General features: G+C 57.5%; 56 protein-coding genes and 1 tRNA gene (1 of these 57 cut by a window edge). 26 read left to right on the top strand and 31 right to left on the bottom strand.

All coding sequences use genetic code 11. The features are described 5' to 3' along the window. Positions 1-140: 140 nt before the first annotated feature. A complete protein-coding gene (locus QK300_RS01365; protein ID WP_281302245.1) occupies positions 141-512 on the top strand; it encodes a cytochrome c family protein in 372 nt (123 codons plus the stop codon). A 53-nt stretch (positions 513-565) separates the two neighbouring features. Here the strand turns inward: QK300_RS01365 and QK300_RS01360 are convergent, their stop codons facing one another. From QK300_RS01360 to QK300_RS01335, 6 genes are all read right to left on the bottom strand, one after another. Next, positions 566-835, bottom strand: a complete 270-nt coding sequence (locus QK300_RS01360) for a hypothetical protein (protein ID WP_281299776.1) — start codon at positions 833-835, stop codon at positions 566-568. 40 nt (positions 836-875) lie between these two features. Next, positions 876-2,069, bottom strand: a complete 1,194-nt coding sequence (locus QK300_RS01355) for a geranylgeranyl diphosphate reductase (RefSeq protein WP_281299777.1) — start codon at positions 2,067-2,069, stop codon at positions 876-878. Next, positions 2,066-3,472, bottom strand: a complete 1,407-nt coding sequence (locus QK300_RS01350; RefSeq protein WP_281299778.1) for a BCD family MFS transporter — start codon at positions 3,470-3,472, stop codon at positions 2,066-2,068. Before QK300_RS01350 ends, QK300_RS01355 begins: the two co-directional genes overlap by 4 nt. Next, complete coding sequence (gene chlG / locus QK300_RS01345) at positions 3,469-4,359, bottom strand: chlorophyll synthase ChlG (protein WP_281299779.1); 891 nt, start codon at positions 4,357-4,359, stop codon at positions 3,469-3,471. Before chlG ends, QK300_RS01350 begins: the two co-directional genes overlap by 4 nt. 119 nt (positions 4,360-4,478) lie before the next feature. After that, positions 4,479-5,897, bottom strand: coding sequence for a transcriptional regulator PpsR (gene ppsR / locus QK300_RS01340; protein WP_281299780.1), 1,419 nt, complete (start codon positions 5,895-5,897; stop codon positions 4,479-4,481). 130 nt (positions 5,898-6,027) lie between these two features. After that, positions 6,028-6,960, bottom strand: a complete 933-nt coding sequence (locus QK300_RS01335; RefSeq protein ID WP_281299781.1) for a cobalamin B12-binding domain-containing protein — start codon at positions 6,958-6,960, stop codon at positions 6,028-6,030. Positions 6,961-7,262: 302 nt separating this feature from the next. On the opposite strand from QK300_RS01335, the gene bchF reads away from it, so the two are divergent. Genes bchF through hemA form a run of 14 tightly spaced genes read left to right on the top strand, consistent with a single transcriptional unit; the run spans position 7,263 to position 22,980 of the window. Beyond that, positions 7,263-7,805, top strand: a complete 543-nt coding sequence (bchF, locus tag QK300_RS01330) for a 2-vinyl bacteriochlorophyllide hydratase (RefSeq protein WP_281299782.1) — start codon at positions 7,263-7,265, stop codon at positions 7,803-7,805. Continuing rightward, positions 7,802-9,073, top strand: a complete 1,272-nt coding sequence (locus tag QK300_RS01325) for a ferredoxin:protochlorophyllide reductase (ATP-dependent) subunit N (RefSeq protein ID WP_281299783.1) — start codon at positions 7,802-7,804, stop codon at positions 9,071-9,073. The genes bchF and QK300_RS01325 overlap by 4 nt, the downstream gene beginning before the upstream one ends. A gap of 1 nt (position 9,074) precedes the next feature. Beyond that, complete coding sequence (bchB, locus tag QK300_RS01320; RefSeq protein ID WP_281299784.1) at positions 9,075-10,625, top strand: ferredoxin:protochlorophyllide reductase (ATP-dependent) subunit B; 1,551 nt, start codon at positions 9,075-9,077, stop codon at positions 10,623-10,625. After that, the gene (locus QK300_RS01315) at positions 10,588-14,400 is read left to right on the top strand and encodes a magnesium chelatase subunit H (protein ID WP_281299785.1); all 3,813 of its coding nucleotides are present in this window, start codon (positions 10,588-10,590) and stop codon (positions 14,398-14,400) included. The genes bchB and QK300_RS01315 overlap by 38 nt, the downstream gene beginning before the upstream one ends. After that, complete coding sequence (gene bchL / locus QK300_RS01310) at positions 14,397-15,290, top strand: ferredoxin:protochlorophyllide reductase (ATP-dependent) iron-sulfur ATP-binding protein (protein WP_042083838.1); 894 nt, start codon at positions 14,397-14,399, stop codon at positions 15,288-15,290. The genes QK300_RS01315 and bchL overlap by 4 nt, the downstream gene beginning before the upstream one ends. Continuing rightward, a complete protein-coding gene (bchM, locus tag QK300_RS01305) occupies positions 15,290-16,039 on the top strand; it encodes a magnesium protoporphyrin IX methyltransferase (RefSeq protein ID WP_281320802.1) in 750 nt (249 codons plus the stop codon). Before bchL ends, bchM begins: the two co-directional genes overlap by 1 nt. Then, entirely contained in the window at positions 16,036-17,469 is a 1,434-nt protein-coding gene (locus QK300_RS01300; protein WP_281299787.1) for a PucC family protein, read from the top strand. Before bchM ends, QK300_RS01300 begins: the two co-directional genes overlap by 4 nt. Positions 17,470-17,490: 21 nt before the next feature. Further along, positions 17,491-18,300 (top strand): photosynthetic reaction center subunit H, encoded by an 810-nt coding sequence (gene puhA, locus QK300_RS01295; RefSeq protein ID WP_281299788.1) that lies wholly within the window; start codon positions 17,491-17,493, stop codon positions 18,298-18,300. Beyond that, entirely contained in the window at positions 18,297-18,992 is a 696-nt protein-coding gene (puhB, locus tag QK300_RS01290) for a photosynthetic complex putative assembly protein PuhB (protein ID WP_281299789.1), read from the top strand. The genes puhA and puhB overlap by 4 nt, the downstream gene beginning before the upstream one ends. A gap of 12 nt (positions 18,993-19,004) precedes the next feature. Continuing rightward, on the top strand, positions 19,005-19,493 hold the full coding sequence (puhC, locus tag QK300_RS01285; RefSeq protein WP_281299790.1) for a photosynthetic complex assembly protein PuhC: 489 nt from the start codon (positions 19,005-19,007) through the stop codon (positions 19,491-19,493). After that, positions 19,490-19,786, top strand: a complete 297-nt coding sequence (locus QK300_RS01280) for a hypothetical protein (protein ID WP_281299791.1) — start codon at positions 19,490-19,492, stop codon at positions 19,784-19,786. Before puhC ends, QK300_RS01280 begins: the two co-directional genes overlap by 4 nt. Next, positions 19,783-20,841 carry a magnesium-protoporphyrin IX monomethyl ester (oxidative) cyclase gene (acsF, locus tag QK300_RS01275; RefSeq protein ID WP_281299792.1) on the top strand — a complete coding sequence of 353 codons (1,059 nt, stop codon included), beginning with the start codon at positions 19,783-19,785 and terminating at the stop codon, positions 20,839-20,841. Before QK300_RS01280 ends, acsF begins: the two co-directional genes overlap by 4 nt. Before the next feature lie 10 nt (positions 20,842-20,851). Beyond that, a complete protein-coding gene (gene puhE, locus QK300_RS01270; RefSeq protein WP_281299793.1) occupies positions 20,852-21,760 on the top strand; it encodes a putative photosynthetic complex assembly protein PuhE in 909 nt (302 codons plus the stop codon). Continuing rightward, positions 21,760-22,980 carry a 5-aminolevulinate synthase gene (hemA, locus tag QK300_RS01265; RefSeq protein ID WP_281320801.1) on the top strand — a complete coding sequence of 407 codons (1,221 nt, stop codon included), beginning with the start codon at positions 21,760-21,762 and terminating at the stop codon, positions 22,978-22,980. The genes puhE and hemA overlap by 1 nt, the downstream gene beginning before the upstream one ends. Before the next feature lie 50 nt (positions 22,981-23,030). Here the strand turns inward: hemA and QK300_RS01260 are convergent, their stop codons facing one another. From QK300_RS01260 to dcd, 15 genes are all read right to left on the bottom strand, one after another. Beyond that, positions 23,031-23,498, bottom strand: a complete 468-nt coding sequence (locus QK300_RS01260; protein WP_042083857.1) for a TspO/MBR family protein — start codon at positions 23,496-23,498, stop codon at positions 23,031-23,033. Positions 23,499-23,609: 111 nt separating this feature from the next. Next, on the bottom strand, positions 23,610-25,037 hold the full coding sequence (locus QK300_RS01255; RefSeq protein WP_281299795.1) for a serine hydrolase: 1,428 nt from the start codon (positions 25,035-25,037) through the stop codon (positions 23,610-23,612). A 35-nt stretch (positions 25,038-25,072) separates the two neighbouring features. Then, positions 25,073-27,160, bottom strand: coding sequence for a TonB-dependent receptor (locus QK300_RS01250; RefSeq protein WP_281299796.1), 2,088 nt, complete (start codon positions 27,158-27,160; stop codon positions 25,073-25,075). Positions 27,161-27,276: 116 nt separating this feature from the next. Beyond that, positions 27,277-27,352, bottom strand: a tRNA-Phe gene (locus tag QK300_RS01245). A gap of 82 nt (positions 27,353-27,434) precedes the next feature. Then, on the bottom strand, positions 27,435-27,662 hold the full coding sequence (gene yacG, locus QK300_RS13585) for a DNA gyrase inhibitor YacG (protein WP_348651788.1): 228 nt from the start codon (positions 27,660-27,662) through the stop codon (positions 27,435-27,437). Positions 27,663-27,693: 31 nt separating this feature from the next. Next, the gene (locus QK300_RS01240; RefSeq protein WP_281299797.1) at positions 27,694-29,151 is read right to left on the bottom strand and encodes a ribonuclease E/G; all 1,458 of its coding nucleotides are present in this window, start codon (positions 29,149-29,151) and stop codon (positions 27,694-27,696) included. Continuing rightward, on the bottom strand, positions 29,144-29,797 hold the full coding sequence (locus tag QK300_RS01235) for a nucleoside triphosphate pyrophosphatase (RefSeq protein ID WP_281299798.1): 654 nt from the start codon (positions 29,795-29,797) through the stop codon (positions 29,144-29,146). The genes QK300_RS01240 and QK300_RS01235 overlap by 8 nt, the downstream gene beginning before the upstream one ends. Positions 29,798-29,807: 10 nt before the next feature. After that, complete coding sequence (gene infA, locus QK300_RS01230; RefSeq protein ID WP_281300023.1) at positions 29,808-30,026, bottom strand: translation initiation factor IF-1; 219 nt, start codon at positions 30,024-30,026, stop codon at positions 29,808-29,810. A gap of 141 nt (positions 30,027-30,167) precedes the next feature. Beyond that, positions 30,168-30,653, bottom strand: coding sequence for a hypothetical protein (locus QK300_RS01225; RefSeq protein ID WP_281299799.1), 486 nt, complete (start codon positions 30,651-30,653; stop codon positions 30,168-30,170). 3 nt (positions 30,654-30,656) lie between these two features. After that, positions 30,657-31,175, bottom strand: a complete 519-nt coding sequence (locus QK300_RS01220) for a UPF0262 family protein (protein WP_281299800.1) — start codon at positions 31,173-31,175, stop codon at positions 30,657-30,659. Next, a complete protein-coding gene (gene hisD, locus QK300_RS01215) occupies positions 31,172-32,485 on the bottom strand; it encodes a histidinol dehydrogenase (RefSeq protein ID WP_281299801.1) in 1,314 nt (437 codons plus the stop codon). Before hisD ends, QK300_RS01220 begins: the two co-directional genes overlap by 4 nt. After that, positions 32,475-33,173 (bottom strand): ATP phosphoribosyltransferase, encoded by a 699-nt coding sequence (gene hisG, locus QK300_RS01210; protein ID WP_281299802.1) that lies wholly within the window; start codon positions 33,171-33,173, stop codon positions 32,475-32,477. Before hisG ends, hisD begins: the two co-directional genes overlap by 11 nt. A gap of 76 nt (positions 33,174-33,249) precedes the next feature. Then, positions 33,250-33,705 (bottom strand): DUF2948 family protein, encoded by a 456-nt coding sequence (locus QK300_RS01205; RefSeq protein ID WP_281299803.1) that lies wholly within the window; start codon positions 33,703-33,705, stop codon positions 33,250-33,252. Between the two features lie 31 nt (positions 33,706-33,736). Then, positions 33,737-35,035 carry a UDP-N-acetylglucosamine 1-carboxyvinyltransferase gene (gene murA / locus QK300_RS01200; protein WP_281299804.1) on the bottom strand — a complete coding sequence of 433 codons (1,299 nt, stop codon included), beginning with the start codon at positions 35,033-35,035 and terminating at the stop codon, positions 33,737-33,739. Positions 35,036-35,096: 61 nt separating this feature from the next. Then, positions 35,097-35,651 (bottom strand): dCTP deaminase, encoded by a 555-nt coding sequence (dcd, locus tag QK300_RS01195; protein WP_042085317.1) that lies wholly within the window; start codon positions 35,649-35,651, stop codon positions 35,097-35,099. A gap of 200 nt (positions 35,652-35,851) precedes the next feature. Here dcd and QK300_RS01190 point away from each other — a divergent pair, with 200 nt between their 5' ends. Next, positions 35,852-37,303 carry a TAXI family TRAP transporter solute-binding subunit gene (locus tag QK300_RS01190; protein ID WP_281299805.1) on the top strand — a complete coding sequence of 484 codons (1,452 nt, stop codon included), beginning with the start codon at positions 35,852-35,854 and terminating at the stop codon, positions 37,301-37,303. Positions 37,304-37,322: 19 nt separating this feature from the next. On the opposite strand, the gene QK300_RS01185 is transcribed toward QK300_RS01190, so the two are convergent. Together QK300_RS01185 and QK300_RS01180 are read right to left on the bottom strand one after the other, a co-directional pair. Then, a complete protein-coding gene (locus QK300_RS01185) occupies positions 37,323-37,709 on the bottom strand; it encodes a DUF6491 family protein (protein WP_281300024.1) in 387 nt (128 codons plus the stop codon). 108 nt (positions 37,710-37,817) lie between these two features. Beyond that, complete coding sequence (locus QK300_RS01180) at positions 37,818-40,604, bottom strand: hypothetical protein (protein WP_281299806.1); 2,787 nt, start codon at positions 40,602-40,604, stop codon at positions 37,818-37,820. Between the two features lie 292 nt (positions 40,605-40,896). Here QK300_RS01180 and QK300_RS01175 point away from each other — a divergent pair, with 292 nt between their 5' ends. From QK300_RS01175 to QK300_RS01155, 5 genes are all read left to right on the top strand, one after another. Continuing rightward, the gene (locus QK300_RS01175) at positions 40,897-41,193 is read left to right on the top strand and encodes a YggT family protein (RefSeq protein ID WP_042085320.1); all 297 of its coding nucleotides are present in this window, start codon (positions 40,897-40,899) and stop codon (positions 41,191-41,193) included. Beyond that, positions 41,159-41,515, top strand: a complete 357-nt coding sequence (locus tag QK300_RS01170) for a DUF167 family protein (protein ID WP_281299807.1) — start codon at positions 41,159-41,161, stop codon at positions 41,513-41,515. Before QK300_RS01175 ends, QK300_RS01170 begins: the two co-directional genes overlap by 35 nt. A 13-nt stretch (positions 41,516-41,528) precedes the next feature. Next, positions 41,529-42,449 (top strand): bifunctional methylenetetrahydrofolate dehydrogenase/methenyltetrahydrofolate cyclohydrolase FolD, encoded by a 921-nt coding sequence (gene folD / locus QK300_RS01165; protein ID WP_281299808.1) that lies wholly within the window; start codon positions 41,529-41,531, stop codon positions 42,447-42,449. Positions 42,450-42,451: 2 nt separating this feature from the next. Then, positions 42,452-43,075 (top strand): MarC family protein, encoded by a 624-nt coding sequence (locus tag QK300_RS01160; protein ID WP_281299809.1) that lies wholly within the window; start codon positions 42,452-42,454, stop codon positions 43,073-43,075. Positions 43,076-43,217: 142 nt separating this feature from the next. Continuing rightward, positions 43,218-43,958, top strand: a complete 741-nt coding sequence (locus QK300_RS01155) for an outer membrane beta-barrel protein (RefSeq protein WP_281299810.1) — start codon at positions 43,218-43,220, stop codon at positions 43,956-43,958. Positions 43,959-44,038: 80 nt separating this feature from the next. On the opposite strand, the gene QK300_RS01150 is transcribed toward QK300_RS01155, so the two are convergent. The 5 genes from QK300_RS01150 to QK300_RS01130 all read right to left on the bottom strand — a co-directional run bounded on the left by QK300_RS01150 (position 44,039) and on the right by QK300_RS01130 (position 48,296). Then, positions 44,039-45,250: an argininosuccinate synthase gene (locus tag QK300_RS01150; RefSeq protein ID WP_281299811.1), complete on the bottom strand. Its 1,212-nt coding sequence runs from the start codon at positions 45,248-45,250 to the stop codon at positions 44,039-44,041. A gap of 110 nt (positions 45,251-45,360) precedes the next feature. After that, positions 45,361-45,801, bottom strand: coding sequence for a VOC family protein (locus QK300_RS01145; RefSeq protein WP_281299812.1), 441 nt, complete (start codon positions 45,799-45,801; stop codon positions 45,361-45,363). Between the two features lie 18 nt (positions 45,802-45,819). Further along, positions 45,820-46,992, bottom strand: a complete 1,173-nt coding sequence (gene rlmN, locus QK300_RS01140) for a 23S rRNA (adenine(2503)-C(2))-methyltransferase RlmN (protein WP_348651801.1) — start codon at positions 46,990-46,992, stop codon at positions 45,820-45,822. A 133-nt stretch (positions 46,993-47,125) separates the two neighbouring features. After that, positions 47,126-47,653 carry an invasion associated locus B family protein gene (locus QK300_RS01135; protein WP_281299814.1) on the bottom strand — a complete coding sequence of 176 codons (528 nt, stop codon included), beginning with the start codon at positions 47,651-47,653 and terminating at the stop codon, positions 47,126-47,128. Positions 47,654-47,720: 67 nt separating this feature from the next. Beyond that, the gene (locus tag QK300_RS01130) at positions 47,721-48,296 is read right to left on the bottom strand and encodes an RNA methyltransferase (protein ID WP_281299815.1); all 576 of its coding nucleotides are present in this window, start codon (positions 48,294-48,296) and stop codon (positions 47,721-47,723) included. A gap of 70 nt (positions 48,297-48,366) precedes the next feature. Here QK300_RS01130 and QK300_RS01125 point away from each other — a divergent pair, with 70 nt between their 5' ends. From QK300_RS01125 to QK300_RS01115, 3 genes are read left to right on the top strand one after another with little or no spacing between them, the layout of a single operon-like run. Further along, positions 48,367-49,071, top strand: coding sequence for a CoA transferase subunit A (locus tag QK300_RS01125; protein ID WP_281299816.1), 705 nt, complete (start codon positions 48,367-48,369; stop codon positions 49,069-49,071). A 50-nt stretch (positions 49,072-49,121) separates the two neighbouring features. After that, positions 49,122-49,769: a CoA transferase subunit B gene (locus QK300_RS01120; RefSeq protein ID WP_281299817.1), complete on the top strand. Its 648-nt coding sequence runs from the start codon at positions 49,122-49,124 to the stop codon at positions 49,767-49,769. Beyond that, positions 49,766-50,356 carry a GNAT family N-acetyltransferase gene (locus tag QK300_RS01115; RefSeq protein WP_281299818.1) on the top strand — a complete coding sequence of 197 codons (591 nt, stop codon included), beginning with the start codon at positions 49,766-49,768 and terminating at the stop codon, positions 50,354-50,356. Before QK300_RS01120 ends, QK300_RS01115 begins: the two co-directional genes overlap by 4 nt. Here the strand turns inward: QK300_RS01115 and QK300_RS01110 are convergent. Then, on the bottom strand, positions 50,306-50,893 hold the full coding sequence (locus QK300_RS01110) for an FKBP-type peptidyl-prolyl cis-trans isomerase (protein WP_281299819.1): 588 nt from the start codon (positions 50,891-50,893) through the stop codon (positions 50,306-50,308). The two genes, QK300_RS01115 and QK300_RS01110, sit on opposite strands and share 51 nt — an antisense overlap. Positions 50,894-51,043: 150 nt before the next feature. Here QK300_RS01110 and QK300_RS01105 point away from each other — a divergent pair, with 150 nt between their 5' ends. Next, positions 51,044-54,052 (top strand): response regulator, encoded by a 3,009-nt coding sequence (locus QK300_RS01105; protein ID WP_281299820.1) that lies wholly within the window; start codon positions 51,044-51,046, stop codon positions 54,050-54,052. 7 nt (positions 54,053-54,059) lie between these two features. Here the strand turns inward: QK300_RS01105 and galE are convergent, their stop codons facing one another. Next, positions 54,060-55,055 carry a UDP-glucose 4-epimerase GalE gene (galE, locus tag QK300_RS01100; RefSeq protein ID WP_281299821.1) on the bottom strand — a complete coding sequence of 332 codons (996 nt, stop codon included), beginning with the start codon at positions 55,053-55,055 and terminating at the stop codon, positions 54,060-54,062. A 94-nt stretch (positions 55,056-55,149) separates the two neighbouring features. Beyond that, positions 55,150-56,478, bottom strand: a complete 1,329-nt coding sequence (locus QK300_RS01095) for an MATE family efflux transporter (protein ID WP_281299822.1) — start codon at positions 56,476-56,478, stop codon at positions 55,150-55,152. A 122-nt stretch (positions 56,479-56,600) separates the two neighbouring features. Between QK300_RS01095 and QK300_RS01090 the strand changes: the two genes are divergently transcribed. Beyond that, on the top strand, positions 56,601-57,026 hold the start of the coding sequence (locus QK300_RS01090) for a histone deacetylase (RefSeq protein WP_281299823.1). The gene runs 519 nt beyond the window's last position; the window shows 426 of its 945 coding nt (coding positions 1-426); the start codon lies at positions 56,601-56,603; its stop codon lies off the right edge, out of view.

Genomic DNA, 57,026 nt, shown 5'->3' with positions numbered 1-57,026 from the left:
TGCATGGGTGCAATGAACAAAACCGTCAACCAATCCATTGGGGAGCCGCCTTTATGTATTCCACGCCGTCCCATAAAATGCCCGTTAAAACAACGACTGCCAAAAACTTTTCCACAATCAGCCTGCCCCTGATGCGCAGGATGGCTTTTCTGTCCTTCATTCTGATCGCCCTGGCTTTCATCGCCAGCCGCCCGGCTGCGGCACAGGATGCGGCAAAGGGTGAAAAGCTGTTTGCCCGCTGCCAGGTTTGCCATGTACTGGAACCCGAAGGCCGCAAGATCGGCCCCAGCCTTTATGGGGTTTTTGGCCGCACATCGGGCACAGTTGAAGGCTTTGCCTATTCCAAAGCGATGCAAGAGGCGGGGATCGTGTGGAGCGAAGACACCATTTCGGCTTATCTGGAAAATCCCCGAACCTATATTCCCGGCAATCGCATGGCCTTTCCGGGCCTGCGCAAAGAAGAGGATCGCGCCGATCTGATTGCCTATCTCAAAACCGCAACCGGGTCCTGAACGCTGATCGCCTGCATGGATCGGGGCTGGGGTCATGGTCATATCATGGCACCTCACACCCCGGTCCATCGGCTTTTGAGATCATAAAGATGAAACACCAGGGCGAGCGATATCCACAGTAAAACCAAAGACCATGATTGCAGCCCGAGGGCCGCATGAAGCGCCAGAAAAAGCGCGGCACCGGGCAGCATCAGGCGGATGATCTGCGAAGGATTCAGCCCACGCTTCTTCCGCCGCCACCACCAGAACAGGCCTAAGCTTTCAACCAGCATAAAGACAAGGGCAATAAGGATGAGATCGCCCGACAAGACCAGCTCTTTCATCCCATCATCCGCCCTCGATGCGCCGCCGCCCGCCCTCTTTTCAAGGGACGCGCCCCGGTGAAACCAGCCCCAGAAGATGCGCCATATCTTTCATGAAAATGCGCAGATGCGCTGCCGGATGAGCCCGCACCAGCTTTTTGTTCATATAGGCTTCCCATGTCAGCCTTTGCACATCGCGATCCCCGCACATGGTGGTAAAGCGTTCGCGGCGCTTATCCGATGAATACCAAAAAGATTGCATCACCCCCAAAACCCAGAAAACCCGGCCATGGGCCGCCATGAAGGCCTTGCGCGCCTGCGCCAGGGATCGAGCATCATCGGTTAGCAGGCTTTGCACCACCGCACTTGCCACCATCTGGCCACAGATCATGGCATAATAAATGCCTTCGCCAGAGGCCGGGGCCACCACCCCCGCCGCATCCCCCGCCAATATCACATCGCGGCCATTATCCCAGCGTTTCAAGGGCTTCAGCGGTAAAGGCGCGCCTTCACAGCGCAGGGTTTCAGCCCCTGCAAGCCCGGTTTCATCGCGCAGGCGGCTTACGGTTTGGCGCAGGGAAAAGCCCTTCACCGCCGAACCGGTGCCAATGCTGGCCGTTTCCCCATGGGGAAAAATCCAGCTATAAAAATCTGGCGATAAATCCCCCCGATAATGAATATCGCAGCGATCATCACGATAGCCCGCCACCGCTTTTTCGGGCAGCCTGATCACTTCATGATAGGCAAAAACGCATTGGGGCCGCCCCAATTCCGGCATGGCTTCCCGCGCCACCGCCGAATTGGCCCCATCTGCCCCGATCACCCGCCGCGCCCGGATCGAATGGGCGCTGCCATCCGGGCCCTGATAGATCAGCCGGGCCATCCCATCGGCATCGCGCTCCAGAGTTTTAAAGCGCCCAATCCGCAATTCAGCACCATTTTGCGCTGCCCGCTTCCGCAACCAATCATCGAATTGATCGCGATCAACCATAGCCACAAAGCCCTTTTCCACCGGCATATCCACATGGCGATGGCTGGGGGAAATGATCCGCGCAGAGCGGGCTTTCGCTACCAGCAGATGATCGGGGATATTGAAATCTGCTATCAACCGAGGGGGAATGGCCCCACCGCAGGGCTTGATCCGTCCGCCCCGATCCAGCAAAAGCGTGCGAAAGCCTGCCCGCGCCAATTCATCGGCAGCGGTGGCCCCGGCGGGGCCGCCCCCCACCACACAGATGTCGAACAACTCGGTCATGGCTGAGACCCTTCCATTGAAAACAGGGGAACCGACGGCGCTTTTGCCGGCATGGCAGGCATTGAGCGTGAGACACTTTCCTTCGCCCCTTTGGCGGCCATCATAGCTTTAACCCGCAGGGCAAGGCCTGCGGCCAAGAGGAACAAAAAAGCTTCGGCGGCAAAAACCACCGCATAGGATAAAGCCGGATCGGCAAAGAAAAACCGCATCAGATCGACCCCCGCCGTGCCGATAAACCCCCCAAGCCCAAAGGCAATGGCCTGCGCTGCGCCCCACAGACCCATGCGCGTGCCTTCCCGCTCGGCCCGGCCTTCGCTGGCCAGGGCCATCATCGTGCCAATGGCCGCCACCGCAAAAAGCCCATTGGCAAAGCCCAAAAAGAAAACCGTAGGAACCAATGGCCAGTCCGGCCCGATCATGGCCGCCATCACCAATCCCAAAAGCGCCAGAGCCGAAAGCACACAGCCCGCCATCATGAAAACGCTCGTGGGCAGCCAGCGGCGGATGACGGCAAAGCTGCCCGCCACCCCCACCAGTGCCATGCCCAGCAAAACCCCGCTATGCTGAAGCCCCGCCAATTGCGTGGATTGGCCCGGGCTATAGCCAAAAATCATCCCGGCAAAGGGCTCGAGAATGAGATCCTGAGCGCTATAGGCCAGCATAGAAAGAAACACGAACAGGGTAAAAAGCCGGGCTTTCGGCTCGCCCCAAATCTCGATCAAAGCCGTGCGAAATTCTGTCTGCGCACCGGTTTGGTTCGGGCTGTGCTCGGCAGCCGTCATGGCCTCGTGATCCGGGGTCTTTTCCAGCCCCATGATCGCCAGCACCGCCAGCCCGAAGGCTAGCCCGGAAACAATGCTGGTCACGATGATCAGGCGCAGCAGCGAGAAAGGCTCAAGATAGGCCCCCGCGATGGTGGCGGTTAGGATAAAGCCCATGATCATCATCACCCACACAAGGGTTGCCGCCCCGGCGCGCCGGGCTGGGGCCACCTGTTTGGCCATCAGGGTCAAAAGCGTGGTGCCGCTGGCCCCTACGCCCAACCCGATCATGATAAAGGCCAAAACCGACAGCATGATCCCCGGCACCAGATATTGGGCCATCAGCGCCACCGACAGGGCCGCCAGCACCCCGCCCAAAGCCAGAACCGCCATGCCCCCGATGATCCACGGGGTGCAACGCCTGCCGGCATCGGCTCCATAGCCCATGCGCGGCCGCGAAATCTGGATCGCATAATGCAGCCCCACCAGAAAGCCGGGCAAAATCGCCAAAAGGCCCAATTCCACCACCATCACCCGATTGATGGTTGATGTGGTGAGCACAACAATCGCCCCCAAAGCCGCCTGCACCAGCCCCAAGCGGATGATCCCCGGCCAGCTCATTGTGCGCCCGATCTTGCTCACAGCCCCTCTCCCGCAATGGATGAAGCCCGCAAAGCAAACGCCGCCAGCAACATCCCCCCCACATAAAGGCTGGTGCCGGTGGCATTATACCAGGGCGCACGCAGGCGGGGGGCTTGTAACAGGCGCCGCATCAAAACCAATTGAACCAGAATAAAGACCCCCAAGGTGGCGGCATAGATGGGCATTTGCCAAAACCACAAAAGGGCGGCCACCACAAGCTGGGGGATCAGCATCACGATGCAGGCAAAGCGCGCCGCCCGATCCACACCCATCTGGGCTGGCAAAGAGGCGATCCCCATCTTCAGATCGCCTTCCACCGATTTGAAATCATTCAATGTCATGATGCCATGGGCGCCCAGGCTATAAAGCCCGGCAAAAAGCAAAACCCGTTCTCCGGGCAAAGCCGCCGCCATGATCGCTGCCCCGGTGAACCATGGCAGCCCTTCATAACACAGGCCCACCGCCGCATTGCCCCACCAGCCATTGCGCTTCAAACGAAAAGGCGGGGCGCTATAGGCCCAGGCCAAAGCCAAGCCAAACAGCGCCGCCAAAAAGCCCCAAAGCCCCAGAAAAGTAGCCAGAATAACGGATAAAATGGTCCAGATCACAGCGATGATCAGCCCCCATGAGCCGGGGATGCGCCCCGAAGGAATGGGGCGTTCGGGCTGATTGATCTGATCCACATGACGATCAAACCAATCATTCACCGCCTGACTGGTGCCACAAACCATCGGCCCCGCCAGCAAAACCCCCAGACCGATGATCAGCCAATGGCCAGACAGCGCCACGCCCGATGAAATGATGCCGCACATATAAGCCCACATCGGAGCAAACCATGTGATTGGCTTCAGGAGTTCAAGCGCCGCTGATGGGACAAATCGTGACATGCATTCACGATATGATTGACGGTTTTATTTGTCAACTTGGATTGACAGATGTAGGCGGGAAAAGTCGGGCGAAAACGGGATCATGAAAAACAAAAAAAGCGGCCAAAGCCGCCCTTCCTTTAATCGCGATCCTGACTGTTGAATTCACCCACGCCATAGCGGCGCATTTTGACATAAAGGCTTTGTCGGCTCAGCCCCAGCATTTCTGCCGCCGAGGCGCGATTATCATGGGTCATTTCAAGGGCCGCTTCGATGCACATCCGCTCGATCACATCGGTGGTTTCGCGTACGATATCTTTCAAGGCGACACGGCCCACGAGTTCGGTCATGCCTTCGTTGGAACCGCCCGCATTCTTCTCAAAACCACCGATTTCCTTGAACCGCCGCTCGACATCGCGAATCACAAAGCCATAGCTGGTCTCATCGCCCCTTGTGGCCGCAGCGGCTGAAATCTCGACCTTGGTCACGGCATTCATCTCGCCGCGAATGCTGGTGGAAAACAACCGCACCGTTTGTTCTTCGCGCAAGGTGCCCAACAGCACATTCAAACCAACACCGGGCCGCCACAGCCATTGATCAAGGGATTGCCCCAGAACCTGCTGTTCGGCAACCAATTGCACTAATGACAAAAAGGATCGATTGGCCGCCTGAATGATGCCCTGCTGATCGGTCATCACAAAGGCATCCGGGGATTTTTCCATCACCTCGATGATGCGCGCTTTCGCCCGGGGCACCATCGATGCGCTTTCATTGTCTTCAACCGGCTTCAGCCGCAAAAGATAGAACAAGCCATCCTTGTGATGGGTGAAAAGATTGGCAGACATGAAAAAGCTGTGGGCATTGTCGCTGCGCTTGACGCTGATATCTTCACAGGTGCCGCCCGTGCGCACCTGTTCGAGCAGGCTGTGGATATCATCGGTGCTTTTTTCATCAAAACCACTGAAGAAATTTTGGCCCACCAGATCGCCTTTTTGATGGCCCAGAATACGGCTGGCGGCGGCATTGGCCTCAACAATTTTGCCCGTGCGGGCGCTGACCACCAAAATAGCCTCGCCCGAAATCTGGAACAGCAGACGATAGCGGGTTTCCGCATGGCGGAACCGCTCATAATCGCGTTCCATGGTTTGCTGGGCCATGATCAGCTTTTGCTGCAACAGCGCCATTGTCCCCATTTCGCGGCCAATCACCACATAATGCCCGGTGGTGGTCAGGGGCAGAGCCAGATATTGCACCGGAATATCACCGGGTTTGGCATGATGATTGATCTGGCGCCAGCGCGGCCGTTCATTGGCCGCAGCCCCCGCCAGCATCCTTTCCACCTTGCCTAAGGATTCAGAGGTCACCAGATCCCGCAAAAAGCGCCCGCGCCACCGATCCGATCCTTCGATGCGAAAATCACCCTCGCCATAAGACAGATCCAGAACGGCGCCATCACGATCAACGATCAAAGCAATATCAGCGGAGGCGGCAATCACCATGCCAGCGACATCCGCTTTCAAATCACCAATCGTTTCCTTGACAGCATTGAAGTGTTTCACGAGTGCAATCTTTCCAACATATTGCCCAAAATTCTGCACACCAGCATTTTGCACAGGAGAACGGACTTGTGCAGCCTTTGCCTTTCAACGCACGCCACACAAACCCGGCACGATCAATCGACTAAAGACGCTATTGCGCCAACCGAGGCCGGACCATCGTTTCGGCAAGCAAGGTTGCCTGCTTTCCATTGCTCGCCATGGCATCCGCCCCCACATATTTGACCATGGCTGGTTTTTCAAGAAAAAGCGCACCCCCCACCATGATATAAAGTGATCCATTGGAAGAATGACGCCGTAATGATCTAATCGTTTTTTTTATCCATTCAAGCTCTTGATCGCCACTGGCGGAAAAACCCGCAACGATGAAATGGTCATTGGCCACCTGATCGACCAGTTCCTGACGGCTCCATCCCAAGGCATTCCTGACATACCAACCTGCGATCCGAAATAATTCGCACACCATCGTCGAACCGAAAATATGCTGCTCATTGGGCGCGGTGATCATCAGTGCCCGGCGCGTCCGGGTCATTCCCGATGGCGCATCCGGATGGCCATGCAAAAGACTGCGCAATAAATAGGTCAATGAGCCCATCGCCATGGTCACCTGCGCAAAATCCGCATCATCATCTTCCCATAATTCACCCAGTCGGCGCGCACAGGGGGCAAAAATCCCCAAACACAAGGTCTCGATTCGGGCCCCATTATCACGCATGCGATCCAGCATCATTTCGGCGGCATCGATATCCCCGGCCAGAATGATACGGGTCAACCTTTCGATATCCTTGGGATCGGGAAGCCAAACATCATACGACTCATTGGCTTTGCTTTGATCCTCGCTGCGGCAGGCCATCAACAAACGCGGAATGATATCGCTTTCGATGGCAGACGCCCATTCGCCGAACCGTGCCTTGCTGATCGGCATATCCGATGCTGCTGAAGAGGCCATATCGCGGCGAGACTCTGCGGAATTTTGCGGTTTTGAAGACGTCCTTTCCTGCGCATCCGATAAGGATGTCGTCATATGATTACTAAAGCTGTCTTCCCCTCGGAACATATTTGGCATGGTAAATTCCCGCTCTGATATGAAGCCAAAAGTTTACACAGAAAAGCGTCAATAATCTAATTAAATCAGACATTCCAACAATAACAGTAAGTTAATCAGGATTGATCGCAATTATTTTTACTGTTTTGTGCAGGCGCACAATAATAAGTCCAGCTTATTTCCGCATCATTGTAATGATTTTCTGACGTAAATCTAGATTGACAGTTCTGGAGAGTCGCGGTTAGTCTGTTTCCTGTGAGCCAAAGCCTGCGGCCAATCGAGATCGGCCCTTTTAGCAGGCATATGAATGCGAGGACGATGCTGTGACCCGGACCTTTGCCAGCACCAAGAAACGCCCCGCCCTTTATACGGCGCAGGAAAGGCTGCGGCGCGATGCCTCGCGCTGGACCCGGATCCAGGGCATTCTGGCCATCGCTCAGGCTTTGGTGTTTTTGATCAGCCTGTCACTGGTGGTGCATTATCTGGCCACATCCAATGGCTATGGGGCGGCAACCCTTTCGATTCTCGTCAAAACCGGATTTCTTTACGCCATCATGATCACCGGCTCTTTATGGGAGCATGATGTGTTCGGGCAATATCTCTTTGCCCCCGCCTTTTTCTGGGAAGATGTCGTCTCAATGGGGGTGATCGCCCTGCACAGCCTTTATCTGGCGGGCTTGTTGTTCGGCTTTTTATCGCCCCGCGATCAGATGCTGATCGCTTTGGCCGCCTATGCCGCCTATGCCGTGAATGCTGCGCAATTCTTATATAAGCTGCGCCGGGCCCGGCTTGATCATGCCGCCCGGCCATCCCATACCGCGCCCCATACCGCGCCCACAGATTTCGATGGGGAGCCGGTATCATGAGCACGACCATCCCCCGCCCCCATTTGGACCGTCCGATTTTGAAGGAACGCGGCCAGCGCGAGGTTTTTTGCGGGCTGACCGGGATCATCTGGCTGCATCGCAAAATTCAGGATGCCTTTTTCCTGATCGTGGGATCACGCACCTGCGCCCATCTCATGCAATCGGCGGCCGGGGTGATGATCTTTGCCGAACCGCGCTTTGCCACCGCCATCATCAATGAACGCGATCTGGCCGGGCTGTCTGATGCCAATGAAGAGCTGGATCGGGTGGTGGATCAGCTTCTGGCCCGGCGGCCGGATATCAAGCTGCTGTTCCTTGTGGGCTCCTGCCCGTCCGAGGTGATCAAGCTCGATCTGTCCCGCGCTGCCCATCGGCTTTCCGGGCGCTTTTCCCCCGATGTCCGCATCCTCAATTATTCCGGTTCGGGGATTGAAACCACCTTCACACAGGGCGAAGATGCCTGTCTGGCCTCGATGGTGCCGGTGCTGCCCGATGCCCCGAAAGGCGCGGCTCCATCCTTGCTGATTGCCGGAACATTGGCGGATGTGGTGGAAGATCAGATCAGCCGTTTGGCCGATGAAGCCGGATTTGGGGATGTGCATTTCTTCCCCCCCCGCCGGGCCCATGCCCTGCCGCCGATTGGCCCCGATACCCATGTTCTTTTGGCCCAGCCCTTTCTGACCGATACCGCCAAAGCCCTGACCGAACGAGGCGCACAGCTCATCCCCGCCCCCTTTCCGCTGGGGGCCGAAGGTACCAGCCTGTGGCTGCAGGCGGCGGGTGAGGCCATGGGCGTGGCCCCCAAAACCCTTGAAGCCCTGATCGCCCCAAAGCGGGCCCGGGCCGAACGGGCGCTGGATCATTATCGGCCCATGCTGGAAGGCAAAAGCCTGTTTTTCTTCCCCGATTCGCAGCTTGAAATTCCCCTTGCCCGGTGTTTATCGCGGGAATTGGGGATGCGCCTGATCGAAGTGGGCAGCCCCTTCATCAATCAAAGGCTGATGGCGCCCGATCTCGATCTGCTCCCCGAAGATGCGATGCTCAGCGAAGGTCAGGATGTCGATAAACAGCTTGATCGCTGCCTTGCGGCGCAACCCGATATCGTGGTGTGCGGGCTGGGGCTTGCCAATCCTTTGGAGGCCCATGGCATGACCACGAAATGGTCCATCGAGCTGGTTTTCACCCCGATTCAGGGTTTCGAGCAGGCCGGTGATCTGGCCGAATTATTTGCCCGGCCCCTTGATCGCCGCACAAGATTGGTGGCCTGATATGGATCTTACCATCTGGACATATGAAGCCCCGCCCCATGTGGGCGCCATGCGCATCGCCACCGCCATGCGCGGGGTGCATTATGTGCTTCATGCGCCGCAGGGCGATACCTATGCCGATCTTTTATTCACGATGATCGAGCGCAATAAAACCCGCCCGCCGGTGACCTATACCACCTTCCAGGCCCGCGATCTGGGCAGCGATACCGCCAATCTGTTTACCACCGCCTTAAAGCAGGCCTATGAACGCTTTCAGCCGCAGGCGATTTTGGTGGGATCATCCTGCACCGCTGAATTGATTCAGGATGATCCGGCGGGTCTGGGCCGGGCCTTGAATCTGCCGGTGCCCATCATTCCTTTGGAATTGCCATCCTATCAGCGCAAGGAAAACTGGGGCGCTGCGGAAACATTCTATCAGCTTGTCCGCACTCTGGCGGCCCCGGCAAAAAGCGATGCGGCCGATGCGCCGGCAAAAGCGGATCGGGCACCACGCTGCAATATTCTTGGCCCCACGGCTTTGGGCTTTCGCCATCGCGATGATCTGGCGGAAATTCGCGGGCTTTTAACATCCATGGGGATCGAGATTTCCGTCACCGCCCCCCTTGATGCCACGCCTGCCGATCTCGCCCGTTTGGGGGAAGCGGATTTCAATGTCGTTCTTTATCCCGAAATCGCCGATAACACGGCCCAATGGCTCAAGCGCAGCTTTGGCCAGCCTTTCACCAAATGCATTCCCATCGGGGTGGGGGCGACCTGTGATTTCATCCGCGAAGTGGCGGCTTTGGCCGGGGTTGATGCGTCGGCGCTTTTGGCGGACGACCGTTCGCGCCTGCCATGGTATTCGGCTTCCATCGATTCCAATTATCTGACCGGCAAGCGGGTCTTTATTTTCGGCGATGCCACCCATGCCGTGGCAGCCGCGCGCATTGCCTCTAAAGAACTGGGCTTCACCGTTGCTGGCCTCGGCACCTATTCCCGCGAATTTGCCCGCGATGTGCGCGCCATGGCCGAGGAACTGGGGATCGAGCCTTTGATCAGCGACGATTATCTGGCGGTCGAAGCCGCGATCATCGAAGCCCGCCCCGAACTGATTTTAGGCACCCAGATGGAACGCCATATCGCCAAGCGTTTGGGCCTGCCCTGTGCGGTGATTTCGGCACCGGTGCATGTGCAGGATTTCCCGGCGCGCTATTCCCCGCAAATGGGTTTTGAAGGCGCCAATGTTCTGTTTGATAGCTGGGTGCATCCGCTGATGATGGGCCTTGAGGAACATCTTTTGGGCATGTTCCGCGATGATTTTGAATTTTCCGATGATGCCGCTCCATCGCATCTGGCGGGCGAAGGGGCCCGGCGGAACGAGACCGACGACAGCAAGGAGCACACCCCCCAAGACCTGGGCTGGAATGATGAAGCCGCCCGCGAACTGCGCAAAATTCCGTTTTTCGTGCGTGGCAAAGCCCGCCGCAATACCGAGATTTTTGCCCGGGATCGCGGCCTGACAATGATCAACCTGGATGTATTATACGATGCCAAAGCGCATTTCGGACGATAAGGCCAAGCGGTCTGTCCGCATGGTCATCATCACCCTTGATAGCCACCTGTCTGCCTCGGCGGAGCGGGCGGCGGCGCGGCTGCAAACGATCTGTCCCGGTTTTTCTCTCAGCCTTCATGCCGCCGTGGATTGGGCCCACAGCCCGGCAGCGCTGGAACGCTGCAAAGCCGCCGTGGCCGAAGGCGATATCATCCTCGTCACGATGCTGTTTCTGGAAGATCAAAGCGAGGCCATCCTGCCGGCTTTGCAGGCCCGCCGCCCCCATTGCGATGCGATGATCGGCATCATGTCATCGGGCGAGATCATCAAGCTCACCCGCCTTGGCCGTTTGAACATGGATGGCTCGGGCAAGGGGCCTTTGGCGCTTTTGAAAAAGCTGCGGGGCAAGGGTGGCAAATCCCAATCGAGTTCGGGCGCCGGGCAAATGGCCATGCTGCGCCGCTTGCCCAAAATTCTGCGCTTCATCCCCGGCACGGCTCAGGATCTGCGCTCTTATTTCCTGACCATGCAATATTGGCTGGCGGGCTCCGAAGACAATATCACCCATATGGCCGGTTATCTGATCGGCCGCTATGCCACCGAAGGCCGCGCCGCTTTGGGCCAAAGCTACAGCCCGAAAGAGCCGGTCTGCTATCCCGATGTGGGGCTTTATCATCCCCGGATGGCAAAAGCCGCAAAGGGCGATCAGGGCCTGCATGGCCATCGGATGAGCGAAGATTTGAACGACCTGCCCGCTTTTGCGGCGAAATCCGAACAGAAATCCCAAACCACAATGGGCACGGTGGGGCTGATCGTGATGCGATCCTATGTGCTTTCGGGCGATTGCGCGCATTATGATGCCGTGATCACCGCCCTTGAAAGCCGGGGTTTGCGGGTGATCCCGGCTTTTGCCAGCGGGTTGGATTGTCGCCCGGCGATCGAGCGCTTTTTCATGGACAAGGGCGTGGCGACCATCGACAGCCTGTTATCCCTGACCGGTTTTTCCCTTGTTGGCGGCCCGGCCTATAATGACAGCACAGCCGCAGCGGATATACTGGCCCGGCTGGATGTGCCCTATCTGGCCGCTCATGCGGTTGAATTTCAATCCCTTGAGCAATGGGAACAGGGCGAAAGCGGCCTCACCCCGATGGAAGCCACGATGATGGTGGCGATCCCCGAATTGGATGGGGCCACCGGACCGATGGTGATCGGTGGCCGGGGCCATCGCCTGAGCCAGGGCGGCAAGGCGCAAAACCCAAGCGCTGGGGATCGCCACATGATCGCCCAGCCAGATCGCATCGACAGGCTGGCGGATCGCGTGGCCCATCTGGTGGCCCTGAAACGCAGTGAACGGGCCGAGCGCCATCTGGCCATCGTGCTGTTTAATTTTCCGCCCAATTCGGGCAGCACCGGCACAGCGGCTTTTCTATCGGTGTTTCAATCTCTTTATAACAGCCTGAAGGCCCTTGATGCCGCAGGTTACAAGGTGGAATTGCCCGCCGATGTGGATGCCCTGCGCGATCAGATTCTGATCGGCAATGCCGCCCGCCATGGGGCCGAAGCCAATGTGGCGGTGAAAATCAGTGCCGATGATCATGTGCGCCGCGAACCCTATCTGGCTGAAATCGAAGCCCAATGGGGCCCCGCACCGGGCCGCGCCCAAAGCGATGGGCAATCGATTTTTGTGCTGGGGGCGCATTTTGGCAATGTCTTTGTGGGGGTGCAGCCTGCCTTTGGCTATGAAGGCGATCCCATGCGCCTGCTCTTTGAAAAAGGCCTGTCGCCCACTCATGCCTTCAGCGCCTTTTATCGCTATCTGCGCGACGATTTCAAAGCCCATGCGGTTTTGCATTTCGGCACCCATGGGGCTTTGGAATTCATGCCCGGCAAACAAACCGGGATGACCGCTGCCTGCTGGCCGGATCGGCTGATCGGCAGCCTGCCCAATTTTTATCTTTATGCCGCCAATAATCCTTCGGAAGGGGCGATTGCCAAGCGCCGCTCGGCAGCCACCCTGATCAGCTATCTCAGCCCGGGCATTACCGAGGCGGGGCTGTATCGCGGTTTGAGCGAATTGAAAGAAACCCTTGATCGCTGGCGCAGCCTTGATGGAACGCGCCAGCCCGAGCGCGATGCGTTGGCCGAATTGATCCAGATCCAGGCAATGGAGCTCGATCTGATCACCCCCGATACCCCCTTTGATGACAAAGAACGGGCGATTGCCGGGATCAAGGCCAGCATCCATGAACTGGAATATACCCTCATCCCCCATGGCCTGCATCAAATTGGGGTGCCCCATGAACGGGCCGAACGGCGCGATCTGCTGGCGGCCATGTCCAAAACAGCCCAAGGCACCGCGCTGGCCGATGATCTGCTCGATGCCCTTGTGGATGGGGCCGGTCCTGATCGCCTCTACAGCTTTGCCAGCGAGCAACAGGCCCGTGATCCCGAATGGCAGGCGCTTCTCACCCGGCTGCATCATGCCAATGCCATGCTGTGTGATGATCATGAATTGCCCGCGCTGGTCCATGCCCTTGATGGCGGCTTTGTGAAGCCGGTGGCGGGGGGCGATCTTTTGCGCACATCGGATATTCTGCCCACCGGGCGCAATATCCATGGCTTTGATCCCTTCCGCATTCCCAGCGCCTTTGCCATGATCGATGGGCAAAAACAGGCCGATCTGCTGATCCAGCGTCATCGCGAAGATCATGGGGCCGCGCCCCGATCTGTGGCGATGGTTTTATGGGGCACGGATAATCTGAAATCCGAAGGCGGGCCGATCGCGCAGGTTTTGGCGCTTTTAGGGGCGCGGCCACGGTTTGATAGCTATGGCCGGCTGTGTGGGGCCGCCCTCGTGCCCTTGTCGGAATTGGGGCGTCCACGGATCGATGTGGTGGTTACCTTATCCGGCATTTTCCGCGATCTTCTGCCCTTGCAAACCCGCATTCTGGCCGAAGCCACCTGGCTTGCGGCTTCGGCCGATGAAGCCCCTGAGGATAATCCCATCCGGGCTCACAGCCTTGCCTATCAGGCTGCCCATGGCTGCGATCTTGAAACCGCGGCTTTGCGGGTGTTCAGCAATGCCGATGGGGCTTATGGGGCGAATGTCAATCTGATGCTGGATAGCGGCTGCTGGGATGATGAAGACGAACTGGCGGAAACCTATACCCGGCGCAAATGCTTTGCCTATAACCGCAAAGGGGAAGCGGCCCCGCAATCGGCCCTGCTCGGCGCGATGCTGAAAGATGTGGATCTCACCTATCAAAATCTGGATTCCGTGGAATTGGGTGTTACCACCATCGATCATTATTTCGATACTTTGGGCGGGATCAGCCGGGCCGCCAACCGCAACCGCGCTCAACCGGTGCCGGTTTATATCGGCGATCAAACCCAGGCCACCGGCAAGGTCCGCAGCCTTGATGAGCAGGTGAGCCTTGAAACCCGCACCCGGGTGCTCAATCCGGTGTGGTATGAAAGCATGCTCGATCATGGCTATGAAGGCGTTCGCCAGATCGAGGCGGCGCTCACCAATACGGTTGGCTGGTCTGCCACCACGGGCAAGGTGCAGCCCTGGGTCTATCAACAATTGACCCAGACCTTTTTGCTCGACGACGCCATGCGCAATCGCCTGGCCAAACTGAATCCGGCGGCTTCGGCCAAAATGGCCAACCGCCTCCTTGAAGCCCATGAGCGCAAATACTGGACCCCTGATGCCGCCACCCTCGCTGATCTGCAAAGAGCAGGCGAGGATCTGGAGGATCGGCTGGAAGGTATTGGCGCAGGAGTAGCCGCATGACCACCGCAACATTGACACGATCCGCCCGCCCTGATGGCGAAGGCAGCGTTCAGGTCAAGCTCGATCCATCGATGAAAATCGAGGGAGCCAAGGTTTTTGCCATCTATGGCAAGGGCGGAATCGGCAAAAGCACCACCTCGTCCAATCTTTCGGTGGCCTTTTCAAAGCTGGGCAAACGGGTTTTGCAGATTGGCTGCGATCCCAAGCATGACAGCACCTATACCCTGACCAAAAAACTGGTGCCCACGGTGATTGATGCCCTTGAACAGGTGGATTTCCATGCCGAGGAACTGCGCGTCGAGGATTTTGTGTATGAAGGCTATAACGGCGTGATGTGCGTCGAGGCGGGCGGCCCCCCGGCGGGCACCGGCTGCGGCGGCTATGTGGTGGGGCAAACGGTCAAGCTTTTGAAAGAGCATCATCTGCTCGAAGATACCGATGTGGTGATCTTTGATGTGCTGGGCGATGTGGTGTGCGGCGGCTTTGCCGCCCCCCTGCAACATGCGGATCGGGCGCTGATCATCACCGCCAATGATTTCGATTCGATCTTTGCGATGAACCGCATTCTGGGGGCCATTCGGGCCAAAGCCAAAAATTATGATGTACGTTTGGGCGGCTGCATCGCCAATCGCAGCGATGAAACCGATCAGATCGACAAATTCAATGAACGGGTGGGCCTGAAAACCATGGCGCGCTTTCCATCCCTTGATGTGATCCGCCGCAGCCGTTTGCAGAAATCAACCCTGTTTGAAATGGAAGACAGCCCCGAACTGGCCGCCGTGCAAAAGGAATATATGCGCCTTGCCTCGGTTTTATGGGCTGGGGTCTCGCCCCTAGAAGTGACCCCGGTAAAGGATCGGGATATTTTCGATCTGTTGGGATTTGAATGATGGCCAGCAACAGCTATATCGCCCGGCGTGGCCTGCTTTTGGATTATTTTGATCGCACCGCCGCCGATGCCTGGGCACGGATCACCTCTGATGCCCCGGTCAGCGCCATTCGCCAAACGGTCAGGGCCGGACGCGATGAGATGCGCCGCACCCTGCTCGATTGGATGCCCGCTGATCTGAGCGGATGCCGCGTGCTGGATGCCGGCTGCGGCACCGGAGCTTTGGCTTTGGAAGCCGCGTGCCGGGGCGCCCATGTCACCGCCATCGATCTTTCACCCACCCTGATCGGCATTGCCAAAGAGCGCATGGCCCAAAATCTTAGCGAGGATATGGCCACCCATCCCCAAAGCGGCAGCATCCGCTTTCTTTCGGGCGATATGCTCGATCGTCGCCTGATCACCAGCCCACAGGATGAAGCCCGGCCCTTTGATTATGTGGTGGCGATGGATTCGCTCATTCATTATCAGATCGATGATCTGCTGGCGGCGCTGGCCGCGCTGGCGGCTGTTTCTAAAGGCCCCGTTTTGTTCAGTTTTGCGCCGCGCACCCGGCTTTTGGCGATGATGCATCTGATGGGCCGGTTGTTTCCCCGGGGCGATCGCGCCCCGGCCATCGAGCCGGTGGCCGAACGGATGCTGATCGACCGCATTCTGACAGACGCCCGTCTGGCAGATCACGGACCGCATCGCACCCGGCGGATCAAAAGCGGTTTTTACATCAGCCAGGCGCTGGAGGTGACCCGCCGATGAGCAGGCAGCGCTTTTCCATAGTGCAGGGCTGGACCCGGATCGGCACGCAATTTCTGCCTTTTGCCGATGCGGCAACGGCGGATTTGCCCCTGCCCCGGCTGCTGCGATTGGCGCTGTTCCAAATCAGTGTCGGCATGGCTTTTGTGCTGCTGAATGCCACATTGAACCGGGTGATGATCGTTGAATTGGGCGTGCCCGCAAGCCTTGTGGCGATCATGATCGCTTTGCCCCTTGTTTTTGCCCCCTTGCGGGCTTTGATCGGCCATCGTTCGGATCATCACCGCTCTTTTCTGGGCTGGAAGCGGGTGCCCTATATCTGGATGGGCAGCTTGCTGCAATTTGGCGGCTTTGCGATCATGCCCTTTGCTTTGCTCATTTTATCAGGCGATACCCATGGCCCGATCCTCATCGGTCAGGTGGGGGCGGCTTTGGCCTTTTTGCTGGTGGGCGCGGGCCTTCATATCACCCAAACCACCGGCCTTGCCCTTGCCACCGATCTGGCACCGGAGGCCAGCCGCCCCCGGGTAGTGGCCCTGCTTTATGTGATGCTGTTGCTCGGCATGGTGGCCAGCGCCCTGATCATCGGGGCCTTGCTCGAAGATTTCAGCCAATTGCGCCTCATTCAAGTGGTGCAGGGTGCGGCGGTGATCACCATCCTGCTCAATCTGGCGGCTTTGTGGAAGCAGGAAGCCCGCGATCCGAGCCGCACCGCTTTTGATCAGCCCCGCATTCCTTTTCAGGCTGCATGGAAAGAATTCGTGCGGGAAAACCGCCCGACCCGTTTGCTGACTGCCATCGGGCTGGGGGCGGCGGCTTTCGCCATGCAGGATATTCTGCTCGAACCCTATGGCGGTGAAATTCTGGGCCTTTCGGTCAGCGCCACCACCAGCCTCACCGCCCTTTTGGCGGGGGGCACTTTGGTGGGCTTCTTCCTTGCCGCCCGCGCCCTTGATCAGGGGGATGATGCCTGCCGGATCGCCGCATTCGGGGCGATCATCGGGCTGGTTGCCTTTCCATTGGTAATTTTATCCCAACCCTTTCAATCGGTGCTTTTATTTCAGGCCGGCACCACGCTGATCGGCTTGGGCGGCGGCCTTTTTGGCGTTGGCAGCCTGACGGCGGCCATGGCTTTGGCGAAAGACGGGCAAAGCGGGCTGGCGCTGGGGGCTTTTGGTGCGGTGCAGGCCACCGCCACCGGCCTTGCCATCAGCTTTGGCGGCCTCGCCCGCGATGTGATTGGCCATTGGGCCGAAAGCGGCGCTTTGGGGGCAGCGCTCAACAGCCCGGCCACAGGCTATATGGCTGTTTATCACATTGAAATCATACTGATTTTTGCAACGCTCATCGCTATCGGGCCGCTGGTTCGCCACAGCCTGAAAGCCCACGAAACAGATCAAACGAAATTCGGACTTGGGGATTTTCCCGGCTGACCCGAAGCCAAGGAGGACGATATGGAACCCGGTGCCATCACCAGCTCGCTCGATGTAGCGCAAATGGTATTATATGCATTCTGGCTATTTTTTGCGGGGCTGATTTTTTATCTGCGCCGCGAAGACCGCCGGGAAGGCTATCCTTTGGAGCGCGATAATGGCGCGCTTGAAGATCACGGCCTGATTTGGGTGCCCGAAAAACCCAAAAGCTTCAAGCTGGCCCATGGCCCGGTACGCGAAACCTTCAGTGGTCTTCGGGATAGCCGCAGCCACAAGCTTGAAAAACGCTATGCCTTTGAAGGATCACCTTATGATCCCACCGGCGATCCCATGGTCGATGGCGTGGGTCCGGCTTCTTATGCGGAACGCCATGATCATCCTGATCTCACCATCGATGGCATGCCAAAGATCCTGCCTTTGCGGCTGGCTACAAGCTTTTATCCCGCAGCCGAGGATAATGATCCCCGGGGGATGACCGTTTATGGCGCCGATGGCAAGGAGGCCGGGGTGATCAGCGATCTTTGGGTGGATTGTTCGGAATATCTCGCCCGCTATCTTGAGATCGAAACCACGGATGGAGGTGGCAGCCTGCTGCTCCCCATCAATTTCGCCCGCATCCGTGGCCCGAAGGGCTATTTCGCCCGGCTTTCAGGCATCAATCCGGTTCAGCCCGGGGTTTATGTGCGGGCCTTGCGCGCCGATCAATTCCAGGCTGTGCCGCGCACCGCTTCCCGCGATCAGGTGACCTTGCTTGAAGAAGACAAGATCTGCGGTTTTTACGGTGGCGGCCTGCTTTATGCGACACCCGACCGGATGGAGCCATTGATATGAGCGAAGACGATCATTTCGAGCCGGTTTATGGCCTGCCGGAAAAGCCCCCCGCCGATGAACATATTCTGTGGCAGGGGGCCCCTCAGACCAAGGCATTGGCCCGCCATGCCTTTCATATCCGATTGGTTCTCGGCTATTTCGGGATTTTGATCCTGTGGCAACTGATCAGCGGCATTGCCGACCAAAGCCCCTGGGCTGACACCATGCGGCTATCCGCCCTTTTGCTGATCCCGGCTGTAATCGGCGGCGGCATCTTATGGGCTTTTGCCTGGGGCACGGCCCGCACCACCGCCTATACCATCACCAATCGCCGGGTGGTGATGCGCTGCGGAATTGCACTATCGAAAAGCATCAATATCCCCTTCACTGTGATTCAATCCGCGGCCAAGCGCACCCATTCCGATCACAGCACCGATCTTGTGCTGAGCCTCGAAGGAAAAAACCGTCCGGCCTTTTTCCTGCTGTGGCCCCATGTGCGGCCATGGCGGATCAATCGGCCCGAACCCATGCTGCGTGGTTTATCGGATGGGGATCAGGCCACGCGGATTCTGGCCCGGGCTTTGGCCGATTTTCACCAGCAAGAGCAAAGCGCCCCCACCAGTGAAAGCCAAAAGGCCACCCAAAGCCGCAAGGCCGAAAAATCCGGGGCTAAGGCCCGTGATCGGCTGCGCGGCTTTGCTGCGGCGGAATGAAGGAGAGACATCATGGCCACCCATCAGCACGGCACCACAGAGAGAATCGAGCATTTCCCCCGGGTTTTTCTGCTGGCGGCAGCGGGGCTGATCGGGCTGACCATCCTGACCGCAGCCCTGAGCCGGTGGACCGGCAGCTATCATATCGCCCCGCCGGAAGCCGAACTGATCAGCAGCCGCAGCCTTTATTTCGCCGATCATGAAAGCGGCGCGGTGATCGTGACCGATGCCGCCACAGGGCAGGAAATCGCCCGGCTCGAAGCCGGTGGCCATGGCTTTACCCGCGCCATGATGCGCAGCCTGGCACAAGAGCGGATGGCCCATGGCATCAGCGCCCAAACGCCTTTCCGCCTGAGCCTTTGGGCCAATGGACGTTTATCCCTGCAAGACCCCGAAACCGGGCGGCTTGTCGATCTCAATGCCTTTGGACCCACCAATGCCGGGGCCTTTGCAGTTTTGATGCCATCGGCTGGATCGCTTCCAAATAGGACCGCACAATGAAGAAAAACAGCGCCAGAAATCTTTCTGTCCCCTGCCGGATCGCGGTGGAACGCAGCCATGACAGCCTCCATGCCCATGTGCTTTTAGGGGGCGGGATCGAGATCAATCCCGGTGATGTGGTGCAGGTTGCGGGCGATCCCATCGAGGCCGCCCATAACAGCCGTTTTTTATTGCGCCGACAGGCTCATGTGCAGCGCGCAGGCTGGCTGGCCCGGCAATGGGCGTGCTTTACCGCCATTTTTGAAATTACCGGCCTTTATGAGGTGAGTTTTTCCCCGAGGAGGAAGCCATGAGCGGCCAGAACACCCCCAATGAAACCACCCGCATGGCGCAGGAAAGCACCATGCTCAGCCCGCGCTTTTACACCACCGATTTCGAGGTGATGGATCAGCTTGATGTGAGCCCGGTGCGCCGGGAATGGGATCAGTTGATGGATCGCTTTCGCAAAGATCCCAACAAGGATCATTTCAAGCGCAGCGCCGAATTCGATCAGGTCGATATCGATGCCATGCCCGATGGCCTGCGCCGGGAATTCATCGATTTTCTGGTCAGTTCGGTCACATCGGAATTTTCCGGCTGTGTGCTTTATGCGGAAATCAAGAAACGCGCGAAAAATCCCGATGTGCGGGATCTGTTTCGCTATATGAGCCGGGATGAAGCCCGCCATGCCGGATTCATCAATGATACCTTGCGCGATTTTGGCATCGGCGTTGATCTGGGCTTTTTGACCAAGGCCAAGAAATATACCTATTTCAAGCCGAAGTTCATTTTCTATGCCACCTATCTTTCAGAAAAAATCGGCTATGCCCGCTATATCACCATCTATCGGCAATTAGAGCGTCACCCGGAATTACGCATCCATCCGATTTTCAAATGGTTCCATGAATGGTGTCAGGATGAATACAGCCATGGCGAGGCTTTGGCTTTGGTTATGCGCGCCAATCCAAAGCTTTTGAAAGGCCATAATCGCTTGTGGATTCGTTTTTTCTGCCTCGCGGTTTATGCCACGATGTATGTGCGCGATCATAATCGCCCCTTGTTTCACAAGGCTTTGGGCCTTAGCCCCCGCGATTATGACATGCAGGTTTTCCGCATTACCAATGCCATTTCCCAGCAGGTTTTTCCCTTGAGCCTTGATCTTGATCATCCGGCTTTCAGCGCAGGGCTCGAACGCCTGCGTCGCTATGCCGATCAGATGCAGGATGCCCGGGAAAAGGGCGGCGTATTTTCTTTTGTGAAACGCATGGGATTGGGGCTTTTAACGGCGGGCACCTTCGCCCGGCTTTATTGTTTACCAGTGAAACGCCATGATCTGCCGCAAAATGTGCTGATGGCCCCGGCTTGGTGAGGACAAACACGTGCTGACCCATCCCGCAGCATTGATTTTTTACGCTCTGTTCCTTTGGTGGTTCAGCACCGGGCTTGTGCTGTTTCTCAATCGCCGGAACCCGCACAGTTTTCCGGCTGCGATGGCGGGCGGCACCGTTCTGTTTGCTTTGGCCCTTTATGGGGTTGGATATAGTGCGGGCAGCACATCGGTTGCATCCACCTATATTGCCTTTGGCTGCGGCCTGATCGCCTGGGCCTGGCAGGAATTAAGCTTTTATCTGGGCTATATCACCGGACCAAGGCGGGTGCTGTGCACCCCGGGCTGCCGGGGTCCGCGCCATTGGGGCCATGCTTTGGGGGTGAGCCTTTATCATGAACTCTCAATCCTGATCACCGGGCTGGCGCTGTTCTGGCTGACATGGGATCAGCCCAATCAACTGGCCTTTCATCTGTTCGTCCTGATCACTTTCATGCATCAAAGCGCCCGCATCAATGTGATGCTGGGGGTGCGCAATGTCAGCGCCCATTGGGTGCCCGCGCATCTGTTTTATCTTAAAAGTTTTCTCAAAACCAAAGACATGAACCCGTTTTTCCCGATTTCGCAGCTTCTGGCTCTGGCGATTTTATGGATTTTGATCGATAAAGCCGTGGCTGCCCCTGCGGGTTCTTTTGCCCTGATGAGCGCCACCGCCCTTTCCGCCATGGCCGCCCTGGCCATCATCGAACACTGGTTTCTCATTCTGCCTATACCGCTGACCGCCTTATGGCGCTGGTGGGAACAGCGTGAGGCCCCATCGTCCAAAACGAAAACCGATAGTTATCCACTCCGCTCCATCGCATCCGATTTTACAGCTCCTAAAGCTGTTGCTGGCGATGCCAACAGAAACAGCCATGGACCTGAAGGCCCTTTGGCACCAAGTCCATCCGGGAGACCATGATGAATTACGATGAATTTTTCCGTGCCGAGCTGCAAAGCCTCGCCGATGAAGGCAATTACCGCCATTTTGCCGAGCTTGAACGCAGACAGGGGGATTTTCCCCGCGCCCGCCATCATCGCCCGGATGGGACCAAAGAAGTTACCGTGTGGTGCTCGAATGATTATCTGGGCATGGGTCAGCACCCCGCCGTGCTCAGCGCCATGCACGAAGCCATTGATCGCTGCGGCGCCGGTGCAGGCGGCACCCGCAATATTTCCGGCACCACCCATGATCATGTGATGCTGGAACAGGAACTGGCCGATCTGCATCATAAGCCCGCAGCCCTGCTCTTTACCTCGGGCTATGTGTCGAATTGGGCGGCCATCACCACTTTGGCCTCGCGTCTGCCCGGCTGTGTGGTGCTCTCGGATGCGGGCAATCATGCCTCGATGATCGAAGGCATTCGCCACAGCCGCGCCGAAAAGATCATTTTCAAGCATAATGATCCCCAGGATCTGGAACGCTGCTTGGCGCAGATCGACCCCAAGCGGCCCAAGATCGTGGCGTTTGAATCCGTATATTCCATGGATGGCGATATCGCCCCCATCGCCAGAATTTGCGATGTCGCCGAAAAATACGGGGCCATGACCTATCTGGATGAAGTGCATGCGGTGGGGCTTTATGGCCCGCGCGGCGGTGGCATTGCCGAACGCGAAGGCCTGATGGATCGGATCACTTTGATCGAGGGGACTTTGGGCAAGGCTTTTGGCGTGGTGGGGGGCTATATCGCCGCATCCACCGAATTATGCGATTTCGTTCGCAGCTTTGCATCGGGCTTCATTTTCACCACCGCCCTGCCCCCCGCCTGCGCTGCCGCCGCCCGGGCGAGCATCCAGCATTTGAAACAAAGCAACAGCGAACGCGAGCGCCACCAGAACAGGGTTGCGGCCGTGCGCCGCCAGCTTGATATCATGGGGGTGCCGCATCTGAAAAACGACAGCCATATCGTGCCGGTGATGGTGGGCAACCCCGTGAAATGCAAAATGATCAGCGACCGGCTGTTGCAGGATTATGGCATCTATGTGCAGCCGATCAATTATCCCACAGTGCCCAAGGGAACCGAAAGGCTGCGCATTACCCCATCACCCGTGCATAGCGATGAAGATATCCGCTATCTGATGGAAAGCTTAGGGGCAATCTGGTCTGAATGTGCCCTTGCCCGGGGGGTGGCCGCCGCCTGAAACCGTCACCCGAAGCTCGCTGTCATCGCGGCTTTGCCTGCCGATCAGGCTCAGCCGCGATTGAGCCACCAGATGCGCGCATTCAAAGCCATCGCAAAGCTGCCCCAGAGTGCATAAGGAACGAGCAGCCAGGCCGCCAGCGGACTAAGGGGATAAAACAGGGCGATCATCAGCAAAACCGAAAGCCACAGGCAAAACAGCTCGATCAAGGCCAAGCCAATGCGGTGAAGGCCGAAAAAAACCGCCGACCACAAGCCATTGAGCACAAGCTGCAGGCCATAAACCGACAGCGCCAATGCCCCCGCTCCGGCAAAGCCCGCCTGTTTCCAGACCAGCCAGCCGGAAAAGGCGATCATCAGATATAAAATGCTCCACACCGGCGGAAACAGCCAATCAGGGGGCCGCCAGCGCGGCTTTTCCAAGGCTTTATACCAATCACCGGGGCGAAAAAAGGCCCCCGAGCTGGCTGCGATGAAGCATAAAAGCAGAAACCCGCCCAAAACCAGATACTCGCGCATAAGCGCTCCTTCATGCCGAACATAGTACTCAGCATGGGCAACGAACCCCCTGATGGCAAGCCTGATCCATCAATCCCGGAATTTCCATGGCTCGGCAAGGGGATGGCCCGTTCATTCCTTTATGGCCGCCAGCACATCGCGAATAAAAACATCGAGCTTGAAACGATCCCCACGGGCCGGATCATAGCCGCGCCGAATGATCACCAGATTGCGCGAAGGGATCACCACCAGATACTGGCCGCGATTCCCCAAAGCCGCGAAGCTATCGTTTGGAATATCGGGAAAGCGTTCATTATAAAGCCACCATTGCGCCCCATAGCCCGGGCTGACCCCGCTGCCACCGCGATCAAGGGGCGGCTGGCCGGGGGCGGGTGTTGCAACATATTTTGCCCAGCCCTCGGGCAAAATCCGTTCCCCATCCCAAACCCCATCATTGAGATAAAGCACGCCCAGCCGCGCCAGATCGCGAGCCGTGGTCCAGACCTGACTGGAAAGGACGAAATCACCCCGCCAATCGGTTTCAAGCGACGTGTGGGTCATGCCGATTTTATAGAGCAGTGTTTCAAAGGGAAAACGCAGGAAAGCCGCATCATCACCCATCGCGCCGCGCAGGGCCCGGACCGAAAGCAGGGTATCATTATTGGCATATTTCCACCGTTTTCCGGGGGGCGCTTCAAGGGCATATTCCGTGGCCGTATCGGTGATGGCCCCACCGCCCATATACAGGCGATCGGTGCGGTTGCCCGCCTGATTGCTATCCAGCCCGCTGGCCATGTGCAAAAGATTTTCCAGCGTGATCGCCCGGCGCGGATCGGCGGGATGGCTCCATTCCGGGATGGTTGCAGGGGCTTTCACTTCCAGCATGCCCTGCTGAACGGCGGCACCCAGCACGCTGGCGGCGATGGATTTGGCCACCGACCAGGTGCGCTGGGATGTCGTTGGGGTAAAGCCCTCGATATAATGTTCGCTCAGGATCGCTTCGGGCGTTGCCACCATCACAGCCGATGTCAGGGCATCGGCCCCATAGCGGGCATCCCCCTCGATGGCCGCCCGCATGACTTTATCCAGTGCCTGATGGCCGCTTTCGCCATTGATCGGCGCTTTTTTCTGCCAAGGGGCCCCATCATCGGTGCGGGCATCAGGTTCGGGCAGATCGATGGCGGGCAGATAGGCTGCGGCAGAGGCCTCTGCCCCTACGGGAAGCTGCACACATCCCAGATGCGGACGCCATTGGGAAATCCGGGGCGGCATATCGGGATCATAATGCACGCTGACCCGCTTTTTTTCGGCATCGATCTCGGCATCTGGCAATTGCGCCACAAGATCAGCAACCAGTGGATAGATCCCCGTCAGCTCATGGGCCTTGATCTGCGCCAATGTCTTGCCCCCATTGAAGCTGGCCGCACAGGTAAAATGTGCCTTATATCCCGCAGCATAGGCCCGCACCGTTGCCTCGGTCTCGGTTTCCTGAGCCATGGAAAGGGCTGGTGCCATCAGGACCAGACCCAGCACACCCCTCATCAGATAGCGCGTCCGCATGTTTCCTCTCCCTCCACCATCAGCCTTTTGCATGATCATAACCCTATTCTGACACCACCCGAAACCAAACGCGGACGGGCGCGGGTCAAAAGACCATCGCCATCGATCTGGCTGGCAATGGCTTTATCGAAAACATTCTCGGCCGAGACAAAAAGCTCGGTCGTCTCGGTTAATTCATAAAAAACAGCCGCATCCAGGGTAAAGAACCCTGAAAGTGTCCGGCTGCCCAGATCATCTTCAAAGCGATCGCCTTCGGTCCGTGCGCTCAGGCTCAAACGCCAGGGCAAAGACGGTTCCCAGCGCAGATCAAGGGCGGCACTGTGCTTGGCGCTTTGGGCCAGACGATTCCCCGCCAGCGCCGGAAAATCATCCGATTGCGTGATCCGGGCATCGGTAAACAGATAGCGCGCCACCAGCGCCAGATCGCCCGGCAGCGCCGCCCGGGCTTCCAACTCGATCCCATCGGCGATGATGCGTTCGATATTCTGCCGCTGACGCAGGCTGCCGCCAGCCGGCACAAACCCTGCGGGCGGAAAAACACCCGGGCCTTCGGCCAGCGTTATATTGCCCACACCATTTTTCAGCCAATTTCGGAAATAGGTGGCCGAAACGACCACGCCATCCGACAGGTTTGTCTCCAAACCCAGTTCGGTTCCATAAAGCCGTTCGGCTGTGAGATTGGGATTGGCTTCGGTTATATCATTTCCAACCCGAAACGGGCGAAAGAATTCATTGATCGTGGGCAGGCGAAAACCGGTATAGCCCGACAAGCGCAGGCGCAGCTTTTCATGCAGCCGATAGGCCAGACCCAGCCGCCCATTGACAAGCGTATCAGAACGATCCGTGATCGCATCATCGCGCAGGATGGTGCCATCGGCCCGATCACTTTCCTGCAGGAACCCATCAAAGGTTTTCCAGTAATCCAGCCGCACGCCACTGCTGATTTCCAGCCGCTCGGTCAGGCTTCCGGCATATTCCACCCAGCCCCCGATCAGCCACTGATCGCCGCCCGCCTGTCTGAGCCGGGTAAAGCCATCACCCAGATTGCGAAACAGTTCATTGGTCGTGCCTTGAAGCCTGCGCAGATCCGTGCCGAATTCCAAAACGCCATCCTCTGCTATGGGCAGGCGCAGAATGGCATTGCCCCCCATCCCTTCAGCCGGCACATCGAATTGATCGAGCACCTGACGTTCCAGCGACCGCGCTTCATCCAATACAGCGGCAAAGCTATTGGCGAAATCGCGATCATGATACCAGCCGATGATTTCAAGGCTTGGCCCCAACCTGCCGCCATCGATCACCAGCCCCAGCGAAAGATCCAGCGCATCGGTTTTATTGGTGGAGAGCGCCATGCCATTCACGCTGTCTTCCCGAAACCAGCCAATACGCCCGCGCAAGATGGTGCTATCCGCAATCTGCCATTCGCCCCGGGCATCGATACTGCCCGTTTCCAGGGCCGCTGGCACATCCACCGGCCCGCGCTGATCTTCGGGGCGGAGATTAAAGCCATCGCTATTGAAATAACGCCCCGAAAGCGAGAAAGCCGTGGCGCCGATCCGATCACCCAATCCGGCAGAAACATCCACCGTACCGAAATTGCCGCCACGGGCTTCACCCCACAGATCGAAATCTTCCGGCATCCGGCTTTCCAATTGGATATGACCGGTCAGCGCCTGATTGCCCATGGCCCCGGCACCACCGCCACGCTGGATTTCCACCGCGCCAATCCGCGCCGGATCAATCGCCGACCAGGTGACCCAGCCGCCAAAAGGATCATTCAAGGGCACCCCATCAAGGGTGACCAGCGCGCGCCCGGCACCATTCGGGCCGATTCCGCGCAAAGTTACACCCTGGGTAGTAGGATGCGCCGCCAATGACGAGGCCCGACGAAACAGTGTCACGCCCGGCACATCAGTGAGAATGCGATCCAATGTCGTTGCCGGGGCGTTGCGCAGATCGCTGTATTCCAGACGGGTCATCGACCAGGCTGCGCGTGCGGCCGGGTCTTCCAGCCTTGTGGTGGTGATTTTAATCTCTGCGATGTCTTCAGAAGAATGGGCCTCAGACAAACTCGCGGCCATCCCAATGCCGAACAAAGCCATGGCCATAACCATAGTCATCATCAAAGCATGCACATCATGGGGCCTGATCAAGATCACACATAACTCCCGAAAGTTCCTATCCCGTTTTTTTTGAACCGGGCGGATCACAGGCTGATCTTGAAACTAGGGAAAAGAAGTGGTGCCCAGGGGCGGAATCGAACCACCGACACTGCGATTTTCAGTCGCATGCTCTACCAACTGAGCTACCTGGGCACAAACCTCGAGAAAAACCGCCGAACCGTTGATGAAGGCAAAGCCCCCGCAAACACAGCCGAAAAGCGTTTCTGGTGGCCGCTTATAGGCAATCGGATCGCCCCTGTCCAGAGGCTGTTGATGGAAAAAGTCCATCCTCGTCATCAAAGCCGTTTATGGGGGTAACTCCCGCCAGAACATAATGTTCGCCAAACCAGCGCGACAAATCGATTTTGGCGCAGCGATCCGAGCAAAAGGGCTTGTGTTCGCCGGAACAAATCGTCTTGCAGATGGGGCAGCGAGCCTTTTTTGTGGCCTTTGATGCGGTCATGATCCGATCTGTCCTCTCGCTTGCGGTCACTCTAGCCAATATGACAAAGGGGCTGATCGGATGGAACGCTTTCATCCATCCGCAGATCAATCACCCGGCCGGTTCTTTCAGACAGCCGGGCCAGCCAATCGGGCCCCTCGAACAATCGGCCCAAGGCCGGAGACAGAGACAGGACCAAAGTCCCCGGACGCGGATCCATGATCGCCGTGCGCTCCGCCCGGCGCAACAGATCATGGGCAAGGCTATAAAGGCTTAAGCGCGGCCCGGGCGCCTGAAGCAGCATTTCGCGCACCGAAGGGCCAAGGCGCTTGCGGGTGAGGGTGAGAATCCCATGCGCATTGATCCCCGACAAGCGCACGGGCAAAGGATCATCGGCCAAAGCGGCATCGAAAGCCGCGATCAGCGCATCCTTATGATCTTTTTTCTGCATATCGATGAAATCGATCACCACAAGGCCGCCGATTCTGCCAAAGCGCAAGAGCCGGGCAAGGACCCGCGCCGCTTCGCAATTCACCTCGAACGCCGCCCGGCCCCAGGCCCGGCCACTTCCCGCGCCCGATTGGCCCGCCGATTGACCCGCCGTGGCTTTGGCCGAATCCACATCGATCACCGTGGCCGCCCGCGTTTCATCGATGCTGATCATCCCCCCCGATGGCAAGGCGATATGGCCATCGATCAGTGCATCGAGGGCTTCCTCCACCCCATGATCGGCAAATAATCCCAGATCCGTTTTCGGCACATCGAGCAAAGGCAAAAGATCCGGCCACTGCTTCAGACAGGATTGCGCCTGTGCCAAAAGATCACGATCCGAAAGATAAATCTTGCCAAGATCGGGGGGGGCATCGCGCAGGCTGATTTTCAAGGCTGAAGCGGCGGCCAGAATCTGCCGCGCCCCGCCGCCAGCGGTTCGGATCGCCCGGATCTGCCCTAAAAGACGCGCAGCTTCGGCCATCAGCACATCATCATGGATGCCCTGCGCCGGGGCATGGGCCGCAACCCCGCTTTCCTTCAAAATCGGCGTCAGGGCTTCCCCCAGACGGTTTTTGTCCTCAAGATCAAAGCCATCATCAAAGCGCAGACCGGGCCTGAACGGTGTGAGGGTCAAATAACGGCCCTTGCGCGCATAATCAGCCCGCACCACCCAGCTTTTGCTGTTTTCATTGGGGGCCATCATCAATTCAACACAGAATTTCTGCCCCACATGCACGGCATCGCCAATGCGTTTGGGCCGCGCGCTGCCCGGCTCGAAAGGGGCATGATGACAGGGTAATAGCCCCGAAAGCGGGCAGGATGGCCCCCCCTCGACCCCGCCTTCCAATTCCACAAAGGCGCTATTGATATCAGGGGCAAGGGCGCTGACCCGAGCCAGCACAATCGCTTCACGATGAAGATCACGGCCACGATGAAAGCCGATCTCGAGGGGGCCGGTTTCATCCACCAGCGCGGTCCTGATCTCTCCGGCACTGGCTTCGATGAGCAGATCAGCCATGATCGGATGTCCAGCCTTTCATCACCTTCACCCCCTGGCCTTGCAGCATCTGGGCCAGTTCATAGAGCGGCAGGCCCACCACATTGCTGTAGGAACCCGAAAGATGCCGCACAAAAGCCGCCGCCAGCCCCTGAATGCCATAGCCACCGGCTTTGCCATGCCAGTCTTTGCTGGCGAGATAGGCCTGACATTCTTCATGGGATAATGACTTAAAAGCCACCACCGTTTCAACCACCCGAATGCGCGCTTTCCCATCGGGGCCCAACAGCGCCACACCGGTTCTCACCCGGTGGCGGCGGCCCGAAAGAAGGGCAAGGCACTGCGCTGCCGTGGCCGCATCAAGGGCTTTTGGCAGGATCCGGCGGCCAACCGATACCACGCTATCGGCCCCCAGAACCCAATCATCGGGATAGTGCGACGCAATTTTCAGCGCTTTTTCATAAGCCATGCGCCGGGCATAAAGGCGGGGCTTTTCAGCGGGATGGGGGGTTTCATCAAGATCGGCGGGCACCACCAGATCCGGGATCACCCCGATCTGGGCCAGCAATTCCAGCCGCCGGGGCGAAGCTGACGCCAGCACCAGACGCGGGCGGCCCTCATTCCCATGGGGGCCGGGCGATCCAACCGTTTTTTGCTGGACGGCCAAACCAATCGCCCTATTTGAAACGATAGGTAATGCGACCCTTGGTCAGATCATAAGGCGTTAATTCGACCAGAACATCATCGCCCGCCAGAACACGAATGCGGTTTTTGCGCATTTTACCGGCGGTATGACCGAGCACTTCATGCCCGTTTTCAAGTTTTACGCGGAACATGGCATTGGGAAGGAGCTCCATGACCGTGCCGCGCATTTCAAGTGTTTCTTCTTTCGCCATGAACTGCTCGAACTTCTTTTCATTAAAATAAGGGATTGCGTGCCATAAATGATTGAGACTGACGCTAAATGCAAGCGTCTCGAACATCCGCAGCCCGAAAACACCTGCGCTGATGGGTTCCAGATTGCCTTTAGGGGTCTTTTATAGATGCCCGGGGCCGGATATTTCAAAGCGCGCCTTGATCCGGGCCGCCAATTTATCCCGCACCGCGCGATAGGCATCCAGCCTTTGTTCCCGATTGCCTTCGCACAAAGTGGGATCGATGGTCGGCCAATATTCGGTCAGGCAGGCGCGATTGCCAATCATCCCCAGGGTGCGGTGATGGGCTTCCGGGGTGAGGCTGATGATCAGATCGGGAACATCATGTTCCCCCAAACTTTCCAGATGGCCCGATGGCAACAGGCTGTGGGGCTGATGGCCGCTGATGTCAAAGCCCGCCTCATCCATCACCGCCACCGCAAAAGGATCGAGCGTGCCCGCATCCAGCCCCGCCGAAGACACCCTGATCCGATGGCGGCCATGGCGTTCGGCCAAAGCCTGCGCCATGGGCGAGCGCACGGCATTGCGATTGCAGATAAACAGGATATGGCGCGGAGGCTGTGCCGGATCAGCGGGGGATGCGATCATCGCTCACCCCCGGATATGCAAAACACAGATCAGCGTAAACAGACGCCGCGCCGTGTTTTGGTCCACCAGCACTTTATCCTTCAAACGTTCGGCCAAAAGGGCCGAGCCATCATTGTGCAGCCCCCGCCGCCCCATATCAATGGCTTCGATCTGGCCGGGGCTGGCTGTTTTGATGGCCTGAAAATAGGAATCGCAAACGGCGAAATAGTCCTTGATCACCCGGCGGAAAGGGGTGAGCGGCAAGCGAAAGGCTTCCAGAAAATGGTCATCCTGATCGGAAAGCTCGAATAAAAGCCGGCCTTCCTCCAAACGCAGCAAAAGCCTGTAGGGCCCTTCATAGCCGCCGGGCATGGGCAGAACCGGATCGAAATAATTTTGCTGCAAAAGATCAAAGATCGCCACCCGGCGTTCATGATCGATATCGGCATTCCAGCGCACGATGCTGGCTTCATCCAAAGCCACATCGATCAGCCTGCATAAGGGATCGCCATCCTCAAAGCCCATGCCATCCTCATTCTTCATGCCGGGTTTTCCGCCTTGGTTTCCAAGCGGATAAGCACGGATCGTTCATGGGCACCCAGCCCTTCGGCCCGGGCCAAAAGCGCCGCCGCCGGGCCGATCCGGGCAAGGCTTTGGGCATCGCAGCCCACAAGAGTGGTGCGCTTCATGAAATCAAGCACCGACAAGCCGCTGGAAAAACGCGCCGCCCGCGAAGTGGGCAAAACATGATTGGGGCCAGCCACATAATCGCCAATGGCTTCGGGGGTATAGCGGCCCAGAAAAATCGCCCCGGCATGGCGGATTTTACCGGCCATCCCATGGGGATCGTCCACCGCCAGTTCCAGATGCTCAGGTGCGAGACGATTGACCAAAGCGGGGGCATCCGCCATCAGATCGCCCACCACGATCACCGCCCCATGATCGGCCCAGCTTTGGCTGGCGATGGCTGCCCGGGGCAGGGTTTCCAGATGCCCCGCGATGGCCGCCTTCACCGCATCGGCAAAGGCTTTGTCATCGGTGATCAGAATGGATTGGGCGGCACTGTCATGTTCGGCCTGGCTCAAAAGATCAGCAGCGATAAAGGCGGGATCATTCGCCCCATCGGCCACCACCAGAATTTCCGATGGCCCGGCGATGGTATCGATCCCCACCCGGCCAAAAACCTGCCGCTTGGCTTCAGCAACGTAGGCATTGCCGGGGCCGACGATCTTATCGACAGGGGCAATCACCGCCGTACCATAGGCCAAAGCCGCCACCGCCTGCGCCCCGCCGATGCGATAGATTTCATCCACCCCGGCCAAAGCCGCCGCCGCCAGAACCAATGGATTGATCAGCCCATCGGGGCTGGGCACCACCATCACCAGCCGATCCACCCCGGCCACCTTGGCGGGGATCGCATTCATTAAAACCGATGAAGGATAGCTGGCCCGCCCGCCGGGCACATAAAGCCCCGCCGCCTCGATCGCCGTCCAGCGATAGCCAAGCTCCACCCCCTCGGCATCGCGATGATGATGATCTTTGGGCTTTTGGATTTCATGAAAGGCCCGGATGCGCGCTGCCGCCATTTCTAAAGCGGCTAAGGTTTCTCTATCACAAGCCGCCCGTGCGGCGGCGATTTCATCGGCGCCAAAGCGCATGGTTTCCGGCGTGAGAGACAAGCGATCAAAGCGCTGGGTATAGTCGATCACAGCGGCATCGCCATGGGCCGCCACATCCGCCAGAATCGCCTCGACCACCCCCCGCACGGAGTGTTCCTGATCGCGGCCATGGACCAGAAAGGCTTCAAAGGCAGCGGCAAAATCCGCTTGCTGCAGATCGAGTTCAAGCGGCATCACGATCCTCCAGACTTTGACGGAAGCGGGTGATCCAGCCGCCCATCACATCGGGACGGGTTTTGAAAGCTGCCCGATTAACGATCAATCGCGATGTGATCTCGGTCAGCACCGCCACTTCGCGCAGGCCATTGGCGCGCAGGGTGGAGCCAGTGGACACCAGATCGACGATCCGGGGACACAGGCCCAGAACCGGGGCCAATTCCATCGCGCCATTCAGCTTCACACATTCCGCCTGCACCCCGCGGGCGGCAAAATAACGCCGGGTGATCCCGGGATATTTGGTCGCCACCCGGATATGCGACCAGCCGGCCATATCATCATCGCGGGCCATATTGTCCGGCTCGGCCAAAGACAGACGACAATGACCGATATCGAGATCGAGGGGGGCATAGATTTCGGGATAATCAAATTCCATCAAAACATCATTGCCCGCCACCCCCAGATGCGCCGCCCCAAAGGCCACGAATGTTGCCACATCGAAAGCGCGCACACGAATGATGCTCAGCCCTTCGATATTGGTATCAAATTGCAGCTTGCGGCTATCATCATCATCAAAGGCCGCTTCCGGCTCGATCCCGGCCGCCCGCACCAGGGGCATCACTTCCTTCAGGATGCGGCCTTTCGGCAGGGCCATCACAAGGCCGGGCTTCGGGCTAGCCGCTGGATCGAGGCCAATTTGGGCCATTGCAGTCTCCACATCGATTGAGATTGGTCGGTTCTGAGTTGTGAAGGGAACGCCACGCCAAAACCACGCTCCACGCTCATGAAAGGTTATGATCGGGCACCCTGAGCGCCGGCCAATCATCGGACAGATCGCTCAAAACAGCATCTACACATTCCGCATCCAAACGGATATGAGCGCCGCCCGCGAAAATCAGATTGATCACCGCCGAACCATCAGCACCGGGCTCAAGCTCGATGGCCAAAAGCGCAATCACCTGATCAGGCTGATCGAGTGCAATGTTTTTCACCTGCACCTTCAAAATGCCATCGAAATGCAGCCCCGCCCGTACCCGCTGGCCACGACCGGATTTGCGCGCCTTTTGTTCCCGCCCGGCGATTTTTTCCCAGCGATAGCGATTCGCCACTGCGGCAAAGCGATGCTGGCCCGGCAGCCAGGCCATATCGCCCACCCGCAACACGCTATCTTGTAAAGCCGCCGAGATGATGCCGAGATCTTCGGGGCTGTGCGCCATCAATTTCAATTTTTCAGTCATGTCATAACTTTGGGCAATAAATTCACAAATCTCAAGCCGCTACGCGCTCCACATCCGCGCCCAGAGCCAGAAGTTTTTCTTCTATACGCTCATAGCCGCGATCAAGATGATAAAGCCGATGCACTTCGGTCACCCCTTTGGCCGCCAGACCGGCCAGCGCCAGACCCATGCTGGCCCGCAGATCGGTGGCCATCACCGGCGCACCGGTCAGCCGTTCAACGCCCCGTACAGTGGCCGTGGCACCATTGACGGTAATATCAGCCCCCATTCGCGCCAGTTCCTGCACATGCATGAAGCGATTTTCAAAAATCGCCTCGGTAATCACCGAAGCCCCCGATGCCACACACATCAAAGCCATCATCTGCGCCTGCATATCGGTGGGAAAGCCGGGATAAGGCTGGGTGACAAGGGTGATCGGCTGCAAAGGCCCATCACGGAACACCCGCAGGCCATCGGCTTTGACCACGATCCCCACCCCGGCTTCACGAAGCATGGTGATCACCGCCTCCATCGCCGCAGGATCAGCCCCGGCGAGCATCACATCACCCCCGGTGATCGCCGCCGCCACGGCATAGGAACCGGCTTCGATCCGATCCGCCATACACAGATGATCCGCGCCGTGCAGGGTGGTTTGCCCTGCAATTTCGATGCGGTCCGTTCCCAAACCCTCGATCCGTGCCCCCATGGCCTGCAGGCACCGGCCCAGATCCACCACTTCGGGCTCGCGCGCGGCATTTTCCAAAAGCGTTTCCCCGCGCGCCAAACACGCCGCCATCATCAGATTTTCCGTGGCCCCCACCGAAACTTTGGGAAACACCACGCGATTGCCGATCAGGCCGCCCTTTGGGGCCCGGGCGGTGACGTACCCCTCGCTCAGATCGACATCGGCCCCCAAAGCCTTCAGCCCCTTCAGATGCAGATCGATGGGCCGGGTGCCAATGGCACAGCCGCCGGGCAATGAGACCCGGGCCTGGCCTTCGCGGGCGAGAATGGGGCCAAGCACCAGAATCGAGGCGCGCATCTTGCGCACGATATCATAAGGTGCGGTGCTATCGGCGATCCGGCGGGCGGTCAGCAACAGGCTCCGCCCGGATGGCTGGCCATCCAGCGCTTCAGCCCCCACCGCGCCTTCAAGGGTGATAGACGCCCCATGATGATTGAGCAGATCGCCCATGGTGGCAATATCGGCCAAACGCGGCAGATTGGATAAACGCAAGGGTTCATCGATCAGCAAACAGGCGGCCATCAGGGGCAAGGCGGCATTTTTGGCACCCGAGACCCGAACCGTTCCCGAAAGGGCCCGCCCGCCCCGGATTATCAGCTTATCCATGTAATGATCATCATCCTTTTCAGGCTCGTTTTTCAGGCTTATTTATCAGATTGGGGCGGCTCTAAAGCTTTGGCAGCGTCACGCCACGCTGGCCCATATATTTTCCCGCCCGATCGGCATAGCTGATTTCGCACGGTTCATTGCCTTGTAAAAACAGGAACTGGCAGGCCCCTTCATTGGCATAGATCTTGGCGGGCAAGGGCGTTGTATTGGAAAATTCCAAAGTCACATGGCCTTCCCAGCCCGGTTCCAGCGGGGTGACATTGACAATGATCCCGCAGCGCGCATAGGTCGATTTACCCAAACAGATCACCAGAACATCTTTGGGCACCCGGAAATATTCCACCGTCCGCGCCAAAGCAAAGGAATTGGGCGGAATGATGCACACATCCACGGTACGATCCACAAAGCTTTTCGGGGAAAATTCCTTGGGATCCACAAGGGCATTATCGACATTGGTAAAAATCTTGAATTCATTGGCCACACGCGCATCATAGCCATAGGAACTGAGCCCATAAGAGATCGTTCCGGCCCGCTTCTGACGATCTTCAAAGGGTTCGATCATCGCTTCGTTCAGGCTTTTTTCTCTGATCCAGCGATCCGACATGATTGCCATCCGGCTCATCCTCTCATTCAGGCGTCTTTTACAAACGTCTTTGGGCTTTTAGGTTTTTTCCAAATTTTCCGGTTTTTTTAAGGCGCGGCCCAAAAGCCGCTTTTAAAATGAGAAAGAGCCCGTGACAAGGGAGGCAAAGCCTTTCATCTTCCTATATCCTGACCCTGACCCCATCAGCGCGATCGCAAACAGGTCCTATCATGAAGCAGGCCGATAAAGACAGCCCGAAGGCAGAGAAACAAGGAGGATGGCCCCGGCGCCTCGCCGCCCTTTGGCCCGATGGAGAGGGGCTGAAGCTTGCTGTGCCTGCCCTGTTCATGGTGATCGTCGCCTTTATCGCCGCCCATCAGTTTGTCAAACCCGCGCCGCCCGATCAGCTGATCATTCTGGCCGGGCCGCAAAGCGGCACATATTTCCAGATCGCCCAGCGCTATCAAACCGCTTTGGCCGCCCATGGAATCGCGGCCGAGATCGTCGAAACATCGGGATCGGTGGATAATCTCAATCGTCTTCACCAGAATGAAAAGGAAGCGATGATCGCCTTTTCACAAGCCGGGATTTCGCTGCAAAGGCCTATGGCCAGTGACAATGGAGGCGGCAATGGCCCCAATGAGATCGAAGCGCTGGCCAGCCTTTATTATGAACCGGCCTGGCTGTTTTTGCGCGATGATGTGCAGATCACCGATTTTCGCGATCTGACCGCCCTGCGCATTGCCAAAGGCCCCTTGGGCTCGGGCAGCCGGGCTTTGGCCGAAACCCTTTATGCCCTGAATGATCTGCCTTTTGAGACGGGAGCCGAGCAAAAGGCTCCCGATCAACTGAGCGGCGATGATGCTCTGGCCGCCCTTGTTCTGGGGCAGATCGATGGGGTTTTCACGGTTGGCAGCGCCCATAGCCCCAGCATCAAGGCTTTGATTGCCCAGCCCGGAATATCGCTTTTCAGCCTGCCGCGCAGCCATGCCTATGCCCGAAGACTGCCCTATATCGATGCGCTGGAATTACCCCAGGGCACGCTGGATCTGGCCCGCAATATCCCCCAACACAATACCGCCCTGATCGCCACCACAGCCATGCTGGTGACCACCGCCGATCTGCACCCGGCGTTAATCGATCTGCTGCTGATGACCGCCCAATCCGTGCATGATCAGGCCGGGCTTTTTGAAGACGCCGGGCAATTCCCATCGGCCCATAAGCTGTCTTTGCCCCTGAATGATGAGGCCGCCCGCTTTCACCGGCGCGGGCCATCTTTTTTGCAAAGGGTGCTGCCTTTCTGGGCGGCGACCCTGCTTGATCGCTGGCTGGTGATGGCCCTGCCGCTTTTAACCCTGCTGATCCCTTTATTGCGCATTTTCCCGCCCCTTTATGGCTGGCGCATTCGGGCAAAAATCAGCCGTCCCTATCGCCTTTTGCATGAGATCGAGCGCGCCTGTTCTGATCCCACCCCCAAGCAAAGCCCGGGCAAGGCGGCGGCCATGGATTGTCATGATGCCTTGAAACGCTTATCTGCACTGGATAAAAGCGTTGAACATTTGCGCGTGCCCGCCACCTATCAGGCCGATCTTCATGCCTTGAAATTCCATATCCAGCGGGTCCGGGAAAATATGGCAAAAACGCAAAAAAACGACTCAGATGAACCGCCGCTATCGGGGTAGGGCAGGACCATTGCCCCCCTTATTTGAAGCCCTGATCTGAACCCTTGATCTGATCGCTGGCCGCCGCGCTGAAGCTGCCGATTTCGCAGGAAAAGCCAGCGCGGGTCATGATATGATCAATCTCCGCACAAAGCTGGCCCATGGTCGGCTCATAGCTGAAAAAATCATGGAAGGCCAATTGCGGGCAGCTGTATTTCAGATGCATTAAAAGGTCATCCCCTCTAAGCATCTTCAGAAGAATGGTCTGATCATCGATAATGTCGCTGCGGCTGATCTGATCAATGGAAACGCACAGCGCGTCCGCCTCCTGATCCGTCTCCATATCTTCCTGCCCAGCCTGATCTTCTTGCCCTGCATGGGTTTTGGCCGCCCCGTGCACCATCATGATAGCCATGATCAAAGCCATCATTCCCGCCGATATAAAACCCCGTGCCACGACAAAGCCGCTCCTAAACCCCTTGATGATCAAGGGATGCGATCATGATGATGATCCCCTGAACCGGGGCTGAACAGATCAGATGGTAAAGCCGAAGCCGCCAATACCACCCCCCTGCAAACGCTGCAAGGCGGCATTATAATTGCTGATCTGGTTTTGCAGCCGGGTGGGCACGGTGCCACCGCCGGGCCGATTGAGCAGATCATCGAGCGGACTGGGGGATAAAGACCGGAAAGCGCGCTTGGCGGTTTCGATCGATTCCTGAATCCGGGTCAGGGTGAAGGCCGCCTGCTGCTTGTTTGAAAGCCCCAAAGGCCCCCGCAGATTGAAGGCGAAAACCCCACCCAATCGCGCATCAGCGGAGGTTTCATCATCGAGATTGAACAAGGCTGTGGTACCCAAAAGCCGTTGCGGCTCGATCCCCATCTTGCCCAGCAGATCGCGTTCTGCCGGTCCGGCAAACACGTCCACCTGACTGGTACCGGTCGCCCGGATCACCAATTTATTATTGCGGCCATCGGCCTGCACTTCATCACGAAAAGACAGGCGATTGATCTTGCGCGCCAGATCCAGAAGATTATCGCCTTCCGATAGCGTGATCCGCTGGCGACGGCCGCCATTGATCGAAATTTCAAAAAAATCGCCCGGACGCGCCGTGGTCTGATCTTCTATGGTCCGGGTCACAAAGCGATCCACCATCCCCATCGGCAGCCCCAAACGATCAAGCACCGATGGCCCATTATTGACAAAGGCAATGCCGCTGGCATCCACATTGGTGAGCATTTCACCAAATTGCTGTACTTCGGTAATGGCCCCGCTGGCCATATCGATCCGCGCCACAAAGCCATCGCGCGGGCCCACCCGGCCATTGGGCTCCAGGTTCCCCCGCGTGGTACCAGTCACGAAAACCTCGGTGCCCCCCAGCGCCACATCATTGATTTCATCAAAAGCCAGCGTGCCGACAAAGCTGATGAAATCCGCGCTGACTGATGCACCCTGATCGGCAAGCTTCAGCACAAAGCCTTCGCGTCCCCCCGATGAGGCATTGGCAACCGTGGCCGCCGTGCCGGTGAAATTACCATTATCGGTGCTGCCAACCAGAAAGATGTCATTGCCTGAAACCTTCAGGCCGCTGATCTCGCCGCTGCGGTCGATGGCCCCCAAATCCTGCTCGAACAAAACCGAAGAGAAATCATTGGCATCCACCTTGCGCAGGATGACACGCCCCCCTTCATTGGAAGCGAGGAGAATATTGCCATCCCCGGCAATCGCCACGGCATTGCCCTGCTGATCATTTTGATCTCCGATCAGGGTCGCATCAAGGCGCTGGCCGCTGCTGCCATCGATCTTCAACAGCATGGCATCCCGGCCACCCGCCGAAGGGTTATTCACATCCAAAGCCCCACGGCTGAAGCCGCTGACGATGATATTATCATCCTGATCGATGGTGATCGCCTGCACACGATCTTCCGAGGCGCTGTTCACCTGAAAGGTAAAAAGCTCATCGCCCCTTGAACTGAACTTGGTGACGAAGCTGTCGATCCCAGAAATCACCGCGCCGGGGGCGATATTGTCTGCCGTGCTGCCCGCAATCACCACATTATTCTGGCTATCGATGGCAAGGGAAAAGGCTTCAGCCCCGGTGGAACTGCCCAAAAGCCGGGAAAACACCACATTGCCCAGGCTATCCATCTTGGTGAGCACCACATCAGATGCCGCACCTGCCAGATTGAGCTGATTGCCAAAATCGCCGGTGCTGGTGCCCAGAGTATAGATGAAACCATCCCCATCCACCGCCACCGCCGTGCTGCTGGTTGAAGCCGCGACCGTTGCCTCGTCATCTTCGGCGCTGGCAATCGCGGTCGCCAAACGATCCACGCCCGCGATATCTGCGGTGCTTTTTTGCACCAATGTGCCATCCGATTGATCAAAACGGGTGATGCCGGTGCGCACAACATCATCGCCGATCAGCGCCGATTTATTGCTGGCGATAAACAGGCTGGGCTCGGCGACCGCAGGGATCAACCGCACCTCTTCAAACAGGGTGGTATTGATGCGCAGGCCATGATCGAGATTGGCATCGGTGCTGACCGCAAAGCGCGATGTGAATTTCGGGGCCGGATCACCCGAAGCTGTGAAGATGAGTTCGCCGCTTTGATCCGTGCCCTGAACCGATGTGATCCGCTCGTTAATAAATGTAACCAGAGAATCAACGGTGATCGGGCCATCGATCTGTGCCAGATCGATCATAAGATCGGTGCGCACCCCCAAACGGGTGATCGCCAGCGTAAACACCTCATCGCCCACAATGCCGGGGATCGGCTGATCGCGGCCCGCGGTGGCTATGGTGCGGCCGATAAAGCTTTCGCTATTGGATTTCATCTCAAAGGGCGATGTCACACTTGAGGCGCGCGTGCCCGAAAGCAAGGTGAGCTTATCGGTTTCAGCCGAGGCGATATAAGCGGAAATCTCCGCCAGATTTTGCTGAAACTGGGCATCAAGGCGCGCAAGCGAACTGACGGGCGTGGAATTTTCTGCGGCAAAGCGGGCGAGAGTTTCAAGCTTTGTCAGCGCATCGAACGCCACGAAAGTGGCCCGCTGATCAGGCCCCACCCCCACCGACTTTACACCCGGGGCATTTTCATCGATGAAGCTGCGCAGATTGCGCACATCATTGAATTGCGAAACAAGGGTCTGGCTGGCCTGCGGAATCTGCCAAGGGGGGATAACCGCCGGACCGCGATTGCTATTTTGCAGTTGGGCAATATCGATGGGCGGGCGAAAGCGCAGCACCGACAGATCAATCGCCGTGATCTGCGGTTGAAATGGAGACGCCCCCCCTGTGCCAAAACCAAAAAATGCCATCGCCCGGGATCGTTACCTTTCAAAAAAATCGGGGCACATCAACCAATAAAGAGCGGACATGATAAACCCATGGCGCGCCGCCGGATACAACAATTCCATCCTGCACAATAGCCGCCCTGGCCTTAAGATCCCGTTAATTTCACAGCCCCCAAAAGCCCGGATATCAGGCCCGAAAATCCGGCCTGATGGCAGGGGATTATAGCCCCGCACAAAACCCTGCGCGGTCTTGCGTCTCATGACGGGCGCGGCTACATCTAGGGCCAAATGGGAATGAACACTGCAAAGGATGATGATGAGCGCCCTCATATATCTGATAAATTCGGTGATCGATATCTATAAATGGCTGCTGATCATCTGGGTGATCATGAGCTGGCTGGTATCTTTCAATGTGATCAACACCCATAATCAGTTTGTTGGCACGGTGATGAATTTTCTTTATCGTATCACCGAACCGGCGCTTCGCCCCATTCGCAGGATCGTTCCCGATCTGGGGGGGATCGATATTTCTCCCCTGATCCTGCTTTTGCTGGTGCAGGCCTTGCAGATTTTGTTCAATGACAGCATCGTCCCCCTGCTATACGGCTATTGATCTGGTGAGCCGCCAGCCTTTTGGGGTGCGGCTGCGGGTAAAGCTCAGCCCCAAGGCTTCGGCCAATCGAATCGACAGAATCGAATTGGATGAAACGGGGGCGGCACGCCTGCGTTTGAGCGTGACGGCCGTGGCTGAAAAGGGCAAGGCCAATAAGGCTCTGATCGCCCTTCTGGCCCGCAATTTAGGGCTGGTGCGATCCCAGATCGCGATCAGCGCGGGCACCACAACACAGATCAAGACCATCGATATCATCGGCGACCCCCCCGATCTTGCCGAACGCATCACGAAAGCCCTGCACCAACAGGGGATATGGATCTGATGAAAGCAAAACCATGACCACAGAAACCGGCCATAGGGCAAAACACATTGATGGCAAGGGATTTGCCGCCGGCCTGCGCCAACAGGTGGCCAATCGGGTGGCCGCCCTGAAGGCCAGCCATGGCATCGTCCCCGGGCTGGCGGTGGTGCTGGTGGGGGATGATCCCGCCAGCGAGATTTATGTGCGCAATAAAGGCCGCCAAACCCTTGAAGTGGGGATGCAATCCTTCGAGCATCGTTTGGGCGCCGAAACCTCTCAACAGGCCCTGCTCGATCTGGTGGCCCGGCTCAATGCCGATCCGGCTGTGCATGGCATTCTGGTGCAATTACCCCTGCCCCCGCATATCGAAAGCGCGGCAGTGATCGCGGCCATTGATCCAGCAAAAGATGTGGATGGTTTTCATATCCAGAATGCCGGATTGCTGGCCACCGGGGGCCGGGGGCTGGTGCCCTGCACCCCCCTTGGCTGCCTGATGCTTTTAAAAGAAGAATTGGGCGATCTCAGCGGATTGGATGCGCTGGTGCTGGGCCGATCCAATATCGTGGGGAAACCCATGGCGCATCTGCTTTTGGCCGAAAACTGCACGGTAACCATCGCCCATTCCCGCAGCCGCAATCTGCCCGATCTGTGCCGCCGCGCCGATATTCTGGTGGCCGCCGTGGGGCGTCCGCAGATGGTGCAGGGCGATTGGATCAAGCCCGGGGCCACGGTGATTGATGTGGGCATCAACCGGCTGCCCGCCCCGGAAAAAGGCCAAGATAAAACCCGGCTGGTGGGGGATGTGGATTTCGAGGCCGCAAGCCTTAAAGCCGGGGCCATCACCCCGGTGCCCGGCGGGGTGGGGCCGATGACCATTGCCGTGCTGCTGGCCAATAGCATCACCGCCGCCGAACGACAAAGCGCCCGAGAAAGCGCCCGAGAAAGCGGAGAATAGCGATGCTGGAATTGTTCATAAGCGCTTTCGTCACCTTTTTCGTGGTGATCGATCCCATCGGCATCGCCCCGGTTTTTGCCAGTCTCACCCGGGGATCGGATGCCCGGCACAAAAAGCTGATGGCAATCAAGGGCACGGTGATTGCGGTGGTCATCCTCGCCTTTTTTGCCGCCGTGGGCGAGCCTTTCCTGTCGGCTTTAGGCATCAGCCTCGATGCCCTGAAGGTGGCAGGGGGCATCATGCTGTTTCTCATCGCCCTTGAAATGGTGTTTGAAAAGCGCACCGAACGGCGCGAAGAAACCGCCGAGCGCACCCATCAGGAACATCTGGAAGATATTTCCGTCTTTCCCATCGCCATTCCGCTGCTCGCGGGGCCGGGGGCGATTGCCTCGATCATCTTACTGATGGCGAGCCATGAAGGCAATCTTCTGGCGCAGGGCAGCATTTTAGGGGCTCTGGGGCTGACCTTGCTGCTGACGCTTCTGGCCTTTCTGGCGGCATCGAAATTGATGGCGGTGCTGGGCGCCACGGTATCGGCTGTGGTTTCCCGGGTTTTGGGGATCATTCTGGCGGCTTTTGCCACCCAATTCATCATGGATGGTATCCGGCTGTTTTTTGCTGCCTGAAGCCATCGGCACAGCTTTGCATCTGTCAAGCAAATGTGATCTTGATGTGCCATATCTTTATGATCGCCAACAGGTTATGGTCAATCCGTCGGGGATTTGTCAGGTGACATCCCATCATGCGGGGCATATTTGGAGAGCAATTATGAATATTTCTAAATCTTTCTCTTTATCACTGATTGCTGCTTCACTGCTTGTCACACCTGCCGTGTTTTCGGGGCTATCGTCCTCGGCCCAGGCCCAGCAACGCGAAAACCAATCCGGCTTTTATGTCTCGGCCTATGGGGGCTTGAGCATTCAGCAGAATCAATCCAGCCTGCGCCTTGATCAAGCGGATTTCAAAGCCGCCCGGGTAACCTTTGATCCCGGCTTCTCAGTGGGCGGCAGCATCGGCTATCGCCTGCCTGCCACGCCCTGGGGGCAATTTCGGCTTGAACTGGATCTCTCTTATCGTGAAAACAGTGTCGATAATGGCATCATCACCGATGAACCGGGCTTGAATTTCAGCGGCGATAACAGCTCTTTGGCCGGGATGGCCGTGGTCATGTATGATTTCACCAATATTTCCCGGCGCTTCATCCCCTATATCGGGATAGGGGCCGGTTTAGCCGGGGTCGAATCGGATGTCTATTTCACCCCGGAAGCCAGCCCCAATTTTCAGCGCACCCAATTTGGCGGCCCCACGGATACCGAATTTGCCTGGCAGGCCATCATCGGCGTGACCATGCCCCTCAATAGGATCTTCGATCTTTTTGTTGATGGCCGCTATTATTCCACCGGCCGCCCCGATTGGTTGCGGGTTGAAGAAAACGGCAATGTTGTCAGCCGCTTTCGTTCGGAATTCGATGCATGGCATCTGAACGCCGGTGTGCGCTTCAAGTTCTAACAGATATGATGAGCCATGAGTGAGGGGGGGGCAGACCCCCTCATTCTTTAAACGCCCCTCAATCTCCTCTCAAGCGCCTCTCAAGCGCCTCTGCGGGCCAGAAGGCGCAGGCGCAGGGCATTCAGCTTGATGAAGCCTTCGGCATCGCGCTGATCATAAACCGCATCTTCCTCGAAAGTCACATGCTCAAGGCTATAGAGCGATTTGGGTGAGCTGCGCCCGATGATATGCACCCCGCCCTTATAGAGCTTCAAGGTCACATGGCCTTCCACATGGCGCTGGCTGTGATCAATGGCGGCTTGCAGCATCTCGCGCTCGGGCGTGAACCACAGGCCATTATAAATCAATTCGGCATAGCGCGGCATCAACTCGTCTTTCAAATGCGCCGCCCCGCGATCAAGAGTGATCTGCTCGATCCCCCGATGGGCAGCCAATAGAATGGTGCCGCCCGGCGTTTCATAAATGCCGCGTGATTTCATCCCCACAAAGCGATTTTCCACCAGATCAAGGCGGCCAATACCGTGAATACGGCCCAATTCATTGAGGGCGGTGAGCAATGCGGCAGGCGACAAAGCCTCGCCATCAAGGGAGATGGCATCGCCGCGTTCAAAACCGATCTCGATGATCTGGGCCTGATCGGGGGCCATTTCCGGCGATTGGGTGCGGGAATACACGAATTCTTCCGCGGCCACCGCCGGATCTTCCAGCGCCTTCCCCTCAGATGAGGTATGCAACAGATTGGCATCCACCGAAAAAGGCGCTTCGCCGCGCTTGTCTTTTGCTACCGGGATCTGATGGCGTTCGGCAAATTCGATGAGCTTGGTCCGGGAATTGAGATCCCATTCCCGCCAGGGCGCGATCACCTTGATATCGGGTTCCAGCGCATAATAAGACAGTTCGAATCGCACCTGATCATTGCCCTTCCCGGTGGCGCCATGGCACACCGCATCGGCACCGGTTTCCCGGGCAATTTCAATCTGGCGCTTGGCGATCAGGGGGCGGGCGATGGATGTGCCCAAAAGATACAGCCCTTCATAAAGGGCATTGGCGCGCATCATGGGATAAACATAATCGCGCACGAATTCTTCGCGCAGATCTTCGATATAGATATCCTTGATGCCGAGCATTTCCGCCTTTTTGCGGGCTTCATCAAGCTCGGCCCCCTGCCCCAGATCGGCGGTGAAGGTGACCACTTCGCAGCCATAGGTCACCTCAAGCCATTTCAAAATGACCGAGGTATCAAGACCGCCGGAATAGGCGAGGACGACTTTTTTGGGAGCGGAATGCGACATGATCAACGACCTTCGGCTGGAACAGGAGACAGAATGCTGCTGTCCTAAGCCATCCGAGCGCCTATGAAAAGGGGCTTTGCCTACCAGACACCCCCTGCCAGCCCCCGCGTCTACCAGACTCCGATGTTTTCCATCGAAGCCCAGGGCTCACGCGCGGGCAAAGGATCGCCGCGCTGCAATAATTCGATGGAAATGCCATCGGGCGAGCGGATAAAGGCCATATAACCATCCCGTGGGGGCCGATTGATGACCACCCCGTGATCATGCAAATGCTGGCACAGGGCATAGATATCATCCACCCGAAAGGCCAGATGGCCGAAATTGCGGCCGCCCTCATAGGTTTCTGGGTCCCAATTCCAGGTCAGCTCCAAAAGCGGCGCATGGCGGGTGCGGGCCTCATCCACATTGCCCGGAGCCGCCAGAAACACCAGCGTGAAGCGGCCTTTCTCGCTGTCTTTCCGATCAACCTCCACAAGCCCCAGCTTTGTACAGTAAAAATCGAGGGCGGCATCCAGATCAGCCACCCGCACCATGGTGTGAAGATACGCCATTGCCATTGCTCTCTCCGATCAGATTTGGGCCAAAGCGGCCTGTTCGCGTAAAATTTCGCTTTTACGCTTTTTCTCGCTGGTTGATTTAAGCTGCCCGCAGGCGGCCATGATATCGCGGCCCCGGGGGGTGCGGATGGGGGCGGAAATGCCTGCCTTGAACACCAGATCGGAAAAACGTTCGATGCGATCCCAATCCGAACATTCATAAGGGCTGCCGGGCCACGGATTGAACGGGATCAGATTAACCTTGGCGGGCAATTTATAGCGGGTGAGCAGGCGCACCAGATCCCGCGCATCGGCATCGGAATCATTGATCCCCTTCAGCATCACATATTCAAAAGTGATGCGCCGGGCATTATGGGTGCCGGGATAGGCGGCACAGGCTTCCATCAACTGTTCAAGCCGGTATTTGCGATTGAGCGGCACGATTTCATCGCGCGTTTCATTATTCACGGCATGGAGCGAAACCGCGAGATTGACCCCGATTTCCTCACCACAGCGCAGCATCATCGGCACCACACCGGCGGTGGAGAGGGTGATGCGGCGGCGCGAAAGCTGAATACCTTCCTTATCCATCACAATCTGGAGGGCTTTTTTCACATGATCGAAATTATAAAGCGGCTCGCCCATGCCCATCATCACGATATTGGTGACCCGGCGATGATCGGTGCTGGCAGGCCATTCCCCCAGATCATCGCGGGCCACCATCATTTGCGCCACAATTTCACCGGGCGTGAGATTGCGCACCAGCTTCATCGTGCCGGTATGGCAAAAGCGGCAATTGAGGGTGCAGCCCACCTGACTTGAAATGCACAGGGTGCCGCGATCCTCATCGGGGATATAAACCGCTTCTGCCTCGGTGCCATCGCCAAAGCGCAGCAGATATTTGCGGGTGCCATCGCTGGAATATTGGGCATCCACAATCTCGGGCCGGGAAATGCGAAAATGCTCGGTCAAGCGGACGCGCACATCTTTCGCCACATTGCTCATGGCCTCGAAATCGGTGACGCCGCGATGATAAACCCATTGCCAGATTTGCTTCGCGCGCATATTCGCCTGTCGATCCGGCACGCCGATGGCCAGCAGGGCCGTCCGCAGATCCTCACGCGAGAGGCCCAGAATATCCTGACGGGGATCCGTATCGGCAGCACGGGGGGAAACCACCGGCACCATCGGCCCCAGACTCGCCATGGGGGCGCCGATATGGTCGCCATCGGAATGCATTTGCGTCATCTTCATCAACTCTTGAAATCTGCCATTTCTGAAAATGGCTCATATAAACTGGCCCGTGCCCTAGCACTTTCAGCGGTAAAAGGCGAGAGCTTCACTGATTGCAGGCGCGGCTGATGGCATTATGGGCGGCGGTAAAGCCCGATAAGGAATAACGATCCGTGGTCACCGTTCCCCGCGCTGAGGTGCCTTCAACAACCAGACTATTGCCCCGGCGCATGGCTGCGACCATGGATTGATCATCTTTTGATGTATAAAGCCAGGCCCCATCCCCCTGGGTGAACAGGGTAAAGCGGGATTTGCCATCGACCACGGCTTTCGCCTCGGACCCGTTTTTAAAGGGGTAGCCCACCACGGCATTCACCTGATCGCGCACATCCGCCTTGGGCCGGTGGGTGATGGTAATATAAATCTCGCCCCGGCTCACATCATCCTTGCTGGCTTTCCATGATTTGGGAACCGATACCATATAGCACATCAATTCCCCCCCCGGCTTTTTGAGGGTGAAGGCATCCCAATCATTGAAGCCGCCAATCAGATCGATCTTGTCTTGTGCTTTGGCCGGGTTCATGAAAACCAGCCCGGCCAACAGAATGGCGGCAAAGAACAAAGATTTCAGCATATAAAGTCTCTCCAATCCGGTCTTGTCTCGTCGGTCATTCAAATAGCCCGGCCCCGCTTGCCCGCCATCACGGTTTCAATGGCTTGCGCAGGCGCGGCCCCCCATGCACATGCGGGGGTTCGGGCTCCACCGGCCCCCCTGCACGCAAGGGCCGGGGGGCATAGCGTCCGCGCGCCAGCAGCCGATCATACATCACGATCGCCCCCGCAGTCGCCACATTGAGGGAGAATCGTGTGGGAATCCTGATCAGATGATCGCATCGGGCGCAGGTTTCCGCCGACAGGCTCATCCGTTCGCCTCCCATAATATAAGCGGCATTAAGGGGATGATGAAAGGACGGAAGATCAATGGCCTCATCGGTGATTTCAACCCCCACAAGCTGGCACCCCTTGGGCAAGGCAAGCTGATCAAGGGCTGTATATTCAAAATATGGCACAGATCGGGCGCTGCGGGCGGTATCGGCATGGCTTTGATGGGCGTGCTCCCCCGGCTCGAGCCGCGCTAATATGGAAAAGACATAAGCCGCCCCAAAGCCATGGGCAGTGCGGATCAGATTCCCGATATTGCCGACTTTGGAAGGGCGTTCGATACCAATCGCAAAATAGCCCCGCATGTCCATACCCAATCCCCGTGCCGCGACCATGCCTTGACCTTCGATGCATCGCAGCATAGAGCATAAATGATCGAACATGTAAAAAGGGAAAGGCACCGCCATGGCTCAGAAACGATATGAAAGCGCCGCCGAGGCCCTTGATGGCCTGTTATTTGACGGCATGACCATCATGGCGGGCGGTTTTGGCCTCTGTGGCATTCCGGAAAATCTGATCCTCGCCATTCGCGAACATGGCACCAAAGATCTCACCGTCATTTCCAATAATTGCGGGATCGATGATTTTGGCCTGGGCATCCTGCTCGCCACCCGGCAGATCAAAAAAATGATCAGTTCCTATGTGGGGGAAAACAAGGAGTTTGAGCGCCAATATCTGAACAAGGAACTGGAGCTGGAATTCAACCCGCAAGGCACTTTGGCCGAACGCATTCGCGCGGGCGGCGCGGGCATCCCCGGATTCTACACCAAAACCGGGCTTGGCACCCTTGTGGCCGAAGGCAAGGAACACAAGGATTTCAATGGCGAAACCTATATCCTTGAAACCGGCCTTGTAGCCGATCTTTCGCTGATCAAGGCATGGAAGGCGGATAGCCAAGGCAATCTCATCTATCGAAAAACAGCGCGCAATTTCAATCCGATGATGGCGATGGCCGGCAAAACCACCATTGCCGATGTGGAAGAAATTCTGGCCCCCGGGGCACTTCCCGCCGATCAGATTCACACGCCGGGCATTTTTGTGCAAAGGCTGGTCAAAGGCCAGTTTGAAAAGCGGATCGAGCAGCGCACCACCCGCCCCCGCGCCGCCTGATGATCTCTGCCTGCCGATCACCGGAATTTTTATGACACTGGAGAGCTGATATGCCCTGGACCCGCGAACAAATGGCCGAACGGGCCGCCCAAGAACTGGAAGATGGATTTTATGTCAATCTGGGCATCGGAATCCCCACTTTGGTCGCCAATTATATTCCCGAAGGCTATGATGTGACCCTGCAATCGGAAAATGGCATGCTGGGCATGGGGCCTTTTCCTTTTGAGGGCGAAGAAGATGCCGATCTGATCAATGCCGGCAAGCAAACCATCACCGAGCTTGATCGCACCAGCTATTTCGATAGCGCCACCAGCTTTGCCATGATCCGGGGCGGGCATATCGATCTTTCCATTCTGGGGGCCATGCAGGTTTCAAAAACCGGCGATCTGGCCAATTGGATGATTCCCGGAAAAATGGTCAAGGGCATGGGCGGGGCCATGGATCTGGTGGCCGGGGTGAAACGAGTGGTGGTGATCATGGATCACACCGCCAAGGATGGCACCCCCAAAATCCTCGATCAATGCGATCTGCCCCTCACCGGGGTGGCCTGTGTTGATCGCATCATCACCGGCCTTGGGGTTTTCGATATTACCGAAAACGGGCTGGTGCTGGCTGAACTCGCCCCGGATGTCACCATCGATGAGGTGCGCGCCCAAACCGAGGCCCCCTTCACGATTGCCCAATCGCTCGCATCATGAATGACGGCGCGGCACGATCCGCCATTCCTCAGTTGGAAACCGCGCGACTCGTGCTGCGCGCGCCGCAAAAGAGCGATCTTGATGCCAGCGCCCTGATGTGGGGCGATCCGGCGGTGGTGCGCTTTACCTCGGGCCAGCCGATTGTGCGCGAAGATGTGTGGCGGCGTATTCTGTGCTATCGCGGGCTTTGGGATATGCTCGGCTATGGCTATTGGGCGGTTTTCCAGCGCACGGGCGGAACAATGATCGGTGAGGTTGGCTTCGCCGATTTCAAGCGCGGTCTTGGCGATTGCCTTGACGGTCTGCCTGAAATCGGCTGGTCCTTTAGCACCGAGGCGCAGGGCCAGGGCTTTGCCCGCGAAGCCGTGCAGGCGGCGCTGTCATGGATCGATCGGCATCTGCCCGGCACGGATGTCGGCTGCCTGATCCATATCGACAATGCCCGGTCCTTTCGGCTGGCCGGGCATTGCGGTTTTCAAGAATGCGCACGCCTGCCTTATCGCGGCAATCAGGTTGCGGTTTTACGCCGCGCCGCCTTAACTCCGGCTCTCGACATCCAGCAACTCAAGGATGAACACCAGCGTTGAATTGGGTGGAATCCGTTCCCCCGCACCGCTGGCGCCATAGGCCAGATCCGATGGAATGGCGATTTCCCATTTATCGCCCACATCCATCATCGGCAGAATTTCCACCCAACCCCGGATCAACCGGTCGCTTGGGAAGGTGGCGGGGGCGCCGCGCTGATAAGAGCTATCAAACACCGAACCATCAATCAGCTTGCCTTCATAATGAACCGTGACGATATCGCCCGATACGGGGCTTGGGCCATCACCATCCTCTAAAACTTTATAAAGCACGCCGCTGGGGCTTTGGCTGACCGCTTCGCCCTTCGCATAATCTTCCAGAAAGGCGATCTGGCTTTGACGCCATTCAGCCATGGTTTTTTGCAGGGTTTCAAGGGAGGGGGCCGCCTGATCGCCAGTCATATCGGTTTCGGCGGCATCCGTTGTCTGTTCATTCACGTTTTGGGTACTTTCTTCATCACCTTGCCCGCAGGCAGCCAGAGAAAAAACCGCCAGAAGCGCCAATCCCGGCAACATATGGCGGCGGGACAATCCTGTCATATCACTCATCCTCATTCACAAAAAACCAGCTCTATCAGCCCATGTCATGGCATTAAGACGATAATCGGGCAAGACCCTAAAGCATTGTATGAAACCCGGCTTCATCTTATTGTACAGGCGTGTTGCTGCCATCTGGATGGGCGCGGGGCTATGATCGATCCTTTATCACCCATGGGGCCGTGCCCCATTTTAGAGCAGAAATTAAACCTTGCCGCAGAAAAGCTGCGCTATGGCAGCTTCATTCATGCGTCTTTGGCCCTGATCATTGCGATCTGTTTTTATCGCTGGGGGCTGCCATCTTCGGCGCATTTGCCCCTCATCATCTGGACCATCACCCTCATCAGCTGTGCCATGATGCGCGCTGCTGCCTGTTTTTGGTATATCAAGGCGAGGCCCGGCATTAAAATCGGGCGGCGGCTCCATATCGCCACCGGGCTTTTGGTGGGGCTTTCATGGGGGGCTTTGCCGATCTTGTTTTTCGATGTGGCAAGCCTTGAACAGCTTGTGCTGATCAGCTTTGCCATTGGCGGCATATCCATGGGATCGCTCGTTATTTCAGGCTATTATATCCCATCCTTTTATGCCGTTTTCCTGCCCGCCATGACCCCCCTCATCGGGCTTTATCTGTTATCCGGCCAACCCATGTTGGGCACCATGGGGCTGATGCTGGGCATCTTCTGGGCGGTGATTGCCTTTTTAGGCGCAGCCTTTTCCCGGACCATTGATCAGATGCTCCATGCCAAGGCCAATCAGACCGATCTTTTGGAACGCCTGCAAAAAAACAGCGATATTCTGAAGGCGGCGCTCAATGCCGGCTATGATGATTTCATCATGTTTGATCCCGATGATCGGTTGATAATCTGGAACCAAAGCTTTGCCAGCCGGGCGGAACCCGTAATCGGGCCGCTTGAAACCGGCCTCAGCTTTCACAGCATCATCAAACGCGCCGCACGCCGCCATGCCACCCATGACCCCTATGGCAATGAAAACAGCTGGTATGCCGAACGCATGAAACGCCATGAACAACTGGGCAAGCCTTTTGAAATCGCCTTGGCGGGCATGTGGCTGCTGGTTTTGGAAGTGCGCACCCACACCGGCCATCTGGTGGTAACCCATACCGATATCACCGATCTGAAAATGCGCGAGGCCCAATTGCGCGATCAGGAAGCCGCCAGATCGGGGATCATGCACGCCGCCCTTGATGGCATTATCACCATCGATGAAGGCGGACGGGTGATCGATTATAATCATGCTGCATCAACCATTTTTGGCTGGGAACCTCTTGAGATCATTGGTCGCCCGGTTTTTGAAAAGCTGGTGCCCCCAAAAGCCCGGGCCGCTTTCGCGCAGGAATTGGCCAGCATCACCGACCACACCCCCAGCCGCTATATCGGCCAGCGCATAGAATTGACGGCCCAACGCCGCGATGGCTCCCCCTTCCCCGCTGAATTGAGCCTTGTTTCGGTCAAAACCGCCCGGGGCGCCCTTCTCACCGGCTTTATCCGCGATATTTCCGATCGCCTGGAAAGCGAAGATCGCCTGCGCACCGCCCGCGATGAAGCCGAAGCCGCCAATCGGGCAAAATCGGATTTTCTTGCCGCCATCAGCCATGAAATCCGCACGCCGATGAATGGGGTTTTAGGGGCGCTCGATCTTTTGCTCGATACCCGCCTGATCAAAGATCGCGAAACGCTGACGCCCGCCCAGACGAGGCTCGCCAGCATCGCCCGGGATGCCAGCGAATCCCTGCGTGGCCTGCTTGATGATCTGCTCGATTATTCCCGCCTTGAACAAGGGCAGCTCGATCTGAAGCCAGCCGATTTCTGCCCCATCGCCATCGCCCGATCCTGTTGCGATGCTTATGCCTTGCAATGCGAAACACAGGGCGTACCCATCACGCTTTCTATCGATGAGCGGGTGCCAACAGTGCTGCGCGGCGATAGCGCCCGCCTGCGCCAGATTTTGATGAACCTTTTGAGCAATGCTTTGAAATTCACCACCCATGGCCACATCGACATGCATCTGGAAAAACGGGCGGGCAGTGCGGATTTTCATGTGATTCGCTTTGGGGTAAAGGATAGCGGGATCGGTATCCCCGATGCCTTTCGGGCGCATATCTTTTCCCGCTTCAGCCAGATGGACCCGGCCAATGCGCGGCTTCATGGCGGCTCGGGGCTGGGATTGGCCATCGTGCGCGATCTGGCGGCCTTGATGGGGGGCCTTGTGGATTATGAAAGCACGCCCGGAAAGGGCAGCTATTTCTGGTGCGATCTGCCCTTTCTGGCACCCGATCCCGCACCGCAATCCGATGAAACCAGCCCCAAAGCCACCCCTGAACCTTCTGTCAGAACGCCGGACATTGCCGGGCCCGATCTGCTGGCGGGGGCCCGGCTTTTAGTGGTGGATGATAGCGAGGCCAATCGGCTGGTGGCATCCGAAACCTTAAGGCGTGCGGGTGCCGTTGTCATGGAGGCCGAAAGCGGCCCCGATGCCATCGAGATCATCAAAACCACAGCCATCGATCTGATCATCATGGATATTTCCATGCCGCAGATGGATGGCATCGAAACCATGCAGCGCATCCGGCAGATGGATGGCCCCAAAAAACCGATCATCGCCCTGACCGCACAGGCGAGCGTGGAGGCCCGCGCGCATTTTGAAACGCTGGGCTTTGATGGATTTTTATCCAAACCCTTTCGCCGCGAGATTTTTCTTCAGATGGTGCACAGGCTGTTGGGGGATCATCAGCACTTCCTATCCGAGCAGCCCATCGATGATGCAGACTTCGCCACAGAAGACCTATCGAACATCACCGCGCTCAATCTTGAAACTCTGGAAATCCTGGCCGCAGACATCGGCCCGGCGCGGGTGGAGCCGTTGATCGCCACCTTCATCGATGAGGCTGCAAATCGCCGAAGCACCATCAAACAGGCCCGGAAATCCGATGATCCGGCACGCATTTCATTGCAGGCCCATGCGCTGAAAAGCGCCGCCGCAAATTTTGGCGCGCTTGCCCTTTCGGCGGCGGCCGCCCGGCTCGAAGCACAGGCCGCACATCAAGATCGCGCAGCCCTTGATGAGGCGATCCAAGCGCTGGATACCGCCCTTGATCAGGGTGTAAGGCTTTTGCACGCTTATGCGCAAAGGCCCCATAATTAAAAAGACTTCAGGGCTTTTCCTGTGCCAGATGGCGTTCCCAATCAAAAGCGGTTTTGATGATCTGATCCAGATCATCATATCGGGGCACCCAGCCAAGCTGCTGGCGCAAAGCGGTGGCATCGGAAATCAGCGCCGGCGGATCGCCCGGACGCGGCGGCGCATCTTCAGCCGCAACGGCTTGCCCCGCCACCCGACCCATAGCGGCCAGCACCTCGCGCACCGAATAGCCCTTGCCATAGCCGCAATTAAACAGCCCGATGGGCCCATGCTCCAAAAGCCACGATAAAACCCGAACATGCGCCTCAGCCAGATCCGAGACATGAATATAATCACGAACGCAGGTGCCATCGGCGGTTTCATAATCCGTGCCGAAAATCTGCATTGATGGGCGCTTGCCGGTGGCCACTTCGCTGGCCACCTTGATCAGATGCGTGGCATTCTGGGTGCGTTGCCCGGTGCGCCCCAAAGGATCGGCCCCCGCCACATTGAAATAGCGCAAAATGGCCACCCTAAAGCCCGGTGTGACGGCCACCACATCGCGCAGCATCTGTTCGGTCATCAGCTTTGACCAGCCATAAGGATTGATCGGCCGGGTGGGGGTGTCTTCCGTTACCGCCACACGATCGGGGATGCCATAGGTGGCGGCGGTGGATGAAAAAACCAGCCGCTCAACCCCCATCTCGATGGCAGCAGCAATGAAGCTGCGGCTGGCAGCGGTATTATTATCATAATATTTAAGCGGATCGGCCACCGATTCCTCAACCCGCACACTGCCCGCAAAATGCAGCACATCGCGAATATCATGGCGGCGGATCACGGCCTTCACCGCATCGGCATCGGCAATATTGGCCACCTCCAAAGGAACATCAGGGGGCAGCGCCCGGGCCACGCCATTGGAAAGATTATCGATCACCACCACCCGATGCCCGGCATCGCGCAAAGCCAGAACCGCATGGCTGCCGATATAGCCCGCACCGCCAGTGACCAGAACCGGTCTGCTCATAATCATCCCCCATGCCATATCTGTAAAATCATCATGACCAGAGAGCGGCGGCAAAGCAATGCTTCAGGATGCCCGACCCGGTGCATCCCCTTCATCACGTGGCCATCACCCGCTGTTTCATTCCAGGATAGCAAGCTGCCAGCAATAGCCCCCGGGCAGCAAGAAAGATCATCAAGGATGCCCATAAACCATGATTGCCATAAAGCGGCAGCAGGATCAGCAAGGCCAGCCCATAAAGGGCGAACGCGCCGATCATCGTCCACATCATCGCAAAGCTGCGGGTGGCGCCGATAAAAATCCCATCAAACTGATAAGACCAAAGGGCGATCACCGGCATCACAATCACCCATGGCAAATAGGGATAAGCCAAAGTGCGCAGGGCATCGAGATCGGTAAAGAAATGGATGATCGCTCCCCCCAAAAGCCAGAAAATCAGGCTATAGACCAAGGCCATGGCCAGCGCCCAGATCATGGTAATCCGCACCATCTGGCGAAACACCACGCCATTGCGCCGCCCCACCGCCTCGCCCACCAAAGCTTCAGCGGCATAAGCCATGCCATCCAACCCGAATGAGGTGAGCATCAAAAACTGGATGAGGATCTGATTGACCCCCAGATAAAGCGTGCCCAGATTGGCACTGCTGCGCCATAAAAGGGCAAAAGCCGAAAGCAGAAACAAAGTCCGCACAAAAAGCGCGCCATTCACCGATAACAGGCGCAGAAACGCCCGTATTTGCCAGAAATCCGCCCTTTTGATCGCTTCGTGCATTGCCGCCACCGGCAGCATCCGGGCGGCGATCACCAAAGCCACAAGGGCAGCGGATAATTCGGCGGCAAGGCTGGCATAAGCCGCCCCCGCAATCGCCATGCCAAAGCCCTGAACCAATGCGATGGTAAGCACCGCATTCGACAGATTGAGCCATAATTCGATCAGCAAAGCGAGGCGCGTGCGCTGCCGGCCGATCAAAAAGCCGATCACCGTCAGCCGAACCAAAATGAACGGAGCCCCCCAGATGCGAATGAGGCAATAGCGCATGGCCAGATCGGCTTCCGCCCGATCCGATTGCAAAAGCGCGAATAATCCATCCAGAAGGGGCTTTTGCAAGAGGATCGCCAGAACACCGAACAGCCCGCCCAGAAACAGGGACCGCAGCATGATCTCGGCAATCTGATGGGGATCATCCCGCCCAAAAGCCTGCGCCACCAGCCCGCTGGTTCCCATCCGCAGGAAGCCAAAGCTCCAATAGATGAAATGAAAAACAAAGGCCCCCAAAGCAATCGCCGCCAGAAAAACCGGATCGGGCAAATGCCCCAGCGCCCAGCTATCGACAATCCCCACCAAAGGACCGGATATGCTGGCCAGAATCGCCGGACCGGCAATCCGCCAGATCCGCCGATGGGGATCGGCCACAGGCGCCATCATGTTTTTCTATAATCTGCAAAACAGGCCATAAGCCGATCTCCCCAAACCCCATTGCCTGCAATCCTGAGGCTTTGTAAAATTGATCTCTTTCCTTATCCCAATTGGTTTTAATTTCAATGGTGATGCCCCCTGATCAACCGCTTTCAGCGCATCGCCTGCCTATCGTGCATCATCCCGGTTATAGCGTTCCTTTGCCCGCAGGCCATCGCTTTCCGATGAACAAATATGGCCTTTTATATGCCCGCATTCTGGCCTCGGGCTTCGGCCAGCCTTTAGATGGTCATCAGCCCCTCATGGCCGATGAAGCCCAGCTTTGCCAAGCCCATCACCCCGATTATGTGCGGCGGGTGCTGTCATGCAGCCTTAGCCCTGCTGAAGAAAAACGCATCGGCCTGCCGGTCAACAAAGCGGTGGTGGATCGGGCGCGCCTCGCATCGGGGGGCACGATTTTGGCCGCGCGTTTGGCGCTGGCGCACGGCATCGCCTGTCAAACCGCAGGTGGCAGCCACCATGCCCATCATGATTTCGGTTCCGGCTATTGCGTGTTC

The sequence above is a fragment of the Iodidimonas sp. MBR-22 genome (genome assembly GCF_029946565.1).
Taxonomy (GTDB): Bacteria; Pseudomonadota; Alphaproteobacteria; order Sphingomonadales; family Rhodothalassiaceae; genus Iodidimonas; species Iodidimonas nitroreducens.
The sequence above is the reverse complement of the archived record's forward strand: the minus strand, read 5'-3'. Positions and strand labels throughout refer to the sequence as shown.

Coding starts and splice junctions, on each gene's coding strand:
- QK300_RS01365 (WP_281302245.1), top strand. CDS start 141: ATGGCTTTTCTGTCCTTCATTCTGATCGCCCTGGCTTTCATCGCCAGC.
- QK300_RS01360 (WP_281299776.1), bottom strand. CDS start 835: ATGAAAGAGCTGGTCTTGTCGGGCGATCTCATCCTTATTGCCCTTGTC.
- QK300_RS01355 (WP_281299777.1), bottom strand. CDS start 2,069: ATGACCGAGTTGTTCGACATCTGTGTGGTGGGGGGCGGCCCCGCCGGG.
- chlG (WP_281299779.1), bottom strand. CDS start 4,359: ATGTCACGATTTGTCCCATCAGCGGCGCTTGAACTCCTGAAGCCAATC.
- QK300_RS01335 (WP_281299781.1), bottom strand. CDS start 6,960: ATGCCAAATATGTTCCGAGGGGAAGACAGCTTTAGTAATCATATGACG.
- QK300_RS01325 (WP_281299783.1), top strand. CDS start 7,802: ATGAGCACGACCATCCCCCGCCCCCATTTGGACCGTCCGATTTTGAAG.
- bchB (WP_281299784.1), top strand. CDS start 9,075: ATGGATCTTACCATCTGGACATATGAAGCCCCGCCCCATGTGGGCGCC.
- QK300_RS01315 (WP_281299785.1), top strand. CDS start 10,588: ATGTATTATACGATGCCAAAGCGCATTTCGGACGATAAGGCCAAGCGG.
- bchL (WP_042083838.1), top strand. CDS start 14,397: ATGACCACCGCAACATTGACACGATCCGCCCGCCCTGATGGCGAAGGC.
- bchM (WP_281320802.1), top strand. CDS start 15,290: ATGGCCAGCAACAGCTATATCGCCCGGCGTGGCCTGCTTTTGGATTAT.
- QK300_RS01300 (WP_281299787.1), top strand. CDS start 16,036: ATGAGCAGGCAGCGCTTTTCCATAGTGCAGGGCTGGACCCGGATCGGC.
- puhA (WP_281299788.1), top strand. CDS start 17,491: ATGGAACCCGGTGCCATCACCAGCTCGCTCGATGTAGCGCAAATGGTA.
- puhB (WP_281299789.1), top strand. CDS start 18,297: ATGAGCGAAGACGATCATTTCGAGCCGGTTTATGGCCTGCCGGAAAAG.
- puhC (WP_281299790.1), top strand. CDS start 19,005: ATGGCCACCCATCAGCACGGCACCACAGAGAGAATCGAGCATTTCCCC.
- QK300_RS01280 (WP_281299791.1), top strand. CDS start 19,490: ATGAAGAAAAACAGCGCCAGAAATCTTTCTGTCCCCTGCCGGATCGCG.
- acsF (WP_281299792.1), top strand. CDS start 19,783: ATGAGCGGCCAGAACACCCCCAATGAAACCACCCGCATGGCGCAGGAA.
- hemA (WP_281320801.1), top strand. CDS start 21,760: ATGAATTACGATGAATTTTTCCGTGCCGAGCTGCAAAGCCTCGCCGAT.
- QK300_RS01260 (WP_042083857.1), bottom strand. CDS start 23,498: ATGCGCGAGTATCTGGTTTTGGGCGGGTTTCTGCTTTTATGCTTCATC.
- QK300_RS01255 (WP_281299795.1), bottom strand. CDS start 25,037: ATGCGGACGCGCTATCTGATGAGGGGTGTGCTGGGTCTGGTCCTGATG.
- QK300_RS01250 (WP_281299796.1), bottom strand. CDS start 27,160: ATGATGACTATGGTTATGGCCATGGCTTTGTTCGGCATTGGGATGGCC.
- yacG (WP_348651788.1), bottom strand. CDS start 27,662: ATGACCGCATCAAAGGCCACAAAAAAGGCTCGCTGCCCCATCTGCAAG.
- QK300_RS01240 (WP_281299797.1), bottom strand. CDS start 29,151: ATGGCTGATCTGCTCATCGAAGCCAGTGCCGGAGAGATCAGGACCGCG.
- infA (WP_281300023.1), bottom strand. CDS start 30,026: ATGGCGAAAGAAGAAACACTTGAAATGCGCGGCACGGTCATGGAGCTC.
- QK300_RS01225 (WP_281299799.1), bottom strand. CDS start 30,653: ATGATCGCATCCCCCGCTGATCCGGCACAGCCTCCGCGCCATATCCTG.
- QK300_RS01220 (WP_281299800.1), bottom strand. CDS start 31,175: ATGAAGAATGAGGATGGCATGGGCTTTGAGGATGGCGATCCCTTATGC.
- hisD (WP_281299801.1), bottom strand. CDS start 32,485: ATGCCGCTTGAACTCGATCTGCAGCAAGCGGATTTTGCCGCTGCCTTT.
- hisG (WP_281299802.1), bottom strand. CDS start 33,173: ATGGCCCAAATTGGCCTCGATCCAGCGGCTAGCCCGAAGCCCGGCCTT.
- QK300_RS01205 (WP_281299803.1), bottom strand. CDS start 33,705: ATGACTGAAAAATTGAAATTGATGGCGCACAGCCCCGAAGATCTCGGC.
- murA (WP_281299804.1), bottom strand. CDS start 35,035: ATGGATAAGCTGATAATCCGGGGCGGGCGGGCCCTTTCGGGAACGGTT.
- dcd (WP_042085317.1), bottom strand. CDS start 35,651: ATGGCAATCATGTCGGATCGCTGGATCAGAGAAAAAAGCCTGAACGAA.
- QK300_RS01190 (WP_281299805.1), top strand. CDS start 35,852: ATGAAGCAGGCCGATAAAGACAGCCCGAAGGCAGAGAAACAAGGAGGA.
- QK300_RS01185 (WP_281300024.1), bottom strand. CDS start 37,709: ATGGCTTTGATCATGGCTATCATGATGGTGCACGGGGCGGCCAAAACC.
- QK300_RS01180 (WP_281299806.1), bottom strand. CDS start 40,604: ATGGCATTTTTTGGTTTTGGCACAGGGGGGGCGTCTCCATTTCAACCG.
- QK300_RS01175 (WP_042085320.1), top strand. CDS start 40,897: ATGAGCGCCCTCATATATCTGATAAATTCGGTGATCGATATCTATAAA.
- QK300_RS01170 (WP_281299807.1), top strand. CDS start 41,159: ATGACAGCATCGTCCCCCTGCTATACGGCTATTGATCTGGTGAGCCGC.
- folD (WP_281299808.1), top strand. CDS start 41,529: ATGACCACAGAAACCGGCCATAGGGCAAAACACATTGATGGCAAGGGA.
- QK300_RS01160 (WP_281299809.1), top strand. CDS start 42,452: ATGCTGGAATTGTTCATAAGCGCTTTCGTCACCTTTTTCGTGGTGATC.
- QK300_RS01155 (WP_281299810.1), top strand. CDS start 43,218: ATGAATATTTCTAAATCTTTCTCTTTATCACTGATTGCTGCTTCACTG.
- QK300_RS01150 (WP_281299811.1), bottom strand. CDS start 45,250: ATGTCGCATTCCGCTCCCAAAAAAGTCGTCCTCGCCTATTCCGGCGGT.
- QK300_RS01145 (WP_281299812.1), bottom strand. CDS start 45,801: ATGGCGTATCTTCACACCATGGTGCGGGTGGCTGATCTGGATGCCGCC.
- rlmN (WP_348651801.1), bottom strand. CDS start 46,992: ATGGCGAGTCTGGGGCCGATGGTGCCGGTGGTTTCCCCCCGTGCTGCC.
- QK300_RS01135 (WP_281299814.1), bottom strand. CDS start 47,653: ATGCTGAAATCTTTGTTCTTTGCCGCCATTCTGTTGGCCGGGCTGGTT.
- QK300_RS01130 (WP_281299815.1), bottom strand. CDS start 48,296: ATGGTCGCGGCACGGGGATTGGGTATGGACATGCGGGGCTATTTTGCG.
- QK300_RS01125 (WP_281299816.1), top strand. CDS start 48,367: ATGGCTCAGAAACGATATGAAAGCGCCGCCGAGGCCCTTGATGGCCTG.
- QK300_RS01120 (WP_281299817.1), top strand. CDS start 49,122: ATGCCCTGGACCCGCGAACAAATGGCCGAACGGGCCGCCCAAGAACTG.
- QK300_RS01115 (WP_281299818.1), top strand. CDS start 49,766: ATGAATGACGGCGCGGCACGATCCGCCATTCCTCAGTTGGAAACCGCG.
- QK300_RS01110 (WP_281299819.1), bottom strand. CDS start 50,893: ATGACAGGATTGTCCCGCCGCCATATGTTGCCGGGATTGGCGCTTCTG.
- QK300_RS01105 (WP_281299820.1), top strand. CDS start 51,044: ATGATCGATCCTTTATCACCCATGGGGCCGTGCCCCATTTTAGAGCAG.
- galE (WP_281299821.1), bottom strand. CDS start 55,055: ATGAGCAGACCGGTTCTGGTCACTGGCGGTGCGGGCTATATCGGCAGC.
- QK300_RS01095 (WP_281299822.1), bottom strand. CDS start 56,478: ATGATGGCGCCTGTGGCCGATCCCCATCGGCGGATCTGGCGGATTGCC.